The sequence below is a fragment of the Kitasatospora sp. NPDC059088 genome (assembly GCF_042738155.1).
Taxonomy (GTDB): domain Bacteria; phylum Actinomycetota; class Actinomycetes; order Streptomycetales; family Streptomycetaceae; genus Kitasatospora.
The window spans coordinates 95,220-140,382 of sequence record NZ_JBHYGR010000002.1 but is presented as its reverse complement, the minus strand read 5'-3'; the positions used below and the strand labels follow the sequence as shown (position 1 = coordinate 140,382).

The 45,163-nt window shown below is 70.5% G+C and carries 57 protein-coding genes; 54 read left to right on the top strand and 3 right to left on the bottom strand.

From position 1 onward, the window contains the following. The first annotated feature begins 225 nt into the window (after positions 1-225). The 44 genes from ACFWXO_RS01590 (at position 226) to glmM (ending at position 32,543) form a co-directional block, all read left to right on the top strand. Complete coding sequence (locus ACFWXO_RS01590) at positions 226-1,188, top strand: glycosyltransferase family 2 protein (protein WP_380521249.1); 963 nt, start codon at positions 226-228, stop codon at positions 1,186-1,188. After that, positions 1,185-1,640 (top strand): GtrA family protein, encoded by a 456-nt coding sequence (locus ACFWXO_RS01585; protein ID WP_380521247.1) that lies wholly within the window; start codon positions 1,185-1,187, stop codon positions 1,638-1,640. Before ACFWXO_RS01590 ends, ACFWXO_RS01585 begins: the two co-directional genes overlap by 4 nt. A 223-nt stretch (positions 1,641-1,863) precedes the next feature. Next, a complete protein-coding gene (locus tag ACFWXO_RS01580) occupies positions 1,864-3,936 on the top strand; it encodes a hypothetical protein (protein WP_380521245.1) in 2,073 nt (690 codons plus the stop codon). Between the two features lie 135 nt (positions 3,937-4,071). Then, positions 4,072-5,394: a hypothetical protein gene (locus ACFWXO_RS01575; protein WP_380521243.1), complete on the top strand. Its 1,323-nt coding sequence runs from the start codon at positions 4,072-4,074 to the stop codon at positions 5,392-5,394. Positions 5,395-5,478: 84 nt separating this feature from the next. Further along, positions 5,479-6,168 carry a glycosyltransferase family 2 protein gene (locus ACFWXO_RS01570; RefSeq protein WP_375882069.1) on the top strand — a complete coding sequence of 230 codons (690 nt, stop codon included), beginning with the start codon at positions 5,479-5,481 and terminating at the stop codon, positions 6,166-6,168. After that, the gene (locus ACFWXO_RS01565; protein WP_375882070.1) at positions 6,165-6,542 is read left to right on the top strand and encodes a DUF2304 domain-containing protein; all 378 of its coding nucleotides are present in this window, start codon (positions 6,165-6,167) and stop codon (positions 6,540-6,542) included. Before ACFWXO_RS01570 ends, ACFWXO_RS01565 begins: the two co-directional genes overlap by 4 nt. 197 nt (positions 6,543-6,739) lie before the next feature. After that, entirely contained in the window at positions 6,740-7,633 is an 894-nt protein-coding gene (locus tag ACFWXO_RS01560; RefSeq protein WP_375882072.1) for a glycosyltransferase family 2 protein, read from the top strand. Positions 7,634-7,913: 280 nt separating this feature from the next. After that, positions 7,914-9,737: a hypothetical protein gene (locus tag ACFWXO_RS01555; protein WP_375882074.1), complete on the top strand. Its 1,824-nt coding sequence runs from the start codon at positions 7,914-7,916 to the stop codon at positions 9,735-9,737. A 392-nt stretch (positions 9,738-10,129) separates the two neighbouring features. Beyond that, positions 10,130-10,438, top strand: coding sequence for a 30S ribosomal protein S10 (gene rpsJ, locus ACFWXO_RS01550; RefSeq protein WP_012785157.1), 309 nt, complete (start codon positions 10,130-10,132; stop codon positions 10,436-10,438). Between the two features lie 14 nt (positions 10,439-10,452). Beyond that, on the top strand, positions 10,453-11,100 hold the full coding sequence (rplC, locus tag ACFWXO_RS01545; protein ID WP_350503569.1) for a 50S ribosomal protein L3: 648 nt from the start codon (positions 10,453-10,455) through the stop codon (positions 11,098-11,100). A 4-nt stretch (positions 11,101-11,104) separates the two neighbouring features. Further along, positions 11,105-11,782, top strand: coding sequence for a 50S ribosomal protein L4 (gene rplD, locus ACFWXO_RS01540; protein ID WP_375882076.1), 678 nt, complete (start codon positions 11,105-11,107; stop codon positions 11,780-11,782). After that, positions 11,782-12,102, top strand: a complete 321-nt coding sequence (rplW, locus tag ACFWXO_RS01535) for a 50S ribosomal protein L23 (protein WP_063348967.1) — start codon at positions 11,782-11,784, stop codon at positions 12,100-12,102. The genes rplD and rplW overlap by 1 nt, the downstream gene beginning before the upstream one ends. A gap of 43 nt (positions 12,103-12,145) precedes the next feature. After that, a complete protein-coding gene (gene rplB / locus ACFWXO_RS01530) occupies positions 12,146-12,982 on the top strand; it encodes a 50S ribosomal protein L2 (RefSeq protein ID WP_375882079.1) in 837 nt (278 codons plus the stop codon). A gap of 11 nt (positions 12,983-12,993) precedes the next feature. Beyond that, positions 12,994-13,275 carry a 30S ribosomal protein S19 gene (gene rpsS, locus ACFWXO_RS01525; protein ID WP_030055821.1) on the top strand — a complete coding sequence of 94 codons (282 nt, stop codon included), beginning with the start codon at positions 12,994-12,996 and terminating at the stop codon, positions 13,273-13,275. 50 nt (positions 13,276-13,325) lie between these two features. After that, complete coding sequence (gene rplV / locus ACFWXO_RS01520) at positions 13,326-13,673, top strand: 50S ribosomal protein L22 (protein ID WP_030055822.1); 348 nt, start codon at positions 13,326-13,328, stop codon at positions 13,671-13,673. Next, positions 13,673-14,497, top strand: coding sequence for a 30S ribosomal protein S3 (gene rpsC, locus ACFWXO_RS01515; protein WP_188301636.1), 825 nt, complete (start codon positions 13,673-13,675; stop codon positions 14,495-14,497). The genes rplV and rpsC overlap by 1 nt, the downstream gene beginning before the upstream one ends. Before the next feature lie 5 nt (positions 14,498-14,502). Continuing rightward, entirely contained in the window at positions 14,503-14,922 is a 420-nt protein-coding gene (gene rplP, locus ACFWXO_RS01510; RefSeq protein ID WP_030055824.1) for a 50S ribosomal protein L16, read from the top strand. After that, a complete protein-coding gene (rpmC, locus tag ACFWXO_RS01505; RefSeq protein WP_049649042.1) occupies positions 14,922-15,146 on the top strand; it encodes a 50S ribosomal protein L29 in 225 nt (74 codons plus the stop codon). Before rplP ends, rpmC begins: the two co-directional genes overlap by 1 nt. Then, positions 15,146-15,418, top strand: a complete 273-nt coding sequence (gene rpsQ, locus ACFWXO_RS01500) for a 30S ribosomal protein S17 (RefSeq protein WP_030055826.1) — start codon at positions 15,146-15,148, stop codon at positions 15,416-15,418. The genes rpmC and rpsQ overlap by 1 nt, the downstream gene beginning before the upstream one ends. Before the next feature lie 102 nt (positions 15,419-15,520). Then, positions 15,521-15,892, top strand: coding sequence for a 50S ribosomal protein L14 (gene rplN, locus ACFWXO_RS01495; RefSeq protein ID WP_030393301.1), 372 nt, complete (start codon positions 15,521-15,523; stop codon positions 15,890-15,892). Positions 15,893-15,907: 15 nt separating this feature from the next. Continuing rightward, complete coding sequence (gene rplX / locus ACFWXO_RS01490; RefSeq protein ID WP_030232484.1) at positions 15,908-16,219, top strand: 50S ribosomal protein L24; 312 nt, start codon at positions 15,908-15,910, stop codon at positions 16,217-16,219. Next, positions 16,219-16,788, top strand: coding sequence for a 50S ribosomal protein L5 (rplE, locus tag ACFWXO_RS01485; protein ID WP_030300393.1), 570 nt, complete (start codon positions 16,219-16,221; stop codon positions 16,786-16,788). Before rplX ends, rplE begins: the two co-directional genes overlap by 1 nt. A 3-nt stretch (positions 16,789-16,791) precedes the next feature. Continuing rightward, positions 16,792-16,977 (top strand): type Z 30S ribosomal protein S14, encoded by a 186-nt coding sequence (locus ACFWXO_RS01480; RefSeq protein ID WP_030393303.1) that lies wholly within the window; start codon positions 16,792-16,794, stop codon positions 16,975-16,977. Between the two features lie 269 nt (positions 16,978-17,246). Further along, positions 17,247-17,654, top strand: a complete 408-nt coding sequence (gene rpsH, locus ACFWXO_RS01475) for a 30S ribosomal protein S8 (protein WP_030280781.1) — start codon at positions 17,247-17,249, stop codon at positions 17,652-17,654. A 22-nt stretch (positions 17,655-17,676) separates the two neighbouring features. Continuing rightward, positions 17,677-18,216: a 50S ribosomal protein L6 gene (rplF, locus tag ACFWXO_RS01470; RefSeq protein WP_375882084.1), complete on the top strand. Its 540-nt coding sequence runs from the start codon at positions 17,677-17,679 to the stop codon at positions 18,214-18,216. 3 nt (positions 18,217-18,219) lie between these two features. Further along, entirely contained in the window at positions 18,220-18,603 is a 384-nt protein-coding gene (gene rplR / locus ACFWXO_RS01465) for a 50S ribosomal protein L18 (protein WP_030232494.1), read from the top strand. A gap of 48 nt (positions 18,604-18,651) precedes the next feature. Further along, a complete protein-coding gene (gene rpsE, locus ACFWXO_RS01460; RefSeq protein WP_030055834.1) occupies positions 18,652-19,275 on the top strand; it encodes a 30S ribosomal protein S5 in 624 nt (207 codons plus the stop codon). Then, positions 19,275-19,457 carry a 50S ribosomal protein L30 gene (gene rpmD, locus ACFWXO_RS01455; RefSeq protein ID WP_030055835.1) on the top strand — a complete coding sequence of 61 codons (183 nt, stop codon included), beginning with the start codon at positions 19,275-19,277 and terminating at the stop codon, positions 19,455-19,457. The genes rpsE and rpmD overlap by 1 nt, the downstream gene beginning before the upstream one ends. Positions 19,458-19,459: 2 nt before the next feature. Further along, on the top strand, positions 19,460-19,912 hold the full coding sequence (gene rplO, locus ACFWXO_RS01450; RefSeq protein WP_380521236.1) for a 50S ribosomal protein L15: 453 nt from the start codon (positions 19,460-19,462) through the stop codon (positions 19,910-19,912). A 339-nt stretch (positions 19,913-20,251) separates the two neighbouring features. Next, positions 20,252-21,562, top strand: a complete 1,311-nt coding sequence (secY, locus tag ACFWXO_RS01445) for a preprotein translocase subunit SecY (RefSeq protein ID WP_375882088.1) — start codon at positions 20,252-20,254, stop codon at positions 21,560-21,562. After that, positions 21,562-22,215, top strand: a complete 654-nt coding sequence (locus ACFWXO_RS01440) for an adenylate kinase (protein WP_380397400.1) — start codon at positions 21,562-21,564, stop codon at positions 22,213-22,215. The genes secY and ACFWXO_RS01440 overlap by 1 nt, the downstream gene beginning before the upstream one ends. 116 nt (positions 22,216-22,331) lie before the next feature. Then, entirely contained in the window at positions 22,332-23,171 is an 840-nt protein-coding gene (map, locus tag ACFWXO_RS01435; protein ID WP_380521233.1) for a type I methionyl aminopeptidase, read from the top strand. Positions 23,172-23,310: 139 nt separating this feature from the next. Next, positions 23,311-23,736, top strand: coding sequence for a large conductance mechanosensitive channel protein MscL (gene mscL / locus ACFWXO_RS01430; protein WP_375882094.1), 426 nt, complete (start codon positions 23,311-23,313; stop codon positions 23,734-23,736). A 194-nt stretch (positions 23,737-23,930) separates the two neighbouring features. Next, positions 23,931-24,152, top strand: coding sequence for a translation initiation factor IF-1 (infA, locus tag ACFWXO_RS01425; protein WP_003956442.1), 222 nt, complete (start codon positions 23,931-23,933; stop codon positions 24,150-24,152). Between the two features lie 32 nt (positions 24,153-24,184). After that, complete coding sequence (gene rpmJ / locus ACFWXO_RS01420; protein WP_003956441.1) at positions 24,185-24,298, top strand: 50S ribosomal protein L36; 114 nt, start codon at positions 24,185-24,187, stop codon at positions 24,296-24,298. Positions 24,299-24,473: 175 nt separating this feature from the next. Next, positions 24,474-24,854 (top strand): 30S ribosomal protein S13, encoded by a 381-nt coding sequence (rpsM, locus tag ACFWXO_RS01415; RefSeq protein ID WP_316523629.1) that lies wholly within the window; start codon positions 24,474-24,476, stop codon positions 24,852-24,854. Positions 24,855-24,926: 72 nt separating this feature from the next. Then, positions 24,927-25,334, top strand: a complete 408-nt coding sequence (gene rpsK, locus ACFWXO_RS01410) for a 30S ribosomal protein S11 (protein ID WP_030232513.1) — start codon at positions 24,927-24,929, stop codon at positions 25,332-25,334. A 130-nt stretch (positions 25,335-25,464) separates the two neighbouring features. Continuing rightward, positions 25,465-26,487 (top strand): DNA-directed RNA polymerase subunit alpha, encoded by a 1,023-nt coding sequence (locus ACFWXO_RS01405; protein WP_030055844.1) that lies wholly within the window; start codon positions 25,465-25,467, stop codon positions 26,485-26,487. A gap of 127 nt (positions 26,488-26,614) precedes the next feature. Next, entirely contained in the window at positions 26,615-27,094 is a 480-nt protein-coding gene (gene rplQ / locus ACFWXO_RS01400) for a 50S ribosomal protein L17 (RefSeq protein WP_375882098.1), read from the top strand. A gap of 79 nt (positions 27,095-27,173) precedes the next feature. Continuing rightward, positions 27,174-28,085, top strand: a complete 912-nt coding sequence (gene truA, locus ACFWXO_RS01395; RefSeq protein WP_380521230.1) for a tRNA pseudouridine(38-40) synthase TruA — start codon at positions 27,174-27,176, stop codon at positions 28,083-28,085. A 41-nt stretch (positions 28,086-28,126) separates the two neighbouring features. Next, complete coding sequence (locus ACFWXO_RS01390; protein WP_380521228.1) at positions 28,127-29,785, top strand: ABC-F family ATP-binding cassette domain-containing protein; 1,659 nt, start codon at positions 28,127-28,129, stop codon at positions 29,783-29,785. 232 nt (positions 29,786-30,017) lie between these two features. After that, complete coding sequence (gene rplM, locus ACFWXO_RS01385) at positions 30,018-30,461, top strand: 50S ribosomal protein L13 (RefSeq protein ID WP_030055846.1); 444 nt, start codon at positions 30,018-30,020, stop codon at positions 30,459-30,461. Between the two features lie 45 nt (positions 30,462-30,506). Beyond that, a complete protein-coding gene (rpsI, locus tag ACFWXO_RS01380; protein ID WP_350503556.1) occupies positions 30,507-31,016 on the top strand; it encodes a 30S ribosomal protein S9 in 510 nt (169 codons plus the stop codon). A gap of 162 nt (positions 31,017-31,178) precedes the next feature. Further along, on the top strand, positions 31,179-32,543 hold the full coding sequence (gene glmM / locus ACFWXO_RS01375) for a phosphoglucosamine mutase (RefSeq protein WP_375882106.1): 1,365 nt from the start codon (positions 31,179-31,181) through the stop codon (positions 32,541-32,543). Positions 32,544-32,605: 62 nt separating this feature from the next. On the opposite strand, the gene coaA is transcribed toward glmM, so the two are convergent. Next, positions 32,606-33,601, bottom strand: coding sequence for a type I pantothenate kinase (gene coaA / locus ACFWXO_RS01370; protein WP_375882109.1), 996 nt, complete (start codon positions 33,599-33,601; stop codon positions 32,606-32,608). A gap of 108 nt (positions 33,602-33,709) precedes the next feature. On the opposite strand from coaA, the gene glmS reads away from it, so the two are divergent. Next, positions 33,710-35,566: a glutamine--fructose-6-phosphate transaminase (isomerizing) gene (gene glmS / locus ACFWXO_RS01365; RefSeq protein ID WP_375882113.1), complete on the top strand. Its 1,857-nt coding sequence runs from the start codon at positions 33,710-33,712 to the stop codon at positions 35,564-35,566. Positions 35,567-35,605: 39 nt separating this feature from the next. Here glmS and ACFWXO_RS01360 read toward each other — a convergent pair whose 3' ends face one another. Further along, a complete protein-coding gene (locus ACFWXO_RS01360) occupies positions 35,606-36,163 on the bottom strand; it encodes a Uma2 family endonuclease (RefSeq protein WP_380521224.1) in 558 nt (185 codons plus the stop codon). A gap of 171 nt (positions 36,164-36,334) precedes the next feature. On the opposite strand from ACFWXO_RS01360, the gene ACFWXO_RS01355 reads away from it, so the two are divergent. The 5 genes from ACFWXO_RS01355 to ACFWXO_RS01335 all read left to right on the top strand — a co-directional run bounded on the left by ACFWXO_RS01355 (position 36,335) and on the right by ACFWXO_RS01335 (position 41,523). After that, on the top strand, positions 36,335-37,810 hold the full coding sequence (locus ACFWXO_RS01355; RefSeq protein WP_380521222.1) for an NAD(P)H-hydrate dehydratase: 1,476 nt from the start codon (positions 36,335-36,337) through the stop codon (positions 37,808-37,810). A gap of 184 nt (positions 37,811-37,994) precedes the next feature. Further along, entirely contained in the window at positions 37,995-39,206 is a 1,212-nt protein-coding gene (gene alr, locus ACFWXO_RS01350; protein WP_375882120.1) for an alanine racemase, read from the top strand. Further along, positions 39,203-40,540, top strand: coding sequence for an alpha/beta fold hydrolase (locus ACFWXO_RS01345; protein ID WP_380521220.1), 1,338 nt, complete (start codon positions 39,203-39,205; stop codon positions 40,538-40,540). The genes alr and ACFWXO_RS01345 overlap by 4 nt, the downstream gene beginning before the upstream one ends. 118 nt (positions 40,541-40,658) lie before the next feature. After that, on the top strand, positions 40,659-41,153 hold the full coding sequence (gene tsaE / locus ACFWXO_RS01340; protein ID WP_375882122.1) for a tRNA (adenosine(37)-N6)-threonylcarbamoyltransferase complex ATPase subunit type 1 TsaE: 495 nt from the start codon (positions 40,659-40,661) through the stop codon (positions 41,151-41,153). A 175-nt stretch (positions 41,154-41,328) separates the two neighbouring features. Next, positions 41,329-41,523, top strand: coding sequence for a hypothetical protein (locus ACFWXO_RS01335; RefSeq protein WP_380521217.1), 195 nt, complete (start codon positions 41,329-41,331; stop codon positions 41,521-41,523). An 11-nt stretch (positions 41,524-41,534) separates the two neighbouring features. On the opposite strand, the gene ACFWXO_RS01330 is transcribed toward ACFWXO_RS01335, so the two are convergent. Continuing rightward, a complete protein-coding gene (locus ACFWXO_RS01330; protein WP_380521329.1) occupies positions 41,535-42,101 on the bottom strand; it encodes a hypothetical protein in 567 nt (188 codons plus the stop codon). A 156-nt stretch (positions 42,102-42,257) separates the two neighbouring features. Here ACFWXO_RS01330 and tsaB point away from each other — a divergent pair, with 156 nt between their 5' ends. From tsaB to ACFWXO_RS01310, 4 genes are read left to right on the top strand one after another with little or no spacing between them, the layout of a single operon-like run. Next, on the top strand, positions 42,258-42,932 hold the full coding sequence (gene tsaB / locus ACFWXO_RS01325) for a tRNA (adenosine(37)-N6)-threonylcarbamoyltransferase complex dimerization subunit type 1 TsaB (protein ID WP_375882127.1): 675 nt from the start codon (positions 42,258-42,260) through the stop codon (positions 42,930-42,932). A 23-nt stretch (positions 42,933-42,955) separates the two neighbouring features. Further along, positions 42,956-43,435, top strand: a complete 480-nt coding sequence (gene rimI, locus ACFWXO_RS01320) for a ribosomal protein S18-alanine N-acetyltransferase (protein ID WP_375882355.1) — start codon at positions 42,956-42,958, stop codon at positions 43,433-43,435. Next, on the top strand, positions 43,428-44,534 hold the full coding sequence (tsaD, locus tag ACFWXO_RS01315) for a tRNA (adenosine(37)-N6)-threonylcarbamoyltransferase complex transferase subunit TsaD (RefSeq protein ID WP_380397377.1): 1,107 nt from the start codon (positions 43,428-43,430) through the stop codon (positions 44,532-44,534). The genes rimI and tsaD overlap by 8 nt, the downstream gene beginning before the upstream one ends. After that, complete coding sequence (locus ACFWXO_RS01310) at positions 44,531-44,791, top strand: hypothetical protein (protein WP_380521214.1); 261 nt, start codon at positions 44,531-44,533, stop codon at positions 44,789-44,791. Before tsaD ends, ACFWXO_RS01310 begins: the two co-directional genes overlap by 4 nt. The last annotated feature ends 372 nt before the right edge of the window (positions 44,792-45,163 follow it).

Here is a 45,163-nt window from a genome sequence, read left to right as displayed (position 1 = left end):
GCCGCCGCCGCCCTCCCCACCAAGACCAACAATTATGGGCGGCACGGCCCGCCGGCCCCGCTCGGCCGGGCCCGCGGGCCCCCCCCCCGGGGGGGGGGGGGGGGCCCCTTCGGCGTCTAACCCCGCGCTCACCTGGGCGCACTTCCTCTCACGGGCAGCTCATGGCCGACTGTTATGGTCGGCTCACCATCCAGTCCCGCCGTCGCGGAAAGTGGGATCCATCGCATGTCTACGGCACCGCTGTTGTCCGTCGTGATGCCGATCTACAACGAGCAGGAGGCGCTCCCGCTCACCGTCGAGCGACTGCGCCCGATCCTGGACGGGCTGGGGGTCGACTACGAGGTCGTCGGCGTGGACGACGGCAGCCGGGACGCCACCCCCGTGCTGATGCAGAAGATCCGGCAGGACTGGTCGGAGTTCCGCATCGTCCGCTTCGCCCGCAACTCCGGGCACCAGGCCGCGCTCACCGCGGGCATCCACCGGGCCATCGGCGACTACGTGGTCAGCATCGACGCCGACCTCCAGGACCCGCCGGAGAAGATCCCGGAGATGCTCGACCTGGCCCGCGAACAGGGCCTCGACGTGGTCTACGGCGTGCGCGGGGACCGCGGCACCGACACCGCCTTCAAGCGCCGCAGCGCGGGCGCGTACTACTGGCTGATGCGCCGGCTGGTCGGCAAGCGGATGCCCAACCAGGCCGGCGACTTCCGGCTGCTCAGCCGGGCCGCCGTGGACGCCCTCAAGCAGCTGCCCGAGCACCAGCCGGTCTACCGGCTGCTGGTGCCGTGGCTCGGCTTCCCCAGCGGCGAGGTCGTCTACGTCCGCGAGGAGCGGGTCGCCGGCGGCACCCACTACCCGCTGTCCAAGATGGTGCGGCTCGCGCTGGACAGCATCACCAACTTCTCCGCCGCCCCGCTGCGGCTGGCCACCTACCTCGGCCTGGTCAGCTTCGTGGTCTGCATCGCGCTGGGGATCCACGCCACCGTCTCGTACGCGCTCGGCTCGACGGTGCCGGGCTGGTCCTCGCTGTTCATCGGGATGCTCTTCCTCGGCGGGGTGCAGCTGATCTGCGTCGGGCTGCTGGGGGAGTACGTGGGCCGGATCTACTCGGCGGTGCAGAACCGCCCGACCTACTTCGTCGGCTACGACTCGGCCGAGGACGACGACGAGCGGGGCCGGGGCCGGTGACGCTCACCGAGGAGCCGGTCGGGCCCGCCGCCGGGGCCCGCCGCCAGCTGCCGTCCTTCCTGGTCATCGGCGTCCTCAGCACCGTCTTCTACCTGGGGCTGTTCGTCGTCGCGCGGCGGTTCACCGACCCGCAGGCGGCCAACCTGATCGCCCTGGCGGTCAGCGCGGTGGCGAACACGGCCGCCAACCGGCGCTTCACCTTCGGGGTGGTCGGTTCGCAGGGGATGGTCCGCCACCAGCTGCAGGGCGCCGTCGCCTTCCTGATCGGGCTCGGCCTCAGCTCCGGGGTGCTCGCCCTGCTCGACCGGGTGGTGCCGGACGCCTCCCGGCCGGTGGAGGCCGGCGGGCTGGTCGTCGCCAACGGGCTGGCCACGGTCGCCCGGTTCGTCCTGTTGAAGGTCTGGGTCTTCCGGGGCGGATCCGCCGGGCAGCCGGACCGCTCCGAGGCCTGACCAGGGGATCCGCTCCACCGCCGACCGTCCGGCGTTCCCGGGGCGGACGGACCGTGTGCGCGCCCGGTGGTTCGCAGGCGGCCCACAGGGCCCCTGGGAGGTCTGGACCAATGGGGCCCTCGGTATGCTGGGCGCTTGCAGCCTGCCCGCAGACGGTGGCGGAAGTCCGGACCCGGTAGGGGGGAGACGGGCGGCAGGGACTTGACCGGAGGGGCACGGCACCGTGTCGACCATACAGAGCTCACCCGACAGCGAGACCGGGCACAGAACCGTGCCATCGGGACCGCCGTCCCCGCCCGCCGACAGCAGACGGCCGCGGCGCAACCCGTTCGTCCTGGCAGGCGGGCTCGCCCTGTCCTGGCTGGTGCCGGCCGGCCTGGTCGCGCTGCACCTGGGCGTCGTGCTGCTGCCGCTGCTGCTGCTCGCGGTCGCCGCCGTGATCAGGGTCGGCGGTGTGCTGCTCGACCGGCTCTTCGTCGCCGGGCTGATCCTGGTCGGCGCGGTGCTGGCCTTCGGCCTGGCCTTCTCGCTCTGGCCCTGGGGCCTGTCGCCGACGGCCACCAGCGGTGTGCTGTTCAGCGTGCTGACCACGGCCGCATGGGCCGCCCGGCGCGCCCCCCGGCTGCCGCTGCGCTTCCGCTGGTCGGACCTGCTGGTGGTGGGCACCTTCGCCGGGATGTGGCACTACCTGTTCCACCCGGTCGCCGGTGCGTCGGCCGCGGAGCGGGTCGCCTTCTTCGCCACGGCGGAGGACCGGCTCTCGCACTTCTCCTTCTTCTCCGGCATCCAGGGGGTCGGGGGCTTCGCCTTCCTCCACCAGGAGGCCGCCAGGTCCTACCTGATCCCGCCGTCCGAGGTGACCTACCCGCAGGGCTCGCACTTCCTGCTGGCCTGGATCGACGGGCTGGTCCACTCCGCCGCCGACCCCGGCGACATGATCCACACCATGAACCGGTACTTCCTGTACCTGCTGGTGGCGTACGCGCTGTTCTGCACCGTGCTGGTCTGGGCGGCGCGCTGGATCGGCGGGCCGCGGCTGCGCGGCTGGCGGGCGGCGGCGGTCTGCGCGACCGTCGGCGCGATCATGTTCTCCACCAACTACCTGGACCTGCTGGTCCACGGCTTCGACTCGACCTTCATCGGCCTGCTGCTGATCGCGCTCGCCTTCGCGGTGCTGATCCGGCCGGCGATGGGCCGCACCGAGTTCGTGCTGGCCGCCTCCGCCGGGCTGATCTCCGTCACCTACACGTACAACATCTACGGCGCGTTCGTCGGCGTGCCGCTGCTGGGCGCGCTGGTGGTGCACCGGCGCAGGTTCGCCGGGCGCTGGTGGTGGACGCTCGGCGCACTGGCGTGCGCGCTGGGCGTGGCCGCGCTGCCGAGCGTCCTGTCGGTGATGGGCGACCTGAACGTCGCGGACGCCTCGAACATGAGCGGCCCGAGCGTCGCCGCGGACCGCTCGATCCTGATCGGCGGCGGGCTGCTCGGCCTGCTGGCGGCGGCCATGCCGCGCAACCGCCGCACCGCCACCGGGCGGGCGCACCTGGCGGTGCTGCTCGGCACCGGCGGCCTGCTCAGCGCCTTCGCGGTCTACCAGCTGCAGACCATCGAGAAGTACTCGTACTACTTCCACAAGATGACGGCGGTGGGCGTCGTGGTCGCCCTGGTGTCGATCGGCGCGGTCGGGGCGGTCCTCCAGACACCCCACCGGGGCACCGGGAACACGCTGAGCCGGCGCCTGGGCGAGCTCGCGCTCTCCGGGCTGACGGTCGCCGCCGCGCTGAGTCTCTTCGCCAACGTGCAGTGGGGCTTCCTGGCCACCAAGGAGGCTCCCTCCGCGTGGTCCAACAACCCGCTGGTGGTCTGGAGCCGCGGCGAGGCCGAGACCGACATGGGCCCCAAGGGCATGGACGGGTTGCGGGCCCTGCGCAGCGACGGACCGGTGATCGCGCTGGTCTCCAACGACGAGGTCAAGAACCTCAAGGCCACCTGGCTCGCCTCGCTGATGAACCGGCGCGGCGGTGACATGAAGGCGCTGTACGACATCCACTGGGTGGGCATCGGCGGTCCGCAGGCGAAGGAGGAGGACTACCAGCGCTCCCTCGGCAGGTTGAAGGGCGCCATCGAGAAGCTCCCCGCGCCGCACCCGACGCCGACCATCCTGACCGCCGACCGTCCCGTGGGGGAGCGGATCAAGCGGGACCTGGCCAAGAACGGCGTGACGGTCGACGTCGTGAGCGATCAGGGGATCCTCTGGACCCAGCCGTGGGGCCGTACGTTCCCCGGGACCGTCTGAGATGGCGTCCGAGGGAACGCCCGCGCGCACCGAGCATTCACGGCCACCCGCTACTATTCACAGCAATCGCACGGCTTGGCCGGCCTCGTGCGGAGGCGTGCTGCACGGCCGGCCGGTGAATTCGGTGGTCATGTGATGAAGAACCCGATCGCCAAGCTGCTTGGGGCGCTTCCCCCGGGGGCGCGGCTCGTGGTCGGTGGCACGGTCGTGCTCGGAGCTTCGGCGTACGTCTACATGGCGCTCGTGGGCTACAGCCTGAGTGCCGTGGGCAAGGCCAACGTCACCATGCTCTGGACCATCGTGATGTCCGTGGGGTGGGGACTCTTCCAGCCGGTCGAACTCGAACTGACCCGGCTGGTGGCCGCCCGCAAGGTGGCCGGACACGGGGCACTGCCCGCGGTGCGCCGGATGCTGCTCCTCGCGATGGCACTCCTGGTCGCGGTGTGCGCACTGCTGGCCGCGGCCGCGGGCCCGGTCGCCGACCTGCTGTTCAGCGGGGACAAGGCACTGGTGGTCGCCCTGGCCGGCGGCCTGGCCGGCCTCGCGGTGAGCTCGGTGGCCCGCGGTGCCCTGGCCGGCCTCGGGCTGTTCGGCCCGTACGGCACGCAGCTGGCGGTCGACGGCGGGCTGCGGATCGGCCTGGCCGCGGTGGCCGCGGCGGCCGGCCTGCACTCGGCGCTGGCCTTCGGCCTGATCCTCTTCGTCTCCCCGCTGGCCGCCTCGCTGATCGGCCTGCGCGGCACCCTCGCGGACCGCACCCCCGGCCCGGAGGTGCCCTGGAAGCAGCTGACCGGCGGCCTCGGCCTGCTGATCGCCTCGGTGATGCTGAGCCAGCTGGTGGTCAACGCGACCGTGGTCTGCGTGCGCCTGCTCTCTCCGAAGCACTCCGAGGCCTCCGACGCGCTGGTGTTCGCGATCGGCCAGGCGGTGGTGATGGCCCGGGCGCCGCTGTTCGCCTACAGCGCCCTGCAGGCCTCGATGGTCTCCGCGCTCTCCGGCGCCGCCGCGGCCGGCGACCACGCCGAGTTCCGCAAGGTGCTGACCCGTACCACCGCGATCGTCGCCGCGATGTGCATCGGCGGCGGCCTGCCGGTGATCGTGCTCGGCTCCAAGCTCAACCCGCTGCTGTTCAACGCCAAGGACGTGCTCGGCCCGCTGGACTTCGTCTGGCTGGTCTTCGGAACGCTCTGCTACGTCCTGGCGACGGTCTTCGGCCAGGCGCTGATGTCGAGCGCCCAGCACCGCCGCCAACTGGTCGGTTGGACCGCCGGTTCCGTAGCATTGGTGGTTGTCGCGCTCGCACCGGGCGATGTGGGTCTCCGGGCAGAGCTCGCGTACCTGGCGGGCTCACTGGTCAGTGCCGTCCTGATGTTGTGGTCGCTGTACCGTGCCTTCCCCTCCCGCCCCGCTGCCGTGTCGGCAGACCGGTCCGCGGCAGAGCCGCTGCGGACCTCCTGAGGGTGGGCCCAGACACCATGACCAGCACCGATAGACAGACCCGAGGCACGGGCCGCCGTGCCGTTCGCCAAGCATGGAGCACCTGTGTCCGAGTATGACAACGTCTGGCTGGTGATCCCGGCCTACAACGAAGGCCAGGTGATCGCCGACGTCGTGGAGGGGGCACGCAAGACCTTCCCGAACATCGTGGTGATCGACGACGGCTGCACCGACGACACGGCCGAGCACGTCATGACGACCGGCGCCCACCTGGTGCGGCACCCGGTCAACCTGGGGCAGGGCGCCGCGCTCCAGACCGGTCTCAAGTACGCGCTCGCCCAGGAGGGCGCCGAGTACTTCGCGACCTTCGACGCGGACGGCCAGCACCAGACCGCCGACGTCGAGAAGATGGTGGCGCTGCTGCGCGAGGGCGAGGCCGACATCGTCCTCGGCTCCCGCTTCATCGAGCAGACCGGCCAGGTGCCGTGGATCAAGCGGGTGGTGCTCCGCACCGCCGCCGCGGTCAGCCCGACCGCCCGCAAGCTCAAGCTCACGGACGCGCACAACGGGCTGCGGGTGATGAACCGCGAGGCCGCCGGCCGGATCAAGATCACCATGAACGGCATGGCACACGCCTCGGAGATCGTCTCCTTCCTCGCCGGCTCGGACCTGCGGGTCGCCGAGGTTCCGGTGGACATCCTCTACACCGACTACTCGCGCGCCAAGGGCCAGTCCCTGATCAACGGCGTGAACATCCTCTTCGACATCTCGCTGCGGGAGCGTAACGGCCGATGAACCACCTCTGGATCCAGCTCATCCTGGTCGTGGCCGCGGTGGCCATGGCGCTCGTCTTCGTCTGGCGCTGGGACAAGGCGAACACCCGGGCGTGGAAGCGCATCGCCTTCACGCTCTTCGTGATCGTCAACGTCGTCGCGATCCTGTGGCCGAGCGGCGTGACCAAGCTGGCCACCGCGCTGGGCGTCGGCCGCGGCACCGACCTGGTGCTCTACCTGATGGTCATCGCCATGGGCTTCCTGACCCTCAACACCTACCTGCGCTTCCGCTCGCTGGAGAAGAAGATCACCGACCTGGCCCGCACCGTGGCCATCACCGAGGGTGTCCGGCACAACAACGACCGGCTCAACGCCCCGGTCGGCTCCGAGCACTGATCCCGGGCGGTCACCACAGCGCAGTACCAGTGGCGGGGGGGGGGGGCGGCCGGCGCGGGCGCGCCCCCCCCCCCCCCCCCCACTGCCGACCCCGGCCGACGCGGTCGTTCGAAAAAAGCTGGTTGACTTGACCCGCCCGGCGGCCGCGGCCGGGCGGCACCGAAGCGTGATCCAGGACCAGGAGGTGCGGCGCCGTCATGAGCGTCGATTTCGTCATCCCGTACTACGGCGACCCGGAGTACCTGTTCGCCACCATCGACAGCATCCGGGCGCAGCACCAGCAGGACTGGCGGCTGACCGTGGTGGACGACCAGTACCCGGGCAACCGGGCGCTGGAGTACATCGAGGGCCTGGACGACGAGCGGATCCGCTACGTCCGCAACGAGGAGCGGCTGGGCCCCAACGGCAACACCTACAAGGCGTCGACCCTGGCCGAGCGCGAGTTCGTCTCGATGATGGGCGCCGACGACCTGCTGGAGCCGAACTACCTGGACGTCGTCCTGGAGCGGATGAAGGCCGACCCGAAGGCGATCGCGGTCCAGCCGGGCGTCAAGGTGATGGACAGCGACGGGAACCTGGTGCCGTCGCTCGGCATCGGTGACAAGGTCAAGCGCCGGATCGCCGCCCCGGCCCGCAAGGCCGGCCTGATCAGCGGCGAGGACGCGGTGAAGAGCCTGCTGTCCGGGAACTGGCTGTACACCCCGTCGCTGCTGTACCGGCAGTCCGCGCTGTCGAAGATCCCGTACCGCCCGGACATCGACGCCGTGCACGACCTGGCGTTCATGGTCGACATGCTGATGGAGGGCGGCAACCTGCTGGTCGACGAGCGCGAGGTGTTCCGCTACCGCCGCCACCAGGCCAGCGACTCCTCGAACCGGGTCAAGGACGGCAAGCGCTTCGACGAGGAGCTCCAGTACTACACCCTGATCGCCAAGGAGCTGCGGGCCAAGGGCTGGAACGCCGCGGCCCGCTCGGCCGATCTCCACCTCTCCTCCCGGCTGCACGCCCTGATGGTCGCCGCCGGGCGCCTCGGCGCGGGTGACTTCGCCCACGCCGGCGCCATGGTCGGCCGCGCCGTCCGCAGCAGCTGACCCGGTCCGCGGCGGGGCGGGGCTGAACGCCGGGCCGTCGGCTCCGCGTTGTCCGGAAGGAAGGGCGGCGCGGGCCGGCGGGCCGTTTCGCGGACGCGGTCGGACGGGCGGCACCGGTTCGGACGCACCTGGTCCACCGGATGATCACGATGACTCCACACCGGGCCGCATGGCAGACTTCCCGTGCGATCCAACGACTGGGGGTGCGTGTGGGCGACTCGCGGGCACCTGTGAAAAAGACATGACAAGTGCTGGTTCCAACAACGAGGGAAGTGTCCCGGTGCAGCCGCTGATCGATTCTGCCCATGCGACCGACGGGCGGACATTGAAGGAGGGCGGTGACGGGAACGGGACCGCCGAGCCGAAGGCTCCTCCGGCCGCGCTCCTGCGGCTGCGGGTCCTCGCCGCCCACCGCTGGTTCTGGCCGGCGGCCGTGCTGCTCGGCTACCTCGCGCAGACGGCGTTCCGGCTGTCGCTGTCGATCCACAACTACTACCCGTCGGTGCACGCGGACGAGGACGGCTACCTCGCGATCGCGCGGGTGCTGGCCGGCAAGCCGGCCTCCGAGATGCCCACCGGCGTGATCATCCCCGGCGGCTACCCGCTGCTGATCTCGCCGGCGCTCCGGATAGCCGACAACCCGGACACCGCGTACCACCTGATCATGGTGATCAACGCGGTGCTCAACGCGCTGGTCTTCCCGCTGGCCTTCGCGGCGGCCCGCCGCCTGGGGCTGTCCCGGCCGCAGGCGTTCCTCGCCGGGTCCGCCGTCGCGCTGGTGCCGCCGGTGATCTTCTACTCCCAGTTCGTGATGACGGACGCCGTCCTCCCGGTGCTCCTGCTGATCTGGCTGATCTCGATGCACGGCTGGCTCTCGCCCGGATCGACCCGCCGCCGCGCGCTGTACGCGGCCGCGATGAGCCTGGCCGCCGGCTACTCGATGGCCACCCACGACCGCGGCGGCGTGGTCGTGGCGCTGACCGCACTGGCCCTGCTGGTGGTGCTCGCCATCGGCTGGGCGCCGCGGCTCGCCTCGCTGGCCGGGCTCGGCGCGCTCGCGGTGGCCTACCTGGGCACCAAGCTGCTGGACGGTTACGTCACGGCCCAGTTCAAGGACGTCCCGGGCGCGGGCGTCGGCAACAAGGTCTTCGACAACCTCGAGAACGGCAAGTACACCACCACGATCGTCGTCCGGACCCTCGGCGAGCTGTGGTACTTCATGACCTCCACCTACGGCCTGGGCGCGATCGCCTTCGTGCTGTGCGTGGTGGCGGTGTTCCACCGCCGCTCCACGGCGGCCGACCGGGTGGTCTCCTTCGTCATGGTCGCCCTGCTGTGCGGCACCGCGCTGGCCTCCGCCGCGGGCCTCGCGGACGACAACCGCGTCGACAACTGGGTGTACGCCCGGTACTGCGCCGTGCTGGTGCCGGTGTTCATGGTGGTCGGCCTGGTCGTGCTGTTCCGGGCCGGGAAGCGCCGGCTGCTGCAGCTGGCCGCGCTCGGCACGGTGGTCGTCGGGATCACCGGGCTCGCCGTCACCGAGTACGCGGGGCGCAAGCTCAACGTCTGGATCATCCCGTGGACGGTGCCGGACGCCCAGTTCCTCTCCTCGACCTACGACGGCCTGCACATGGGCCGCACGACCTTCGGCGCGCTCGCCGTGCTGGGCGCCTGCCTGCTGCTGCGGGTGGTCGGCGGCCGCCGGATCATCGCGGCCGTGGTGGGCTGCCTGACGCTCTTCGCGGCCTACGCGACGGTCGCCGTCACCAACAACATCGCCGAGCCGCACTCCAAGTTCCGCAAGTACGAGGCCGTCGGCCTGCCCAAGGAGGCCGGCCTGGGCAAGGGCGACAACGTGGTCCTGGACTGGGACCTCGACTGGGGCAGCCGGATGTCGCTGGCCTTCGAGGTCTACTGGGGCCGGGTCTGGACCAGCAACGTGAAGAACGGCAACACCCCGCCGGAGTCGGCCACCGCGATCCTGCTGGCCGTCTCCAAGGACCCGGGCACCAAGCCGGAGTCCAGCTGGCAGAAGCCGCTCCCGGGCTGGCACGTCGCGAAGTACAACATGGAGCGCGGCTGGGTGCTCTGGCGCAAGGGCTGAGCTGCGGTTCCACCCCTTCGGGGCCGGTGAGGTACGCCTCACCGGCCCCGATTGGCATCCGGGCTGCTCCATGTGGCAGTATGTCCAAGTTGCTCGGTTGAGTGCCGATGCTGCGCGCCTCCCGCCGGGAGGACTGGAAGCGAGTCCCATGTACTCGTCGTTCCCGTGATGGCCGTCAAGCGTGAGTTCTACGCCACGGCAGCTGCGGGGCGAAAGTACGGGAATCTTCCGGGAAGCGTGTGCGGGGCCTCGGCCCGGCCACCCCCACCCCGAAAGTTTGAAACCGACGAAGTACTTCGCCGGTTTTTTGCAAGCGCGAGTGCGACACGCCCGAGCGCGGGGGTCGGAGGAGGGTCGTGCAGTGACTAAGGACAAAGGACTACTGAGTAGCCATGGCGGGACAGAAGATCCGCATCCGGCTCAAGGCCTACGACCACGAGGTCATCGATTCCTCGGCGAAGAAGATCGTCGAGACGGTGATCCGTACTGGTGCGCAGGTCGCAGGCCCGGTGCCGCTGCCCACTGAGAAGAACGTGTACTGCGTCATCCGCTCGCCGCACAAGTACAAGGACTCGCGCGAGCACTTCGAGATGCGCACTCACAAGCGTCTGATCGACATCCTCGACCCCACGCCGAAGACGGTTGACTCGCTCATGCGTCTCGACCTGCCGGCTGGCGTCGACATCGAGATCAAGCTCTGAGAGGCGCACCGAAGATGGCTAAGCAGATTAAGGGCATCCTGGGCGAGAAGCTCGGCATGACCCAGGTCTGGGACGAGAACAACCGGGTCGTTCCGGTGACCGTCGTCAAGGCTGGGCCCAATGTCGTGACCCAGGTCCACACCGCCGACAGCCCGGCCGGCTACGACGCCGTCCAGATCGGCTTCGGCGAGATCGACCCCCGCAAGGTGAACAAGCCCCTCGCGGGCCACTTCGCCAAGGCCGGTGTCACCCCCCGTCGCCACCTGGTCGAGCTCCGTACCTCGGACGCCTCCGAGTACACCCTGGGCCAGGAGATCACCGCCGAGCTGTTCGAGGCGGGTGTCAAGGTCGACGTGACCGGCACCTCCAAGGGCAAGGGCTTCGCCGGTGTCATGAAGCGCCACAACTTCCGGGGCCTCGGCGCCGGTCACGGTGTGCAGCGCAAGCACCGCTCGCCCGGCTCGATCGGTGGCTGCGCCACCCCGGGTCGCGTGTTCAAGGGCGTGAGGATGGCCGGCCGGATGGGCCACGAGCGTGTGACCACCCAGAACCTGACCATCCATGCCGTTGACGCGGAGAAGGGGCTGCTCCTGATCAAGGGCGCAATCCCGGGCCCGAACGGCGGCCTCATCCTCGTCCGCACCGCGGCGAAGGGGCTGTGAGGATATGAGCACCATTGACATCCTGTCGCCCTCGGGTGACAAGACCGGCAGCCTCGAGCTGCCGGCCGAGATCTTCGACGCGAAGGTCAGCGTTCCGCTGATGCACCAGGTCGTCGTGGCGCAGCTCGCTGCGGCCCGTCAGGGCACCCACAAGACCAAGACTCGCGCCGAGGTCCGCGGTGGCGGCAAGAAGCCGTACCGCCAGAAGGGCACCGGCCGCGCCCGTCAGGGCTCGACCCGTGCGCCGCAGTTCGCCGGCGGTGGCGTCGTGCACGGTCCCGTGCCGCGTGACTACTCGCAGCGGACCCCGAAGAAGATGATCGCCGCCGCCCTGCGCGGTGCGCTCACCGACCGGGCCCGCCACAACCGCATTCACGTCATCACCGACGTGACCGCGACCGAGGCGCCGTCGACCAAGGCCGCCAAGGGCCTGTTCGGCAAGATCACCGAGCGCAAGAACGTCCTCCTGGTCGTCGAGCGTTCGGACGAGCTGGGCCTCAAGTCCGCTCGCAACCTGCCGAACGTCCACATCCTGGACGCCGGTCAGCTGAACACCTACGACGTGCTCGTCTCCGACGATGTGGTCTTCACCCAGGCCGCCTTCGAGCGTTTCGTGGCCGGTCCGGCCGCGTCCGCCAAGGCCGTGGCTGCTGAGGGCGAGCTCGAAGGGAGCGCCGCCTGATGGCTGCAGAGATCACGAGCAAGACGTTCACGGACCCCCGTGACGTCCTGGTGAAGCCGGTCATCTCGGAGAAGAGCTACTCGCTCCTCGACGAGAACAAGTACACGTTCGTCGTGTCGCCCGGTGCCAACAAGACCCAGATCAAGCAGGCCGTCGAGGCGGTCTTCTCGGTCAAGGTCGAGTCCGTCAACACGCTCAACCGTCAGGGCAAGCGCAAGCGCTCCAAGACGGGCTTTGGCAAGCGCAAGGACACCAAGCGCGCCATCGTGACGCTGGCTGAGGGCAACCGCATCGACATCTTCGGTGGTCCGGTCTCCTAACGGGGATCGTGATCGTCGATAAGGACGAGGACGAGAGAGCCAAATGGGCATCCGCAAGTACAAGCCGACTACGCCGGGCCGTCGTGGCTCCAGCGTGGCCGACTTCGTAGAGATCACGCGGTCCACCCCGGAGAAGTCGCTGGTTCGCCCCCTGCACAGCAAGGGCGGCCGTAACAACGCCGGTCGGATCACCGTTCGCCACCAGGGTGGCGGCCACAAGCGCGCCTACCGCGTGATCGACTTCCGTCGTCACGACAAGGACGGCGTGCCGGCGAAGGTCGCGCACATCGAGTACGACCCGAACCGCACCGCGCGCATCGCGCTCCTGCACTACCTGGACGGCGAGAAGCGCTACATCATCGCGCCGCGTGGCATCGCGCAGGGTGACCGGATTGAGAACGGCCCTGGCGCCGACATCAAGCCGGGCAACAACCTGCCGCTGCGCAACATCCCGGTCGGTACCACCATCCACGCGGTGGAGCTGCGTCCCGGCGGCGGTGCCAAGCTGGCCCGCTCCGCGGGCTCCGGCATCCAGCTGCTGGCGCGTGAGGGCAAGATGGCGCACCTGCGCATGCCCTCCGGTGAGATCCGCCTGGTCGACGCGCGCTGCCGCGCCACCGTCGGCGAGGTCGGCAACGCCGAGCAGTCGAACATCAACTGGGGCAAGGCCGGCCGTATGCGCTGGAAGGGCGTCCGCCCGACCGTGCGTGGTGTCGCCATGAACCCGATCGACCACCCGCACGGTGGTGGTGAGGGTAAGACCTCTGGTGGCCGCCACCCGGTCTCGCCGTGGGGCCAGAAGGAGGGTCGCACCCGTCGCCCGAAGAAGGCGTCGGACGCTCTCATCGTGCGCCGCCGCAAGACCAACAAGAAGCGCTAGGAGCAGGTCAGATGCCGCGCAGTCTCAAGAAGGGCCCCTTCATCGACGGCCACCTTCTCAAGAAGGTGGACGCTCAGAACGAGGCGGGTACCCAGAACGTCATCAAGACCTGGTCCCGTCGCTCCGTGATCTTCCCGGCCATGCTCGGCCACACGATCGCGGTGCACGATGGCCGTAAGCACGTCCCGGTGTTCGTCACCGAGTCGATGGTCGGCCACAAGCTCGGCGAGTTCGCGCCGACGCGTACCTTCCGCGGTCACGTCAAGGACGACCGCAAGTCGAAGCGTCGCTAGTCGCCAGCGAGATTACCGACTCAATGACTTACACCAGCAAGGGGACAACCATGGAAGCCAGGGCCCAGGCGCGGTACATCCGCGTCACGCCCATGAAGGCCCGCCGCGTGGTGGACCTCATCCGTGGCCTGCCGGCCACGGAGGCCCAGGCCGTCCTGCGTTTCGCTCCGCAGGCCGCCACCGTGCCGGTCGGCAAGGTGCTCGACAGCGCCATCGCCAACGCCGCGCACAACTACAACCACTCCAACGTGGACGACCTCGTCATCAGCGAGGCGTACGTTGACGAGGGTCCGACCCTGAAGCGGTTCCGTCCGCGTGCGCAGGGTCGTGCCTACCGGATCCGCAAGCGGACCAGCCACATCACCGTGGTCGTCAGCAGCAAGGAAGGGACCCGGTAATGGGCCAGAAGGTTAACCCGCACGGGTTCCGCCTCGGCATCAGCACGGACTTCAAGTCCCGCTGGTACGCCGACAAGCTGTACAAGGACTACGTCAAGGAAGACGTTGCCATTCGTCGCATGATGACGAAGGGCATGGAGCGCGCCGGCATCTCCAAGGTCGAGATCGAGCGCACCCGCGACCGCGTCCGCGTCGACATCCACACCGCCCGTCCCGGCATCGTCATCGGGCGTCGTGGCACCGAGGCCGACCGCATCCGCGGCGACCTCGAGAAGCTGACCGGCAAGCAGGTCCAGCTGAACATCCTCGAGGTCAAGAACCCCGAGCTGGACGCCCAGCTCGTGGCTCAGGGCGTCGCGGAGCAGCTGTCCTCCCGCGTCTCCTTCCGTCGTGCCATGCGCAAGTCGATGCAGGGCACCATGAAGTCCGGCGCCAAGGGCATCAAGGTCCAGTGCTCCGGTCGTCTCGGCGGCGCCGAGATGAGCCGTTCGGAGTTCTACCGCGAGGGCCGTGTGCCGCTGCACACCCTGCGCGCGAACGTCGACTACGGCTTCTTCGAGGCCAAGACCACCTTCGGCCGCATCGGTGTGAAGGTCTGGATCTACAAGGGCGACGTCAAGAACATCGCCGAGGTCCGCGCTGAGAACGCCGCTGCCCGCTCGGGCAACCGCCCGGCCCGTCCCGAGGGTGGTCGTCCCGCCCGCGGTGGCGAGCGCCGTGGTGGCGAGCGCGGTGGCCGTGGCCGTCGCCCCGCCGCTGCCGAGGCCCCCGCGGCCGCGGCCGCCGAGGCTCCGGCTGCCGAGAACACCGGAACGGAGGCCTGACCCCAATGCTGATCCCCCGTAGGGTCAAGCACCGCAAGCAGCACCACCCGAAGCGCCGCGGCGCTGCCAAGGGTGGCACCGAGCTCGCGTTCGGCGAGTACGGCATCCAGGCCGTCACCCCGGCCTACGTGACGAACCGGCAGATCGAGTCCGCTCGTATCGCCGTCACCCGTCACATCAAGCGTGGCGGCAAGGTCTGGATCAACATCTACCCGGACCGCCCGCTCACCAAGAAGCCGGCCGAGACCCGCATGGGTTCCGGTAAGGGTTCGCCCGAGTGGTGGATCGCGAACGTGCACCCGGGTCGGGTCATGTTCGAGCTGTCGTACCCCAACGAGAAGGTGGCTCGTGAGGCGCTGACCCGCGCAGCTCACAAGCTCCCGATGAAGTGCCGGATCATCCGGCGCGAGGCAGGTGAGAGCTGATGTCGGCCGGCACCAAGGCTGCTGACCTCCGCGAGCTGGACAACGAGGGTCTCGTTGCCAAGCTCCGTGAGGCCAAGGAGGAGCTGTTCAACCTCCGCTTCCAGGCGGCGACCGGGCAGCTCGACAACCACGGACGGCTCAAGCTCGTCCGTAAGGACATCGCGCGGATCTACACCCTGATGCGCGAGCGCGAGCTGGGCATCGAGACGGTGGAGAGCGCCTGATGACTGAGAACACCAACGAGACGCGCGGTTTCCGCAAGACCCGTGAGGGTCTCGTCGTCAGCGACAAGATGGACAAGACCGTCGTCGTCGCCGTCGAGGACCGCGTCAAGCACGCTCTGTACGGCAAGGTCATCCGCCGTACGAACAAGCTGAAGGCGCACGACGAGGCGAACGCCTGCGGCATCGGCGACCGGGTGCTCCTCGCGGAGACCCGCCCGCTGTCCGCGACGAAGCGCTGGCGCGTCGTCGAGATCCTCGAGAAGGCCAAGTAACGAAGTTGATGCGGTACGGCCGTATGTGCACCAGGTCCCTCGCGGGCGCTGGTGTGAGCAGCGGCCGGCCCGTCAGCTCTCGTTGACGATCAGGAGAAAGCTGTGATCCAGCAGGAGTCGCGACTGCGTGTCGCCGACAACACGGGCGCGAAGGAAATCCTTTGCATCCGCGTTCTCGGTGGTTCCGGTCGCCGCTACGCCGGTATCGGGGACGTCATCGTCGCGACCGTCAAGGACGCGATCCCCGGCGGTTCGGTCAAGAAGGGTGACGTCGTCAAGTGCGTCGTCGTCCGTACCGTGAAGTCGCGTCGTCGTCCGGATGGCTCGTACATCCGCTTCGACGAGAACGCCGCGGTCGTTCTGAAGAACACCGATGGTGACCCCCGTGGCACCCGCATCTTCGGCCCGGTGGGCCGCGAGCTGCGTGACAAGAAGTTCATGAAGATCATCTCGCTTGCGCCGGAGGTGCTCTAACTCATGGCGAACAGCATGAAGATCAAGAAGGGTGACCTGGTCCAGGTCATCACCGGCAAGGACAAGGGCAAGCAGGGCAAGGTCATCCAGGCCATGCCGGCTGAGAACAAGGTCCTGGTCGAGGGTGTCAACCGGGTCAAGAAGCACACCAAGCCGGGTCCGGGCACTCAGGGTGGCATCGTCACCGTCGAGGCCCCGGTGCACGTCTCCAACGTCCAGCTGGTCGTGGAGAAGGACGGCAAGAAGGTCGTCACCCGCGTTGGCTACCGCTTCGACGACGAGGGCAACAAGATCCGCGTTGCCAAGCGAACCGGTGAGGACATCTGATGTCTGAGACGTCTGTTGAGAAGGTGACCCCCCGCCTCAAGGAGCGTTACAACTCCGAGATCAAGGGTCAGCTGCAGGAGCAGTTCTCGTACGAGAACGTCATGCTGACGCCCGGCCTGGTCAAGGTCGTCGTCAACATGGGTGTCGGCGAGGCCGCCCGTGACAGCAAGCTGATCGAGGGCGCGATCCGCGACCTGACCGCGATCACCGGTCAGAAGCCGGCCGTGACCAAGGCTCGTAAGTCCATCGCGCAGTTCAAGCTGCGCGAGGGCCAGCCGATCGGCACCCACGTCACCCTCCGTGGTGACCGCATGTGGGAGTTCCTGGACCGTCTGGTTTCGCTGGCCCTGCCGCGAATCCGTGACTTCCGTGGCCTCTCCCCGAAGCAGTTCGACGGCCGTGGCAACTACACCTTCGGTCTGACCGAGCAGGTCATGTTCCACGAGATCGACCAGGACAAGGTCGACCGTCAGCGCGGTATGGACATCACCGTCGTGACCACCGCCCAGACCGACGACGAGGGCCGGGCGCTCCTGCGCGCTCTGGGCTTCCCGTTCAAGGAGGCGTAACACATGGCGAAGAAGTCCCTCATCGCGAAGGCCGAGCGGAAGCCGAAGTTCGGCGTCCGGGCCTACACCCGGTGCCAGCGCTGCGGCCGTCCGCACTCGGTGTACCGCAAGTTCGGCCTGTGCCGTGTCTGCCTTCGTGAGATGGCGCACCGCGGCGAGCTGCCGGGCGTGACCAAGAGCTCCTGGTAACCAGGACCTCGCGGTAACGCCATAGCGAAGCAGGTGTGCCCGACCCCACAGAGCCCCTTTTTTGGGGCTGCGTACGGAATCCCGTAGGGTAGTGAGGTCGGGCCCCCTGTCGCGGTAGCTCCATAGCTGCCGTCGACCCTCTTCGGAGGGCTCGCACCCAGTCTTACGACGCCGCAGGTCCCCTGCGTCTGTGCCCCTGCCGCACTCCCCGGAGTGCGGCAGGGGGACCTGGCGCGGAGAAACCACGGCGAGAGAGGCCTGAGGCCATCATGACCATGACCGACCCCATCGCAGACATGCTCACGCGTCTGCGTAACGCTAACTCGGCGTACCACGACTCTGTGGCGATGCCGGCCAGCAAGATCAAGGCGCACGTCGCCCAGATCCTGCAGCAGGAGGGGTACATCTCCTCCTACAAGGTTGAGGAGCCCGCTGAGGGCGAGGTCGGCAAGAAGCTGACCATCGAGCTCAAGTTCGGTCCCAACCGTGAGCGCTCGATCGCTGGCATCAAGCGGATCAGCAAGCCGGGCCTGCGGGTCTACGCAAAGTCCACCAACCTGCCGAAGGTGCTCGGCGGCCTGGGCGTGGCGATCATCTCCACGTCCTCGGGTCTCCTCACCGACAAGCAGGCTGCCAAGAAGGGCGTAGGCGGAGAAGTTCTCGCCTACGTCTGGTAATTCGGGAAACGGAGGTACAGCAATGTCGCGCATTGGACGGCTGCCCATCCCGGTTCCCGCCGGCGTGGACGTCACCATCGATGGCCAGGCGGTCTCGGTGAAGGGCCCCAAGGGCTCCCTCACCCACGTTGTCGCCGCGCCGATCGAGATCGGTAAGGGCGAGGACGGCAACCTGGTCGTCACCCGCCCCAACGACGAGCGTCAGTCGAAGGCCCTGCACGGCCTTTCCCGCACGCTGGTGGCGAACATGATCACCGGCGTGACCGCGGGCTACCGCAAGTCGCTGGAGATCAGCGGTGTCGGCTACCGAGTTCTGGCGAAGGGCTCCGACATGGAGTTCCAGCTGGGCTACAGCCACCCGATTCTGGTCGAGGCCCCCGAGGGCATCTCCTTCGTCGTCGAGTCGGCCACCAAGTTCCACGTGGACGGCATCGACAAGCAGAAGGTCGGCGAGGTCGCCGCGAAGATCCGCAAGCTGCGCAAGCCCGACCCGTACAAGGCCAAGGGCGTCAAGTACGCGGGCGAGGTCATCCGCCGCAAGGTCGGAAAGAGTGGTAAGTAAGCGATGAGCGTCTCTGTCAAGATCGGCAAGGGCAACGCCTACAAGAGCGCCGCTCGCAAGCGCCGCGCGATCCGCGTTCGCAAGCGCGTCGTCGGCACCGAGGTGCGTCCGCGCCTCGTCGTGACGCGCTCGAACCGTCACATGGTCGCCCAGGTCATCGACGACGCCAAGGGTCACACCCTGGCGTCGGCGTCCACCCTCGACGTGTCCATCAAGGGCGCCGAGGGCGACAAGACCGAGCTGGCCAAGAAGGTCGGGAGCCTGGTCGCCGAGCGCGCCAAGGCTGCCGGCATCGAGGCGGTCGTCTTCGACCGCGCGGGCAACCGGTACGCCGGCCGCATCGCCGCCCTGGCGGACGCGGCTCGCGAGGCCGGGCTCGACTTCTAAGCCGCTCGTCGACTCAGTCGACGGACGTAATCGAGAGAGGTAATTCCAATGGCTGGACCCCAGCGCCGCGGTAGCGGCGCCGGCGGTGGCACCGGCGGTGGCGAGCGGCGCGACCGTAAGCGTGACGACCGGGGCAACGCCCCCGCCGTCGAGAAGACCGCTTACGTCGAGCGCGTTGTCGCGATCAACCGTGTCGCCAAGGTTGTCAAGGGTGGTCGTCGTTTCAGCTTCACCGCGCTGGTCGTGGTGGGCGACGGTGACGGCACCGTGGGTGTCGGTTACGGGAAGGCGAAGGAGGTTCCGGCCGCCATCGCCAAGGGTGTTGAGGAGGCCAAGAAGAACTTCTTCAAGGTCCCCCGTATCCAGGGCACCATCCCGCACCCGATCCAGGGTGAGAAGGCCGCCGGCGTCGTGCTGCTGAAGCCCGCCGCCCCCGGTACCGGTGTTATCGCCGGTGGTCCGGTGCGCGCCGTCCTGGAGTGCGCCGGCATTCACGACATCCTGTCGAAGTCGCTCGGCTCGGACAACGCGATCAACATCGTGCACGCCACCGTGGCTGCTCTGAAGGGCCTCGTGCGCCCCGAGGAGATCGCCGCCCGTCGTGGCCTGCCGCTGGAGGACGTGGCCCCCGCCGCTCTGCTGCGGGCGCGTGCTGCAGGGGTGAGCGCCTGATGGCTCGCCTGAAGATCACGCAGACCAAGTCGTACATCGGCAGCAAGCAGAATCACCGTGACACCCTGCGTTCGCTTGGTCTCAAGCGCATGCACGACGTCGTGGTGAAGGAGGACCGTCCCGAGATCCGCGGGATGGCCCACACGGTCCGTCACCTGGTGACGGTTGAGGAGGTGGACTGATCATGGGCGACAACCCGATCAAGATCCACAACCTGCGTCCCGCCCCGGGTGCCAAGACCGACAAGATCCGCGTGGGTCGTGGTGAGGGCTCCAAGGGTAAGACCGCCGGTCGTGGTACCAAGGGCACCAAGGCCCGCTACCAGGTTCCGCAGCGCTTCGAGGGTGGCCAGATGCCCCTCCACATGCGCCTGCCGAAGCTGAAGGGCTTCAAGAACCCGTTCAAGATCACGTTCCAGGTCGTCAACCTCGACAAGCTGGCCGAGCTCTACCCGCAGGGTGGCGCCGTCACGGTCGAGGACCTGGTCGCCAAGGGCGCGGTTCGCAAGAACTCCCTCGTCAAGGTGCTCGGCACCGGCGAGGTCTCGGTTGCGCTGCAGGTGACGGTCGACGCCGTCTCCGGCTCGGCCGCCGAGAAGATCAAGGCCGTCGGCGGTACGGTCACCGAGCTCGTCTGAGCCCGCTGAACCCGCCGACAACCGGCTTCGAGCCCCGCACCTCCTTCGGGAGGTGCGGGGCTCGTGCTTTTACCCCGGCTTTCACTCCGGGGCCGAAATCAGCCGGTACCGGGCCTCGTTCTTTTGTGTGGCAAAACCGGGCATCCCGTACCCCCGTGAGTGGGGGAGGGACGGTACGCGCTTCTTTCGAGTGGCCGCGCACTGTTAGAGTCCGTGGAGTTCCCTTGTAGGCTGCGCGTAGGCTCGCCTGTGCCGTCTGTACGGGGGCCCGTACCGCAAAAACTCCCCATTCAGGACCGACCCTCCCGCCGACGACGTGCGGGAGGCGCAGGAGGCACCGTGCTCAGTGCGTTCGCGCGGGCGTTCCAGACGCCCGACCTGCGCAAGAAGCTGCTGTTCACGCTGGGCATCATGGTGCTGTTCCGGCTGGGCTCGCACATTCCGATTCCGGGCGTGAGCTTCACGGCCGTGAACGAGTGCATCAAGGACACCAAGAACAACGGCCTCTTCGGACTCGTCAACCTGTTCAGCGGTGGCGCGCTCCTCCAGCTGACGATCTTCGCGCTCGGCATCATGCCGTACATCACCGCGAGCATCATCCTCCAGCTCCTCACCGTCGTGATCCCGCGACTGGAGGCGTTGAAGAAGGAGGGCCAGGCCGGCACCGCGAAGATCACCCAGTACACCCGCTACCTGACCATCGCGCTCGCCGTGCTCCAGGGCACCGGCATCGTGGCGACGGCCTCCAGCGGTGCGCTGTTCTCCGGCTGCCCGGTGGGCAACCAGATCGTGCCGGACACCTCGGTGTTCCGGATCGCCGTCATGGTGCTCACGATGACGGCCGGCACCACGGTCATCATGTGGCTGGGCGAGCTGATCACCGACCGCGGCATCGGCAACGGCATGTCGCTGCTGATCTTCACCTCGATCGCCGCGCAGTTCCCGACCTCGATGTGGGCCATCAAGCAGTCCGGCACCATCGGCGGCGGCTGGGTCGAGTTCCTCTCCGTGGTCGCGGTCGGCGTCATCGTTGTGATGCTGGTCATCTTCGTCGAGCAGGCGCAGCGCCGGATCCCGGTCCAGTACGCGAAGCGGATGATCGGCCGCCGGGCCTTCGGCGGTACCTCGACCTACATCCCGCTCAAGGTGAACCAGGCCGGTGTCATCCCGGTCATCTTCGCCTCGTCGCTGCTGTACATCCCGGCGCTGGTGGTCCAGCTGACCAACAGCCAGTCGGGCTGGGCGGTGTGGGTCAAGCAGAACTTCGTCAAGGGTGACCACCCGATCTACATGGCCACCTACTTCCTGCTGATCGTCTTCTTCGCCTTCTTCTACGTCGCCATCTCCTTCAACCCCGAAGAAGTTGCCGACAATATGAAGAAGTATGGTGGCTTCATCCCGGGCATCCGGGCCGGCCGTCCGACGGCCGAGTACCTGAACTACGTGCTGACCCGAATCACGTGGCCGGGTTCGCTCTACCTGGGCCTGATCGCGTTGATCCCGATGATCGCCCTGGTCGCCTTCGGACAGCAGACCAACTTCCCGTTCGGCGGCACCAGCGTGCTCATCGTCGTCGGCGTCGGACTCGAAACTGTGAAGCAGATCGAGAGCCAGCTCCAGCAGCGCAATTACGAAGGGTTCCTCCGCTGATGCGTATCGTCCTCGTTGGTCCTCCCGGGGCCGGGAAGGGTACTCAGGCGCACCTGCTCGCCAAGACCCTGTCCATCCCCCACATCTCCACCGGCGACCTGTTCCGCGCCAACATCGGTCAGGGCACCCCGCTGGGGCTCGAGGCCAAGGGCTACATGGACGCGGGTCGCCTGGTACCGGATGAGGTCACCATCGGGATGGCCAAGGACCGCATGCTGCAGGCCGACGCGGCCAACGGCTTCCTGCTCGACGGCTTCCCCCGCAACCTGGGCCAGGCCAAGGCGCTCGACGAGTTCCTCGCCGAGCAGGGCATCGTGCTGGACGGCGTGCTGGACCTGGAGGTCCCCGAGGACGAGGTGGTGCGCCGGATCGCCGGCCGCCGCCTGTGCCGCAAGAACGGCAGCCACGTGTTCCACGTCGCGTACAACCCGCCGAAGGAGGAGGGTGTCTGCGACGAGTGCGGTGGCGAGCTGTACCAGCGCTCGGACGACACCGAGGAAGCGGTGCGCACGCGCCTGGAGGTCTACCACACGGAGACCGAGCCGATCATCGACTACTACGTCCAGCAGGGCCTGGTGGCGACGATCTCGGCCCTCGGCAAGGTGGACGAGGTCACCCAGCGCGCGATCGAGGCGCTGAAGAAGAACGGCTGAGTTCGCTCGGCGAGGTACGCGTGACGGCCGGGTCGCCCGTGGAGCGGGCGGCCCGGCCGTTTTCGACGTCGTACGGTGGTAGGCAGTGGTAATCCGGACTTGGAAGGCGTGACCTGATGGTGGAGATCAAGACCCCCGAGCAGATCGCGAAGATGCGGGCGGCCGGGCTGGTCGTCGCCGAGGCGCTCAAGGCCTGTCGCGAGGCGGTCGCTCCCGGGGTGACCACCCAGGAGCTCAACGACATCGCCGACAAGGTCATCACCGACCACGGTGCCACCTCGAACTTCCGCGCCCACCACGGCGGCCTGTGGTTCCCGGGCGTGATCTGCGCCTCGGTGAACAACGAGGTCGTGCACGGCATCCCGGGCGAGCGGGTGCTGCAGGAGGGCGACATCATCTCGATCGACTGCGGCGCCATCCTGGACGGCTGGCACGGCGACTCGGCGATCACCGTCGCGGTCGGCGAGGTCCGCCCCGAGGTCGAGATGCTCAGCCGGGTGACCGAGGGCTCGATGTGGGCCGGCATCGCCCAGATGAAGAAGAACAACCGCCTGGTGGACGTCTCCAAGGCGATCGAGGGCTACATCCGGCGCCAGCCGCTGCCGCCCAAGGGCAAGTGGGGCATCACCGAGGGCTACGGCGGCCACGGCATCGGCACCGCGATGCACATGGAGCCGCACGTGCTGAACTACGTCGAGCGCGGCCGCGGCAAGGGCCCGAAGCTGGTGCCGGGCACCGTGCTGGCGATCGAGCCGATGGTCTCGCTCGGCACCCCGCACACCGCGGTGCTGGAGGACGACTGGACGGTCGTCACCAACGACGGCACCTGGGCCTCCCACTGGGAGCACTCGGTGGCCGTCACGGAGGAGGGCCCGCTGGTGCTGACCGCCTTCGACGGCGGCCGGGCCGAGCTCGCCAAGCTGGGCATCACCGCAGCTCCGGACCCGCTGGCGTAGTCGCCCGGGCGGTCAACTGCCGCCGCTGACAAGGGATCAGAGCCCTGGAGGTTTGGACCTCCAGGGCTTTTGTCCTATTTTTAACGGCTGGCAGTGGCAGTTACTGGCCCAGTGGCTTACGAGCGAGCAGGAGAGCGCAGTGCTCAAGGGATTCCGCGACTTCATGATGCGCGGCAACGTCATCGACATGGCCGTCGGTGTGGTCATCGGTGCCGCGTTCACCGCGGTGGTGACCGGCTTCGTGTCCGCCTTCCTCACCCCGCTGGTCGGCGTGGTGGTCGGCGCGGCCGGCGACTTCAGCTCGTACACGGCGGAGATCGGCGGGGTGAAGTTCCCGTACGGCCAGTTCCTGAACGTGCTGATCGCCTTCTTCATGACCGCCGCGGTGCTGTACTTCTGCGTGGTGCTGCCGATCACCAAGGCCACCGCCCGCTACCTGCCGAAGAAGCCGAAGGTCGCGAAGCGCCCGTGCCCCGAGTGCCTGACCGAGATCCCCGAGGCCGCCCGCCGCTGCTCGGCCTGCACCGCCCACGTCGACCCGCTGGCCGTCCCCACCGGGGTCTGACGGTGCCGGTGTGACGGCGGACTCCTTCCGGTACCCCCGTTTTGGACCCCGGGACGCGCTGGCGTAGGATGGACCGTCGGCTCACTCGTAGCGTGCTTCAGCACGCCCTCTTCCCCTCGGGGGCGGGGTGAACCCAGGTTCGCACGAGCGTTCCGCATACGGTAGCCGGTCCCGGAAGGTGGATCTCGCAGTTCATGGCTAAGAAGCAAGGCGCCATTGAGATCGAGGGCACCGTGATCGAGTCTCTTCCGAACGCGATGTTCAAGGTCGAGCTGCAGAACGGTCACAAGGTCCTCGCGCACATCAGTGGCAAGATGCGCATGCACTACATCCGCATCCTGCCGGACGACCGGGTGGTCGTGGAGCTCAGCCCCTACGACCTCACGCGCGGCCGGATCGTCTACCGCTACAAGTAAGAACGTCAGATCTAGACCCGGAGAACCTGAACATGAAGGTCAAGCCGAGCGTCAAGAAGATCTGCGACAAGTGCAAGGTGATCCGCCGTCACGGCCGGGTCATGGTGATCTGCGACAACCTGCGCCACAAGCAGCGCCAGGGCTGATCTCCCTCCCGCATTTCTCGTAGTACTTCGCGCGACGCGAAAACGTCATACGCGGGTCACCCGATCCGTCCCGGACGGGACGGACTGCCGCCCCCGGTCAGAGGCCGGGGCTCCCTCACCGTGAGGTGTCGGAGTAGGTGCCCGTCAGACCTCTGAAGAACCACAGGAGCCTTGAATGGCACGCCTCGCCGGCGTTGATCTCCCCCGTGAGAAGCGGATCGAGATCGCCCTTACGTACGTGTACGGCATCGGCCGTACCCGCGCCCAGCAGACCCTCGCCGAGACCGGCGTCAACCCGGATGTCCGCGTTCGCGACATCACCGAGGACGACCTGGTCAAGCTGAGCCAGTACATCGACGCCAACTACACGGTCGAGGGTGACCTCCGCCGTGAGGTGGCCGCCGACATCCGCCGCAAGGTCGAGATCGGCTGCTACGAGGGTCTGCGTCACCGCCGTGGCCTGCCGGTCCGCGGCCAGCGCACCCACACCAACGCGCGTACCCGCAAGGGCCCGCGTCGCGCGATCGCCGGCAAGAAGAAGCCGGGCAAGAAGTAGTCCGTCCCGTCACCGGACATCCCTCCGGCCCGCGGGTCAGCGGACCGACCACCTCAGTAGGAGAACAGACTTATGCCCCCCAAGGGTCGTCAGGCTGCCGGCGCGAAGAAGATCCGCCGCAAGGAAAAGAAGAACGTCGCTCACGGCCACGCGCACATCAAGAGCACGTTCAACAACACCATCGTTTCGATCACCGACCCCGCGGGCAACGTGATCTCCTGGGCCTCCGCCGGCCACGTCGGCTTCAAGGGTTCGCGCAAGTCCACCCCGTTCGCCGCGCAGATGGCCGCCGAGGCCGCTGCCCGTCGCGCGCAGGAGCACGGCATGCGCAAGGTCGACGTCTTCGTGAAGGGTCCGGGCTCCGGCCGCGAGACCGCGATCCGTTCGCTCCAGGCCACCGGCCTGGAGGTCGGCTCGATCCAGGACGTCACCCCCACCCCGCACAACGGCTGCCGTCCGCCGAAGCGCCGCCGCGTCTGACGCAGCGCCTTCGGGCACGCGGGTAACGCTTTAAACCACGTACGGGGTCCTGTTTTCTGCGGGACCCCGTACGCTTGGTCCTGTCGGCATCAAATAGTGGGTGCCGAAGACAACTGGAGGAACACCCCCCATGCTTATCGCTCAGCGCCCCTCGCTGACCGAAGAGGTCGTCGACGAGTTCCGCTCGCGGTTCGTGATCGAGCCGCTGGAGCCGGGCTTCGGCTACACCCTCGGCAACTCCCTGCGCCGCACGCTCCTGTCGTCGATCCCGGGTGCCGCTGTCACCAGCATCCGCATCGACGGCGTCCTGCACGAGTTCACCACCGTGCCGGGCGTCAAGGAGGACGTGACCGACCTCATCCTCAACATCAAGCAGCTGGTCGTCTCCTCGGAGCACGACGAGCCGGTCGTGATGTACCTGCGCAAGCAGGGCCCGGGCGTCGTGACCGCCGCCGACATCGCCCCGCCGGCGGGTGTCGAGGTGCACAACCCCGAGCTGGTCCTCGCCACGCTGAACGGCAAGGGCAAGCTGGAGATGGAGCTGACCGTCGAGCGCGGTCGCGGCTACGTCTCCGCCGTCCAGAACAAGGCCTCCGGCCAGGAGATCGGCCGCATCCCGGTCGACTCGATCTACAGCCCCGTGCTGAAGGTCACCTACAAGGTCGAGGCCACCCGTGTCGAGCAGCGGACCGACTTCGACAAGCTGATCGTCGACGTCGAGACCAAGCCCGCCATGCGTCCGCGCGACGCCATGGCCTCGGCCGGCAAGACCCTGGTGGAGCTGTTCGGCCTCGCCCGCGAGCTGAACATCGACGCCGAGGGCATCGACATGGGCCCGTCCCCGACGGACGCCGCCCTGGCCGCCGACCTGGCGCTGCCGATCGAGGAGCTGGAGCTCACCGTTCGGTCGTACAACTGCCTCAAGCGCGAGGGCATCCACACCGTGGGTGAGCTCGTCGCCCGCTCCGAGGCCGACCTGCTCGACATCCGCAACTTCGGTGCGAAGTCGATCGACGAGGTCAAGGCGAAGCTGGCCGGCATGGGCCTGGCCCTCAAGGACAGCCCGCCCGGGTTCGACCCGACCGCCGCCGCCGACGCCTTCGGCGCCGACGACCTGGACGACGCGGGTTACGCGGAGACCGAGCAGTACTAAGAGATTTGGCCGCGGGGGCGGTTCCACGGAGCCGCCCCCGTCGTCATGGCAAGTCGTACCGGCAACAGTGCCGGTACGCCCGCTGCGGTACCTGGTACGGCCGTAGTCGGAGATCCAAGGAGTCACCATGCCGCGTCCCACCAAGGGTGCCCGCCTCGGCGGCGGCCCGCACCACGAGCCGCTGCTGCTCGCCGGTCTGTGCCGGGAGCTGTTCCAGTACGGCCGCATCACCACGACCGAGGCCAAGGCCCGTCGGATGCGCCCGCTGGCGGAGAAGCTGATCACCAAGGCGAAGAAGGGCGACATCCACAACCGTCGCCTGGTGCGCAAGACCATCACCGACATCTCGGTGCTGCACACCCTCTTCACCGAGATCGCGCCGCGCTACGAGAACCGCCCGGGTGGTTACACCCGTATCACCAAGATCGGTCCCCGTCGTGGCGACAACGCCCCGATGGCCGTGATCGAGCTGGTCGAGGCGCTGACCGTCGCGCAGACCGCCGTCGGCGAGGCCGAGGGCGCCACCAAGCGTGCCGTCAAGGAGGCCGACCAGGCCGCCGCCGTCGAGACCAAGGCCGACGAGGCCGAGGCCGCCGAGCAGGCCTGACACCTCCAGGTGTGATGCGGGCCCGCTCTCCCAGCGATGGGGGAGCGGGCCCGTTCCTTATTCGTAGGAGCAGGAGCAAGTGGTCAACGATTGCGCCGAGCAGCCACCGGTGAAGGACGGCCCGGCCGAGGGCCGCGTCCGGGTCCGGCTCGACCTCGCCTACCAGGGCGCCGAGTTCTCCGGCTGGGCCCGCCAGAAGGGCGGCCGCCGGACGGTCCAGGAGGAGATCGAGACCGCGCTGCAGGTCGTCACCCGCAGCCCGGAGCTGTTCCCGCTGACCGTGGCCGGCCGCACCGACGCCGGCGTCCACGCCCGCGGCCAGGTCGCCCACGTCGACCTGCCGGCCGAGCTGTGGGAGGCGCACCGGGAGAAGCTGCTGCGCCGGCTGGCCGGCCGGCTGCCCGGGGACGTCCGGATCTACCGGGTCGGCGAGGCGCCGGCCGGGTTCGACGCCCGCTTCTCGGCGATCTGGCGCCGCTACGCCTACCGGGTCGCCGACCACCCCGGCGGGGTCGACCCGCTGCTGCGCGGGCACGTGCTGTGGCACGACCGGCCGCTGGACGTGGACCGGATGAACGAGGCCGCGAAGCTGCTGCTCGGCGAGCACGACTTCGCCGCGTACTGCAAGAAGCGCGAGGGCGCCACCACCATCCGGACCCTGCTGGAACTGCACTGGGACCGCGTCCCGGTGGACGGCTACGCCAGCCAGGAGGGCAGCCTCGCGGTCGCCACCGTGCGGGCCGACGCCTTCTGCCACAACATGGTCCGGGCGCTGGTCGGCGCGATGCTGCTGGTCGGCGACGGGCACCGGCCGGTGGAGTTCCCCGGCGAGGTGCTGGCCGGCGGGGTGCGCAACTCGGCCGTCAACGTGATCCGGCCGTACGGGCTCACGCTGGAGGAGGTCGGCTACCCGCCGGACGACCAGCTCGCCGAGCGGAACCGGCAGGCGCGGCGGATGCGCACGCTGCCCGGGCAGCCGGCCGTCGCGTAATCCGTTTTGGCCCGGGGCGTCCGCTTGGGACAATCGCTCCCATGGGACACGTCGAGATTTCGCACCTGGAGTACTACCTGCCGGACGGGCGGGTGCTGTTCGACGACGCGTCCTTCCGGGTCGGCGAGGGCGCCGCGGTCGCGCTGGTCGGCGCCAACGGCGCCGGCAAGACCACCCTGCTGCGCATGATCGCGGGGGACATCCAGCCGCACGGCGGCACGGTGACGATCAGCGGCGGGCTCGGCGTGATGCGCCAGTTCGTCGGCACCACCGGCCGCGAGGACCAGAGCGCCACCCCGGGGGCCCTGCCGGCCGACGCCTCGGTGCGCGACCTGCTGGTCTCGGTCGCCCCCGAGCGGATCGCCGTGGCCGCCCGCGCGGTGGACGCCGCCGAGCTGGCGATGATCGCCCAGGACGACGAGAAGACGCAGATGGCCTACGCCCAGGCGCTCTCCGACTGGGCGGACGTCGGCGGCTACGACTACGAGACCGACTGGGACGTCTGCACCATGGCGGCCCTCGGGATGCCCTTCGACAAGGCCCAGTGGCGCGGCCTGAACACCCTCTCCGGCGGCGAGCAGAAGCGGCTGGTGCTGGAGGCGCTGCTGCGCGGCCCCGAAGAGGTGCTGCTGCTCGACGAGCCGGACAACTACCTGGACGTGCCGGCCAAGCGCTGGCTGGAGGAGGCCCTCAAGGCCACCTCGAAGACCGTCCTGTTCATCTCGCACGACCGTGAGCTGCTCTCCAAGTCCGCGGACAAGATCATCAGCGTCGAGTCCGGTGCCGCCGGAAGCAGCGTCTGGGTGCACGGCGGCGGCTTCGACAGTTTCCACGAGGCCCGCAAGGACCGCTTCGCGCGGTTCGAGGAACTGGGCCGCCGGTGGGACGAGGAGCACGCCAAGCTCAAGAAGCTGGTCGTCACCCTGCGCCAGGCCGCCTCCGTCAGCCACGCGCTCGCCACCCGCTACGCGGCCGCCCAGACCCGGCTGAAGAAGTTCGAGGAGGCCGGCCGCCCGGAGGAGCCCCCGCGCGAGCAGAGCATCACCATGCGACTCAAGGGCGGGCGCACCGGCATGCGGTCCTTCACCCTGGAGCGGCTGGGGCTCACCGGCCTGATGCAGCCCTTCGACCTGGAGGTCTTCTACGGCGAGCGGGTCGCCGTGCTGGGCGCCAACGGGGCCGGCAAGTCGCACCTGCTGCGGCTGCTCGCGGGGGACACCACGGTCGAGCACACCGGCGACTGGAAGCTCGGCGCCCGGGTCGTCCCCGGCCACTTCCGGCAGACCCACGCCCATCCGGAGCTGTTCGGCCGCACCGTGCGCTCGATCATCGAGGAGGAGCACGCGCTCAGCCGCGGCGCCGCGATGGGCGCGCTGCGCCGGTACGAGCTGGACCGCCAGGAGGAGCAGAAATTCGAGTCGCTGTCCGGCGGACAGCAGGCCCGGCTGATGATCCTCAAGCTCGAACTCTCCGGCGTGACGGCCCTGTTGCTCGACGAGCCGACCGACAACCTGGACCTGGAGAGCGCCGAGGCGCTGCAGACCGGGCTGGAGGCCTTCGAGGGCACGGTGCTGTGCGTCACCCACGACCGCTGGTTCGCCAAGACCTTCGACCGCTTCCTGGTGTTCGGCGCGGACGGGAAGGTCTTCGAGTCGTCCGAACCGGTCTGGGACGTCACCCGGGTGGAGCGCGAACGCTGAGTGACGGCGGGGTGGGCGGCCGGCGATTTTTGACCGCTCCCCGCCCGCCCGGTAACCTGGACGCTTGATGTGCGTATTGGCTCGCTCTATCTCACGTGAGAGGTCGGTACGCCGGAGACATCAGGTCGACGACCAGCGGTCACCCTTGAATTGCGTCCAAGGCTGATCAGGCTGCTCTTCCGTCCGGGTGCTCCTGTCAGGACTCACTCACTGAAAAGCGAAGGCTACGACCGTGCGTACGTACAGCCCCAAGCCCGGCGACGTCCAGCGTCAGTGGCACGTCATCGACGCGACCGACGTCGTGCTGGGCCGCCTGGCCTCCCAGGCCGCCAACCTCCTCCGGGGCAAGCACAAGGCGATCTACGCGCCGCACGTTGACACTGGTGACTTCGTCATCATCATCAACGCCGACAAGGTGCACCTGTCCGGTAACAAGAAGACCCAGAAGCTGGCCTACCGCCACTCGGGCTTCCCGGGCGGTCTGCGCTCGGTGCGCTACGACGACCTGCTGGCGAACAACCCGGAGAAGGCCGTCGAGAAGGCCATCAAGGGCATGATCCCCAAGAACAGCCTGGGCCGCCAGATGCTCTCCAAGCTGAAGGTCTACTCGGGCGACCAGCACCCCCACGCTGCCCAGCAGCCGGTGCCGTTCGAGATCACCCAGGTCGCGCAGTAATTCGGCCACCAAGCCCCCCAACACTGAAAAGAGCTGAGGAACATCGTGGCCGAGACCACTGAAACCCTTGAGGTCGACTTCGACGAGGCCGTTGAGGCCGTCGAGGGCGAGTACACCTCCGAGGAGAGCTACACCTCCGAGTCCCTGGCCGGCCGCTTCGGCGAGGCCACCCCGGGCGCCGGCCTCGGCCGTCGCAAGGAGGCGATCGCCCGCGTGCGCATCGTCCCCGGCACCGGCCAGTGGAAGATCAACGGTCGCACCCTCGAGGGTTACTTCCCGAACAAGGTGCACCAGCAGACCGTGAACGAGCCCTTCAAGCTCCTCGAGCTGGACGGCCGTTACGACGTCGTCGCCCGCATCAGCGGTGGCGGCGTCTCCGGCCAGGCCTACGCGCTGCGCCTCGGCGTCGCCCGTGCCCTGAACGAGGCCGACGTGGACAACAACCGCGCCGCCCTCAAGAAGGCCGGCTTCCTGATGCGTGACGCCCGTGCCGTCGAGCGCAAGAAGGCCGGTCTCAAGAAGGCCCGCAAGGCGCCGCAGTACAGCAAGCGCTAATCGCGTCCCCGGGGGTGCGTACCGCCCTGGCGGCGCACCCCCTGGTTGCGCAAACCGTCGCCCCGGAGTACCTCGTGTACTCCGGGGCGACGTGTTCCCCGGCTAACGTGCGGCGGCCGGGATCAACGGTGGGTTCCGAGCATGGTGATGGAGGACGGGACAGTGGGACGACTCTTCGGTACGGACGGCGTACGCGGTGTGGCCAACGAGGGCCTGACGGCGGAGCTGGCGCTCGGCCTGTCGGTCGCGGCCTCCCACGTGCTCGGCGAGGCCGGCGCGTTCGACGGGCACCGGCCGGTCGCGGTGGTCGGCCGTGACCCCCGTGCCTCGGGCGAGTTCCTGGAGGCCGCGGTCATCGCGGGCCTGGCCAGCTCCGGCGTCGACGTGCTCCGGGTCGGCGTCCTCCCCACCCCCGCCGTGGCGTACCTCACCGGCGCGCTCGGCGCCGACTTCGGCGTGATGCTGTCCGCCAGCCACAACGCCATGCCGGACAACGGCATCAAGTTCCTCGCCCGCGGCGGCCACAAGCTGGACGACCGGATCGAGGACGCGATCGAGGCCCACTACCGCAAGCACACCGTCGGCGGCGAGGACTGGAACCGCCCGACCGGTGCCGCCGTCGGCCGGGTCCGCGAGTACACCGAGGGCTTCGACAAGTACGTCGCCCACCTGATCGGTGTGCTGCCCAACCGCCTGGACGGCATCCGGGTCGTCATCGACGGCGCCCACGGCGCGGCCGCCTACGTCGCCCCCGAGGCCTTCGCCCGGGCCGGCGCCGAGGTCGTCCACACCCTGGGGGCCGAGCCCACCGGCCTCAACATCAACGACGGCGTCGGCTCCACCCACCTGGACCGGCTGCGCGTCGCGATGAAGGAGTACCGGGCCGACCTCGGCATCGCCCTGGACGGCGACGCGGACCGCTGCCTGGCCGCCGACGCCGAGGGCGACGAGGTGGACGGCGACCAGATCATCGCCATCCTCGCCGTCGCCATGAAGGAGGCCGGCACCCTGCGCCGCAACACCGCGGTCGCCACCGTGATGTCCAACCTCGGCTTCAAGCTGGCGATGGAGCGCGAGGGCATCGACCTGGTGGAGACCGCCGTCGGCGACCGCTACGTGCTGGAGGCGATGAAGGAGCACGGCTTCGCGCTGGGCGGCGAGCAGTCCGGCCACGTCATCCTGCTGGACCACGCCACCACCGGCGACGGCACCCTGACCGGCCTGATGCTGGGCGCCCGACTGGCCGCCACCAAGCAGCCGCTGGCCGACCTGGCCGCCGTGATGACCCGGCTGCCGCAGGTGCTGATCAACGTCAAGGGCGTCGACAAGGGCCGGGTGGGCACCAGCACCGAGCTGGCCGCCGCGGTCGCCGCCGCCGAGGCCGAGCTGGGCGCCACCGGCCGGGTGCTGCTGCGCCCCTCCGGCACCGAGCCGCTGGTCCGGGTCATGGTCGAGGCCGCCGACCCGGTGCAGGCCGAGGCCGTCGGGCAGCGCCTCGCCGAGGCGGTCCGCACCCACCTGGGCTGAGCCCGCCCCGGAGACCACGAAGGGCCCCCGCGCGGGGGCCCTTCGCCGTGTCCTGCGCCCGGTCAGAGCTTGCGCAGCAGCGCCCGGCGGACCTTGTGGTCGGCGCCCTTCTGCAGGACCAGGGTGGCCCGGCCGCGGGTCGGCAGCACGTTCTCCAGCAGATTCGGCTTGTTGATGGTGCGCCAGACCTGTCGGCCGTACTCCATCGCCTCCTCCTCCGGCACCTCGGTGAACCGGGTGAAGTAGGAGTTCGGGTCCTGGAAGGCCGTCTGCCGCAGCTTGCGGAAGCGGTCCAGGTACCAGTGCTCGATGTCGTCGGTGCGGGCGTCGACGTAGATCGAGAAGTCGAAGTAGTCCGCCACCGCGAGCCTGGTCCGGCCGTCGGTGCCCGGCAGGGCCGGCTGGAGCACGTTCAGGCCCTCGACGATCAGGATGTCCGGGCGCTCCACCGTCAGCCGCTGGTCCTGCACGATGTCGTACACCAGGTGCGAGTACACCGGCGCCGTCACCAGCTCCTTGCCCGCCTTCACGTCCGCGACGAAGCGCATCAGGGCCCGGCGGTCGTACGACTCCGGGAAGCCCTTGCGGGCCATCAGGCCGCGGCGGCGCAGCTCGGCGTTGGGCAGCAGGAAGCCGTCGGTGGTGACCAGCTCCACCCGCGGGTGCTCGGGCCAGCGGGCCAGCAGGGCCTGGAGCAGGCGGGCGGTGGTGGACTTGCCGACGGCCACCGAGCCGGCCACGCCGATGATGAACGGCGTACGGGTGCGCTCGGTGTCCGGGGTGTCCAGGAACGTGCCCAGCGCGCCGCGCAGTTCGTGCGTGGCGTGGATGTAGAGGTTCAGCAGCCGGGACAGCGGCAGGTAGACGTCACGCACCTCGTCGAGGTCGAGTGCCGTGCCGAGGCCACGCAGCTGCTCCACCTCCTCGGCGGTCAGCGGAAGTGGCGTACGCTCGCGCAGTGCGCTCCACTCGGCCCGGCTGAGGTCCACGTAGGGGGACGGGGACGGGCCGGGCGTGGCGGCGCCCCGCGTACAGAGTTCGGTCAGCACATGCTCCATTGTGAGCCGTAGCGGTGTTCACCGTGGTTGTGGTGTCGGTCACGCAGGGTTGGGGCGAGCCGGGAAAGACGGGAAAACGGCCACAGAACCGCCCTTATGCTGGCACGCATGTGCGGAATTGTTGGATACGTGGGCGCGCAGTCCGCCCTCGACGTAGTAATCGCGGGCCTGCAGCGACTGGAGTACCGGGGCTATGACTCGGCCGGTGTCGCGGTGCAGGCGCAGGACTCCCAGGGGCAGTGGAGTCTGGTCACCGACAAGCGGGCCGGAAAGCTCGGCAACCTGGAGAAGTCGCTCGCCGAATCCCCCCTCCCCGGCGGCACCACCGGCATCGGCCACACCCGTTGGGCCACCCACGGCGGCCCGACGGACGCCAATGCCCACCCCCACCTGGACGACGACCGCCGGGTGGCCGTGGTCCACAACGGCATCATCGAGAACTTCGCCCAGCTGCGGGCCGAGATCGCCGAGCGCGGCCACACCCTCCGGTCCGAGACCGACACCGAGGTCGTCGCCCACCTGCTCGGTGAGGCCTACGACGGCGACCTGGCCGAGGCCATGCGCGTCGTCTGCCGCCGACTGGACGGCGCCTTCACCCTCGTCGCCGTCCACGCCGACTCGCCCGACGTGGTGGTCGGCGCCCGCCGCAACTCCCCGCTCGTGGTGGGCCGCGGCGAGGGCGAGAACTTCCTCGCCTCCGACGTCGCCGCCTTCATCGCGCACACCCGCGAGGCGATCGAGCTGGGCCAGGACCAGGTCGTCGAGCTGCGCCGGGAGGGCGTGACCGTCACCGACTTCGACGGCAACCCGGCCGAGGTGCGCGAGTACCACGTCGACTGGGACGCCTCCGCCGCCGAGAAGGGCGGCTACGACTACTTCATGCTCAAGGAGATCGCCGAGCAGCCGAAGGCCGTCGCCGACACCCTCCTCGGCCGGATCGGCACCGACGGCCGGCTGACCCTCGACGAGCTGCGGATCTCCGACGCCGACCTGCGCTCGGTCGACAAGGTCGTCATCGTCGCCTGCGGCACGGCCTTCCACGCGGGCATGATCGCCAAGTACGCGATCGAGCACTGGACCCGCATCCCCTGCGAGGTCGAGGTCGCCTCGGAGTTCCGCTACCGCGACCCGATCATGGGCCCCGGCACGCTGGTCATCGCCATCTCGCAGTCCGGCGAGACCATGGACACCCTGATGGCCCTGCGGCACGCCCGTGAGCAGGGCGCCAAGGTGCTGGCGATCTGCAACACCAACGGCTCGACCATCCCGCGCGAGTCGGACGCGGTGCTGTACACCCACGCCGGACCGGAGGTCGCGGTCGCCTCCACCAAGGCGTTCCTGACCCAGCTGGTCGCCTGCTACCTGGTCGCCCTGTACCTGGGCCAGGTGCGCGGCACCAAGTGGGGCGACGAGATCTTCACCATCATCCGCGAGCTCGGCGACGCGCCGAAGCAGGTCGAGCAGGTGCTGGAGACCATGGAGCCGGTGCGCGAGCTGGCCCGCTCGCTGGCCGACGCCCGCTCGGTGCTGTTCCTCGGCCGTCACGTCGGCTTCCCGGTTGCCCTGGAGGGCGCGCTCAAGCTCAAGGAGCTCGCCTACATGCACGCCGAGGGCTTCGCGGCGGGCGAGCTCAAGCACGGCCCGATCGCGCTGATCGAGGAGGGGCTGCCGGTCGTGGTGGTCGTGCCCTCGCCGCGCGGGCGGTCGATCCTGCACGACAAGATCGTCTCCAACATCCAGGAGATCCGGGCCCGCGGCGCCCGCACGATCGTGATCGCCGAGGAGGGCGACGAGGCCGTCGTGCCGTATGCGGACCACCTGATCCGCATCCCGGCCACCCCGACCCTGCTCCAGCCGCTGGTCTCCACCGTCCCGCTCCAGGTCTTCGCCTGCGAGCTGGCCACGGCCAAGGGCCACGAGGTCGACCAGCCGCGCAACCTGGCGAAGTCGGTCACCGTCGAGTAGACGCCCGGCCGTTCGCGGCGCCCCTGCGGTGGCTGTGCCCTACCGCAGGGGCGCCGTGTCGAGCGTGAAGGAGAACGGGGCGGGCAGGTCGATCGACTTGCCGAACTCGACCTTGGTCCGGGTGATGTAGTCCCCGCCGTCGGGTTCGGTGAACAGCGTGACCGTGCCGTCGGTGCGGTCGACCAGCAGGTAGCAGGGGATTCCCGCAGCGGCGTAGCCCAGGCGTTTCGGTTCGCGGTCCTTGTACGGGTTGGTCGAGGTGATCTCGAAGACCAGCAGTACGCCCGCCGCCTGGGCCCAGGAGTCCGAGTGCTCGAAATGCCCGACCGGGCTCACCACGCCGTCGGGGATGAAACGGCCCTTGGGCGTGATCAGACCCTTGGTGCCTGACAGGTCGAACTCGGTCTCGGCCTTGCGCATGAACTGCCTGTTGATGAGCGAGAACGCGGTCTCGTGGGCCCCGTCCGGCGGCGGCGTCACGACGATCTCCCCTTCGATGAATTCGGCCTTGCTTCCCAGCGGCGTGTCCAGCTCCAAAAACGCCTGGAGGAGGCTGTCCTCGCCCAGCGGGTGCTCGATTGCCGGCATGGCGACCATGGCCCTTCTCCCTCCTGTGGGTCCGTGCCGAGCCACAAGGTAGGCGTACAGACCGACACCGGTGGGGGATCGAAGTGGGTGTCACCCGAAAGTGTGCCGCAGGCCCGGCTCCCGCGGGGCCGGGACGCGGGCTAGCGTCGGCGGTAGCCGACTGCCGAAGGAGTTCTCCCCATGCGTCATGCACACCCTGTGGAAACCGTCCGGGCCGCGGAGGCGGAGCTGATGGCGCGGCTGCCGGAGGGCACGCTGATGCAGCGGGCGGCGGCCGGGTTGGCGGCGACGTGTGCGCGGCTGCTGATCGGGGGTCGGGGGCGGGTGTACGGCAGTCGGGTGACGGTGCTGGCGGGCAGTGGGGACAACGGGGGTGACGCGCTGTACGCCGGGGCGGCGCTGGCCCGGCGCGGGGCGCGGGTGACGGCGGTGCTGCTGGCGCCGGCGAAGGCGCACCCGGGCGGGCTGGCCGCGCTGCGGGCGGCCGGCGGGCGGGTGACGGCGGAGCAGGAGGTCGGCCTGGCCGACTTCTCGTGCGCGGACCTGGTGCTGGACGGGATCGTCGGCATCGGCGGCCGGGGCGGGCTGCGCCCCGAGGCCGTGCCGTACGCCCGGGCCGGGCGGCGCGGCACCGTGGTGGCGGTGGACCTGCCCAGCGGGGTCGAGGCGGACAGCGGCGAGGTGCCCGGGGAGGCGCTGCGCGCGGACGTCACGGTCTGCTTCGGTACCTACAAGCCCGGGCTGCTGATCGACCCCGGGGCCTCCTACGCGGGCGCGGTGCAACTGGTGGACATCGGCCTGGAACCGCCCGGGCCGGAGGTGACGGCCCTGCAGCACGCGGACGTGGCGGCGCTGCTGCCGCTGCCGGGCGCGGAGAGCGACAAGTACCGGCGCGGTGTGGTCGGGGTGGCGGCCGGCTCGGCGCGGTACCCGGGGGCGGCCCTGCTCGCGGTCGCCGGTGCGCTGCACGGCGGTGCGGGCGCCGTCCGGTACGTCGGCACGGCGGCCGAGGAGGTGGTGCGCCGCTTCCCGGAGACGCTGGTCACCGAGGGCGGCCCGGCCGGGGCCGGACGGGTGCAGGCCTGGGTGGTCGGGCCGGGCGGGGGCGAGGGGGCGCGGCAGGCGCTGGTCGAGGCGCTGGCGAGCGACGTCCCGGTGCTGGTGGACGCGGACGGGCTGACCGAGCTGGGCCGGCTCGGTCCGCGGGCGCTGGCCGGCCGCACCGCGCCCACCCTGCTGACCCCGCACACCGGCGAGGCCGCCCGGCTGCTGGCCGGCGCCGACGGCACCGCGCCGCCCGCCGCCGACGACTTGGCCGCCACCCGGCTGGCCACCGCCCGCCGACTGGCCGCCGCCTACCGGGCCACCGTGCTGCTCAAGGGCTCCACCACGGTGGTCGCCGACCCGGGCGGGGCCGTCCGGGTGAACCCCACCGGCACCTCCTGGCTGGCCACCGCGGGCAGCGGGGACGTCCTGGCCGGGCTGGCCGGTTCGCTGCTGGCCGCGGGCCTGCCGCCGCTGGACGCCGCCTCGGTGGCCGCCTACCTGCACGGCCTGGCGGGCCGGGAGGCGGCGGGCGAGCCCGGGGCGCCGGTGCCGGCGCTCGCGGTGGCCGGGGCGCTGCCCGCGGTCTGGCGGGCCGTCCGGCGGCCGTAGCCGTAGCCGTAGCCGGGCCCGCCGCCCCGCCCGGGCCGGAACCGGGACGTCCGTTCACCGCGTCCTGAACTGGGCGGACGAGCCGTCCGCCGCAGGTCGGCGGGGTGCGGGGGGTCGCGGTGCCGACCGCCGCGCCGAAGGCCCGTTCGGCGAGGACTCCGGGACGTCTGGGAGACTGACCCTGATGACAACTGCGAACACGACCGGCACGGCCACCCTCACCGACGGCGTACGGGCCGAGGCGACCATCGATCTCGCCGCCCTGCGCGGCAACCTCGCCTCCCTGCGGGAACGCGTCGGGAGCACGGCGGTGATGCTCGCGGTCAAGGCGGACGCCTACGGCCACGGCGCGGTCGAGTGTGCCCGCGAAGCGGTCGCGAACGGGGTCGGCTGGCTCGGCTGTGCGACGCCGGACGAGGCGCTGGCGCTGCGGGCCGCGGGCATCCGCCCCGAGCAGGCCCGCATCCTGTGCTGGCTGTGGACGCCGGGCGGGCCGTGGCGCGAGGCGCTGCGTGCGGACCTGGACATCTCGGTCAGCGGCCGGTGGGCGCTGGAGGAGCTGCTGACGGCCGTTCGGCAGACCGGCGTTCCGGCGCGCGTCCACCTCAAGGCCGACACCGGCCTGGGCCGCAACGGCTGCCAGCCGCACGACTGGCCGCAGCTGGTCGCCGAGGCCCGGCGGGCCGAGGCGGAGGGGCTGCTGCGGGTCGTCGGCGTCTGGTCGCACTTCGCCGCCGCCGACGAGCCCGGCCACCCGTCGATCCAGGCCCAGTTGGACTCCTTCCGCGCCGCGCTGGCGCAGGCCGAGGCCGCCGGGCTGCGCCCCGAGGTCCGGCACCTGGCCAACTCCCCGGCCACCCTGCTGCTGCCCGAGTCGCACTTCGACCTGGTCCGCACCGGCCTGGCCGCGTACGGGCTGTCGCCGGTGCCCGAGGTGGGCTCGCCGGCCGACTTCGGGCTGCGCCCGGTGATGGCGCTGTCCGCCCGGCTGGCGCTGGTCAAGCACGTCCCCGGCGGGCACGGGGTCAGCTACGGCCACCACTACGTGACGCCCGGTCCGACCACGCTGGGCCTGGTGCCGGTCGGCTACGGCGACGGCGTCCCGCGGCACGGCAGCGGCACCGGCCCGGTGCAGATCGGCGGCAAGTGGCGCACGGTGGCCGGCCGGGTCGCGATGGACCAGTTCGTGGTGGACCTGGGCGGCGACACCCCCGAGACCGGCGACGAGGTGCTGGTGTTCGGCAACGGCGAACGCGGTGAACCGACCGCCGAGGACTGGGCCCGCGCCTGCGGCACCATCTCGTACGAGATCATCACCCGGATCGGCGCGCGGGTGCCCCGCCGCTACCTGGACGGCAGCCACGACGGCGGCCGTGACGGGGGCCGCGCGGCATGACCGACACGCCGGCCGACAGCAACCCGGTCGCGGCGGTGGCCAAGGCGGCCGGCGCGGCCACCGGGGTGAGCCGGGCCGGTGTGATCGGGATCTCGGTCGGCGTGTTGGCGGCCGGCGCGGCCGCGGGCGTCGCGATCGAGCGGCTGACGGTCGGCCGGGCGATGCGCCGCCGGGCCCGGGCCGAGCTGGAGGCGACCGCCCCGTACGGCTCGCTGCGCGGGCGCCCGCTGACGGTGGCCGCGCCGGACGGCACCGAGCTGTACGTCGAGCTGGACGGCACCGGCTGGGACGAGCCGGACGGCGACGCGGCGGAGCAGGCCGGAGGCGAGCGGGCGAACAGCAGCCTCCTTCCGCCGCCGCTGACCGTGGTGTTCAGCCACGGCTACTGCCTCAACCAGGACAGCTGGCACTTCCAGCGGGCGGCGCTGTGCGAGGGCCTGCGGCTGGTCTTCTGGGACCAGCGCAGCCACGGCCGCTCCGAGCGCTCCCGCTCCTACCTGGCGGGCGAGCCGGCCAGCATCGACCAGCTGGGCGGTGACCTCAAGGCGGTGATCGACGCCGTCGCGCCGACCGGTCCGCTGGTGCTGGTGGGCCATTCGATGGGCGGCATGACGGTGATGGCCCTGGCCGACCAGCACCCGGAGCTGTTCCGGACGAGGGTCGCCGGGGTCGCGCTGGTCGGCACCCTGGCGGGGGACTGGAACGAGGTGAGCCTCGGCCTGCCGAAGGCCGGGGCCAAGCTGTTCAAGAGGGTCGCGCCCGGGGTGGTGAAGCTGCTCGGCCGTCAGGTCGACCTGGTGGAGGCGAGCCGGCGGATCGGCTCGGACGTGGCCGCCGTGTTCTACCGGCGGTTCTCCTTCGGCGGCCGGGACGTCGATCCCGGCGTGGTGCGCTTCGCCGAACAACTGCTGGACGCCACCCCGATCGACGTGGTCGCCGAGTTCTACCCGGTGTTCGGCGCGCACGAGAAGTACGGGGCGCTGGCCGCCCTGCGCGGCCTGCCGGCTCTGGTGCTGGCCGGGACGAAGGACCTGCTGACGCCCTCGGCGCACAGCGAGGCGATGGCCGAGCGGCTGCCGGGGGCCGAACTCGTGCTGGCCGAGGGCGCCGGGCACCTGGTGCTGCTGGAGCGCCCGGAGCTGGTCGACCACGAGCTGGCGCGGCTGCTGCGCCGGGCCGCCGACTTCGCCGGTGCCGCGCCGCTGCCGCCGGCCGTCCTCGAACTCGCGGCCGAACCTCCCCGGGAGGACCGGGCTCCGGTGGGCGCGACCCCGGGCGCGACCCCGGGCGCGACCCCGGACGCGGACCCGGATCCGGCCCCCGACCCCGCCTGAGACCGGCCCGGGCCCGCCCGGGCACCCGCGCGCCACGGCGGGGTGCGGTGATGTGGCACGGTAGCGGTGGCGGCCGGTGGTCGGTGCGCCGCTACGGACCGAAGGGCAAGACACGCGCATGGGCTCGCACGCCACTCTGACCGTCCCCACTCCGGAGCGGATGGGCCGTCTCGGCCGGGAGCTGGCCGCGCTGCTGCGGCCGGGGGACCTGGTGCTGCTCTCCGGTGAGCTGGGGGCGGGGAAGACGACGCTGACCCGGGGCCTGGGGGAGGGGCTGCAGGTCCGCGGGGCGGTGACCTCGCCGACCTTCGTGATCGCCCGGGTGCACCCCTCGCTGGTCGGCGGACCGGCCCTGGTGCATGTGGACGCGTACCGCCTCGGCGGGGACCTCGACGAGATGGAGGACCTCGATCTGGACGTCTCGCTGCCGGAGTCGGTGGTCGTGGTCGAGTGGGGCGAGGGCAAGGTCGAGCGGCTGTCCGAGGAGCGCCTGGAGGTCCGGATCGAGCGGGCGATCGGTGACACCGCCGGGGAGGACCACGACCCGCGCCGGGTGCTGCTCACCGGCATCGGGGCGCGCTGGGCGGACGTCCCGCTGGCCGAGCTGGCCTAGGGCGCGACCAGGGCGCGCACGGGGCGCGCACGGGGCGTGTGCTGCGGGCTCGCCGGGCCCCGGTCGATCGGGTTCCACCGTTTTGCCGACAGGCCGTCGGCAAGGTGTTGCGGGCGGGGCGCCGGGCGTGGTGGGATGGGTGCTGCGGTTAGGTCTGCCTAACTAGGGAGGCGCCATGTCGAGCACCACCCCCGCCCCGGAGCGCGCCGTGCGTGCCACCGGGGCCGGAGAGTCCGCCCACCGCGCTCCGGGCGCGCCGATGCGGGCCCTGCTGGCCGCCTGCGCGGCCGCCGAGGCGGTGTCCACCCCGCCCGAACCGAAGGCCCGGCAGGCCGAGGAGCCCGAGACGGGGACGCCCCGGGCCGCGTAACGCGCCGGGCCTCAGGGGACCACGACCACCTTGGTGCCGTTCGGCGCGAAGTCCCAGAGCAGCTGTCCCTCGGAGCGGCCGCTGCGGATGCCGCCGGTCTTGGCCTTCGGGTCGGCGGTCGGCGTGCTGCCGTCCAGTGCCGCGCTGAATCCGAACACCACGCCGTTCTGCTGCGCGAAGCGCACCACGTGCTCGATCTGCTTGCCGTCCGTCCCGGTGGCGGTCTGGGTGCGGCTGTACACCGAGTAGCTGCCCGGGGTGGGCTCGACCGAGCCCGGAGTGACCGGGAAGGCGGCCGCGACCTGCGGGTTCTTCTTCGGGTCGACCAGCCAGACGAAGTGGCCGCCGGCCGAGTAGACGACCCGGGTGCCGCTGCCCGAGGTGGCCGGCAGCGGCGGGACGGTCGGGGTGGCGGAGGCGCTCGGCGTCGCAGAGGCGGCCGGGCCGGAGGACGTCGAGGCGACGGTCGGCTTGGCGCCGCCCGCGCGGTCCTGGGCGCCGTTGGCCTGGAAGGCCAGCAGGCTCACCACTGCCAGGGCCCCCAGGGTCAACCCCGTGACCACCACTCCAGGACCCATCTTCGCCACGTGCCCGCTCCCGCCGCCGTCCGCTGTACGTACCGCCCTTATCGTGCCAGGTCCCCGGGGCGGGTCGGCAGTGGCCAGTACGTGTGTTCCGGATGGGGACACCAGCTCGATCGTCCGGTCGGCCCAACGTCGGTCTAACCTTGACCCGTGCTGCTGCTCGCGTTCGACACCGCTACCCCCGCCGTCACCGCCGCCGTCCACGACGGCACGGCCGTCCTCGCCGAGACCCACCAGGTCGACGCCAGGCGCCACGGCGAACTGCTGCTGCCCGCGATCGACCAGGTCCTGCGGGCCGCCGGAGTGGACAAGAGTCGGCTCACCGGCATCGCGGTCGGCGTCGGCCCGGGCCCGTACACCGGCCTGCGGGTCGGCCTGGTGACCGCCGCCGCGCTCGGCCACGCGCTCGGCCTGCCGGTGCACGGCGTCTGCACCCTGGACGCGATCGCCTTCCAGGCCCGCGCCGAGGGCCTGACCGGACAGCCGTTCACGGTCGCCACCGACGCGCGCCGCAAGGAGGTCTACTGGGCCTCCTACGACGCCGACGGCAACCGCACCGAGGGCCCCGGCGTGGACCGCCCGGCCGAGCTGACGCCCGCCGCCCGCTCGGTGGGCGCCGGCGCGCTGCTCTACCCCGAGGCCTTCCCGGGCGCCGGCGGCCCCGAGCACGTCTCGGCCGGCGCCCTGGCCGGCTTCGCCGCCGCCGAGCTGGCCGCCGGGCGCGAGCTGCTGCCGAACGTGCCGCTGTACCTGCGCCGCCCGGACGCCCAGGTCCCGGCGGGCTACAAGAACGTTCTGGGGGGCAAGGCGGTGCTCCCGGCGTGAACCACGGCACCACCCTGCGCCCGATGCGCTGGTGGGACATCGAGCCGGTGCTGGACCTGGAGCTCAGGCTGTTCCCCGAGGACGCCTGGTCCTCCGGGATGTTCTGGTCCGAGCTCGCCGAGGCCCACCCCGGCGGCACCCGCCACTACTCGGTCGCCACCGCCGCGGACGGCACGATCGTCGGCTACGCCGGCCTGATGGCCGTCGCCGGTGACGGCGACGTCCAGACCATCGCCGTGGACGAGCGCCACCAGGGCGCCGGCCTCGGCACCGCCCTGCTCACCGACCTGATCCACGAGGCCGCCCGGCGCGGCTGCGCCGACCTGCTGCTGGAGGTGCGGGTGGACAACCAGCGCGCCCAGCGGCTGTACGAGCGCCACGGCTTCGAACCGGTGGGCATCCGGCGCGGCTACTACCAGCCCGCCAACGTCGACGCGCTGGTGATGCGCCTCGAACACCCCAGCACTGACCCGAAGGAACCGAAGGACACCCCCCATGGCTGACGAACCGCTCGTCCTCGGCATCGAGACCTCCTGCGACGAGACCGGCGTCGGCATCGTGCGCGGCACCACGCTGCTGGCCGACGCGGTCGCCTCCAGCGTCAACGACCACGCCCGCTTCGGCGGCGTCGTCCCGGAGATCGCCAGCCGCGCCCACCTGGAGGCGATGGTCCCGACCATCCAGCGCGCCCTGGACACCGCCGGCATCAAGGCCAGTGACCTGGACGGCATCGCCGTCACCGCCGGCCCCGGCCTGGCGGGCGCGCTGCTGGTCGGCGTCAGCGCGGCCAAGGCGTACGCCTGGGCGCTCGACAAGCCGCTGTACGGGGTCAACCACCTCGCCTCGCACATCTGCGTCGACCAGCTGGAGCACGGCCGGCTGCCCTCGCCGACGATGGCCCTGCTGGTCTCCGGCGGGCACTCCTCGCTGCTGCTCAGCGAGGACATCACCACCGACGTCCGCCCGCTCGGCGCGACCATCGACGACGCGGCCGGCGAGGCCTTCGACAAGGTCGCCCGGGTGCTCGGCCTGGGCTTCCCCGGCGGCCCGATCGTCGACCGGAAGGCCCGCGAGGGCGACCCGAAGGCGATCGCCTTCCCGCGCGGCCTGACGGGGAAGAACGACCCCGCGTACGACTTCTCCTTCTCCGGCCTGAAGACCGCCGTCGCCCGCTGGGTGGAGGCCAAGCGCCGGGCCGGCGAGGAGGTGCCGATCGCCGACGTCGCCGCCTCCTTCCAGGAGGCGGTCACCGACGTGCTCACCCGCAAGGCCGTCAAGGCCTGCAAGGACAGCGGCGTCGACCACCTGATGATCGGCGGCGGCGTCGCGGCCAACTCCCGGCTGCGCGAGATGGCCCAGCAGCGCTGCGACCGGGCCGGCATCCGGCTGCGGGTGCCCCGGCCGGGCCTGTGCACCGACAACGGCGCGATGGTGGCGGCGCTGGGCTCCGAGATGGTGTGGCGCGGCCGCACCCCCTCCGCCTTCGAGCTGTCCGCGGACTCCTCGCTGCCCGTCACCGACGTCCACGTCCCGGCCGGGGGAGCCGGGCACGGCGACGTCCACGGCCAGGCCTACCAGGCCCTCGGCGGCGGCGCCGCGTGACCGTCGCCGCGATGTGGGAGGCCCGCGCGGCGGACGGCTGCGGGGCCGAACTCGCCGCCTGGGCAAGGGAGTCCGCTCTTCCCGCGCTGCGCGGCGCGGCCGGGCTGGAGCGCCTCGAACTGCTCTCCGCCCCCGGTGAGCGGGTGCTGCTGATCACCTGGTGGAGCGGTGCGCCCGTGCCGGTCGCCGACCCGCCGGCCGAACTGCTGGGCCGCCCGGTGCACCGCTGGTCCTTCACCAGCGACCACGTCGAGTAGGGCCCGAACGGGAACCGCCGCGGCGGCGCTACCGTGCATAGCTGAGAGAACGCTGGACGGGACCGGGAGCGCGGTGCGGTGAACAGGGACGGGCGGAGCAGGACCAGGACGTACGTGGCGGGGGCGGTGGCCCTGCTGGCCTTCGCCACCGCGTGCGGCGACAACGGGGGCGGCGGCAGCGGCGCCCCCGCCCCCGCCCCCGCCCCGGCGGCGGGGCCCGCCCCGCCCCCCCCCCCCGGCCCCCCCCCCCCCCCCGCCCCCCCCCCCCCCCCGGCCCCCGCCCCCCCCGGGGGCCCCCCCCCCGGCCCCCCCCCCCACGCCAATGCCCACCCCCACCTGGACGACGACCGCCGGGTGGCCGTGGTCCACAAC

Coding starts and splice junctions, on each gene's coding strand:
- ACFWXO_RS01335 (WP_380521217.1), top strand. CDS start 41,329: ATGTCGAGCACCACCCCCGCCCCGGAGCGCGCCGTGCGTGCCACCGGG.
- glmS (WP_375882113.1), top strand. CDS start 33,710: ATGTGCGGAATTGTTGGATACGTGGGCGCGCAGTCCGCCCTCGACGTA.
- coaA (WP_375882109.1), bottom strand. CDS start 33,601: ATGGAGCATGTGCTGACCGAACTCTGTACGCGGGGCGCCGCCACGCCC.
- rplC (WP_350503569.1), top strand. CDS start 10,453: ATGGCTAAGCAGATTAAGGGCATCCTGGGCGAGAAGCTCGGCATGACC.
- ACFWXO_RS01355 (WP_380521222.1), top strand. CDS start 36,335: ATGCGTCATGCACACCCTGTGGAAACCGTCCGGGCCGCGGAGGCGGAG.
- rpsK (WP_030232513.1), top strand. CDS start 24,927: ATGCCCCCCAAGGGTCGTCAGGCTGCCGGCGCGAAGAAGATCCGCCGC.
- ACFWXO_RS01480 (WP_030393303.1), top strand. CDS start 16,792: ATGGCGAAGAAGTCCCTCATCGCGAAGGCCGAGCGGAAGCCGAAGTTC.
- ACFWXO_RS01440 (WP_380397400.1), top strand. CDS start 21,562: ATGCGTATCGTCCTCGTTGGTCCTCCCGGGGCCGGGAAGGGTACTCAG.
- rplV (WP_030055822.1), top strand. CDS start 13,326: ATGGAAGCCAGGGCCCAGGCGCGGTACATCCGCGTCACGCCCATGAAG.
- rplR (WP_030232494.1), top strand. CDS start 18,220: ATGAGCGTCTCTGTCAAGATCGGCAAGGGCAACGCCTACAAGAGCGCC.
- rpsC (WP_188301636.1), top strand. CDS start 13,673: ATGGGCCAGAAGGTTAACCCGCACGGGTTCCGCCTCGGCATCAGCACG.
- ACFWXO_RS01590 (WP_380521249.1), top strand. CDS start 226: ATGTCTACGGCACCGCTGTTGTCCGTCGTGATGCCGATCTACAACGAG.
- rplB (WP_375882079.1), top strand. CDS start 12,146: ATGGGCATCCGCAAGTACAAGCCGACTACGCCGGGCCGTCGTGGCTCC.
- ACFWXO_RS01575 (WP_380521243.1), top strand. CDS start 4,072: ATGAAGAACCCGATCGCCAAGCTGCTTGGGGCGCTTCCCCCGGGGGCG.
- rplP (WP_030055824.1), top strand. CDS start 14,503: ATGCTGATCCCCCGTAGGGTCAAGCACCGCAAGCAGCACCACCCGAAG.
- rplX (WP_030232484.1), top strand. CDS start 15,908: ATGAAGATCAAGAAGGGTGACCTGGTCCAGGTCATCACCGGCAAGGAC.
- rpsM (WP_316523629.1), top strand. CDS start 24,474: ATGGCACGCCTCGCCGGCGTTGATCTCCCCCGTGAGAAGCGGATCGAG.
- rplO (WP_380521236.1), top strand. CDS start 19,460: ATGGGCGACAACCCGATCAAGATCCACAACCTGCGTCCCGCCCCGGGT.
- rplW (WP_063348967.1), top strand. CDS start 11,782: ATGGCTGCAGAGATCACGAGCAAGACGTTCACGGACCCCCGTGACGTC.
- rpmC (WP_049649042.1), top strand. CDS start 14,922: ATGTCGGCCGGCACCAAGGCTGCTGACCTCCGCGAGCTGGACAACGAG.
- ACFWXO_RS01360 (WP_380521224.1), bottom strand. CDS start 36,163: ATGGTCGCCATGCCGGCAATCGAGCACCCGCTGGGCGAGGACAGCCTC.
- rplE (WP_030300393.1), top strand. CDS start 16,219: ATGTCTGAGACGTCTGTTGAGAAGGTGACCCCCCGCCTCAAGGAGCGT.
- rimI (WP_375882355.1), top strand. CDS start 42,956: ATGCGCTGGTGGGACATCGAGCCGGTGCTGGACCTGGAGCTCAGGCTG.
- ACFWXO_RS01565 (WP_375882070.1), top strand. CDS start 6,165: ATGAACCACCTCTGGATCCAGCTCATCCTGGTCGTGGCCGCGGTGGCC.
- rplQ (WP_375882098.1), top strand. CDS start 26,615: ATGCCGCGTCCCACCAAGGGTGCCCGCCTCGGCGGCGGCCCGCACCAC.
- rplF (WP_375882084.1), top strand. CDS start 17,677: ATGTCGCGCATTGGACGGCTGCCCATCCCGGTTCCCGCCGGCGTGGAC.
- rpsE (WP_030055834.1), top strand. CDS start 18,652: ATGGCTGGACCCCAGCGCCGCGGTAGCGGCGCCGGCGGTGGCACCGGC.
- ACFWXO_RS01345 (WP_380521220.1), top strand. CDS start 39,203: ATGACCGACACGCCGGCCGACAGCAACCCGGTCGCGGCGGTGGCCAAG.
- map (WP_380521233.1), top strand. CDS start 22,332: ATGGTGGAGATCAAGACCCCCGAGCAGATCGCGAAGATGCGGGCGGCC.
- rpsJ (WP_012785157.1), top strand. CDS start 10,130: ATGGCGGGACAGAAGATCCGCATCCGGCTCAAGGCCTACGACCACGAG.
- rpsS (WP_030055821.1), top strand. CDS start 12,994: ATGCCGCGCAGTCTCAAGAAGGGCCCCTTCATCGACGGCCACCTTCTC.
- ACFWXO_RS01405 (WP_030055844.1), top strand. CDS start 25,465: ATGCTTATCGCTCAGCGCCCCTCGCTGACCGAAGAGGTCGTCGACGAG.
- alr (WP_375882120.1), top strand. CDS start 37,995: ATGACAACTGCGAACACGACCGGCACGGCCACCCTCACCGACGGCGTA.
- tsaD (WP_380397377.1), top strand. CDS start 43,428: ATGGCTGACGAACCGCTCGTCCTCGGCATCGAGACCTCCTGCGACGAG.
- infA (WP_003956442.1), top strand. CDS start 23,931: ATGGCTAAGAAGCAAGGCGCCATTGAGATCGAGGGCACCGTGATCGAG.
- tsaE (WP_375882122.1), top strand. CDS start 40,659: ATGGGCTCGCACGCCACTCTGACCGTCCCCACTCCGGAGCGGATGGGC.
- ACFWXO_RS01560 (WP_375882072.1), top strand. CDS start 6,740: ATGAGCGTCGATTTCGTCATCCCGTACTACGGCGACCCGGAGTACCTG.
- rpmJ (WP_003956441.1), top strand. CDS start 24,185: ATGAAGGTCAAGCCGAGCGTCAAGAAGATCTGCGACAAGTGCAAGGTG.
- rpsH (WP_030280781.1), top strand. CDS start 17,247: ATGACCATGACCGACCCCATCGCAGACATGCTCACGCGTCTGCGTAAC.
- ACFWXO_RS01330 (WP_380521329.1), bottom strand. CDS start 42,101: ATGGGTCCTGGAGTGGTGGTCACGGGGTTGACCCTGGGGGCCCTGGCA.
- ACFWXO_RS01390 (WP_380521228.1), top strand. CDS start 28,127: ATGGGACACGTCGAGATTTCGCACCTGGAGTACTACCTGCCGGACGGG.
- rpsQ (WP_030055826.1), top strand. CDS start 15,146: ATGACTGAGAACACCAACGAGACGCGCGGTTTCCGCAAGACCCGTGAG.
- rpmD (WP_030055835.1), top strand. CDS start 19,275: ATGGCTCGCCTGAAGATCACGCAGACCAAGTCGTACATCGGCAGCAAG.
- rplD (WP_375882076.1), top strand. CDS start 11,105: ATGAGCACCATTGACATCCTGTCGCCCTCGGGTGACAAGACCGGCAGC.